The sequence below is a fragment of the Paraclostridium dentum genome (assembly GCF_012922555.1).
GTDB classification, from domain to species: Bacteria; Bacillota; Clostridia; order Peptostreptococcales; family Peptostreptococcaceae; genus Paraclostridium; species Paraclostridium dentum.
The window spans coordinates 115,343-173,013 of the sequence record NZ_WIPK01000003.1 but is presented as its reverse complement, the minus strand read 5'-3'; the positions used below and the strand labels follow the sequence as shown (position 1 = coordinate 173,013).

Genomic DNA, 57,671 nt, shown 5'->3' with positions numbered 1-57,671 from the left:
TTTATTGGATTAAGTTTATTTTTTCTTACCTTATTAAATTGATAAATTGCTAAAGCTGCATTCACAGCTAAAGATATTAAACTTACCACAAAGAACGCTGTCTTGTTGTGTGTTGTAGGAACTGGTGCTATCCTATCAGCAAATTGAGGAACTGTCATAACAAACATAATCCAAAGGGCTAATGTTTGAGCACGATGTTGTAACCAAGCTCCTTTTTTTATAAAGAAAGTTGGTATTGTACATGAAAGTAATAAAGCTACACCACAATAAATTGAGTGGTCTGATATACAGTTATAAGTATAAGCGAAATTCCATACATCATAAGCTATAACCCATGTCCATATCATATCTGGCCATATCATATCCTTTGTTTTATCTTTAGATATAAATATTCCATAACAACCACAAATTGTAACTATATTTAATAACCCAGCTATACCATTCATAATATTCCAAGGTCCAGATATAGTCCAAAGATTATCTACAACTCCACCATCAGTTAATCCATAAGTGAAAATTTGAAAGTCTCTAATAGAAGCTTCAAATATATTTAATGCTAAAATAATCGCCGGAAGAGCCAATGCCCATTTTTTCTTCTGTAACGATGGAATATATCTAAGAGCCATAAACCAAACACACCCAGCAAGTGCCGAATAAGTTTTAACCCAGTTAAACCAAGTTCCTGTTCCATATTCATTGCCTGGCGCTGCTGTAATTGGCCAAACAAAAATTGTTAAAAATGTAGGTACTATTATAAACAATAATACTCCCGTCCATTTTGTTGATCTTCCAAGTTCATTAAATGCCATCAATGCAAGTAATACAAATAGGAAAATTCCCCATCCTTCAAAGGTCATTTTTTCATATAAAATCCCCATAATGCACCCCTAATCTATTTTATTTTAATTTTATTTTGCAAATACGTCCTTAACTTTCTTTCCTATTATTCTACCTTTTCTTCTTATAACGTTTTTAACTACTGCTGGTTTTAAATCTTCATAAGCTACACCTTCTGCATCATATTTTCTTACTAATGATATAGCGTCAAACTTACATTTTGTAGTACATTGACCACAACCTACACACATATATTCATCTACAACAGTAGCTCCACAACCTAAACATCTTTCTGTTTCTTTTTTCATTTGTTCTTCTGTAAAAGTAAGACGCATATCTTTGAAAGATTCTTTTGCATCTGCTCCAGATTTATGATTTGGTCTTTGTCTTGGCATATTGTCATATCCTTCTAATTGTAAGCTTTTCTTATCAAATTCATGATAATCTCTTCTATCACGTCCATTTACTAAACTTTGTCCTGGCTGAACAAAACGGTGAATTGATATAGCTCCTTGCTTACCTGCTGCTATTGCATCTATTGCAAATCTAGGGCCAGTGTATGAATCTCCTCCAGCAAATATATCAGGTTCATTTGTTTGATAAGTAAATCCATCAGCTTTTATTGTATTATTAGGATTTAACTCTGCTTTACTTCCTTTAAGTAAATCACCCCAGTCAATACTTTGACCTACTGAAATTAGAACATAATCAGCATCTACTACTTTTAAATTATCTTCATCAAATACTGGAGAGAATCTTCCATTTTCATCAAATACAGAAATACATTTCTTAAATTCAACCCCTACTACTTTTCCATCTTCTACAATTATTCTATTAGGCCCCCAAGAGTTATTTATTACTATATCCTCTTCTAAAGCTTCTTCTATTTCTTCTTCCAAAGCAGGCATTTGTTCACGATTTTCTAAGCAGAACATATATACACTATCTGCACCTACTCTTGTTGCATTTCTTGCAACGTCTATCGCAACATTTCCCCCACCAATAACAACTACTTTTCCATTTAGTTTTACATCTTCACCTAAGTTAACATCACGTACAAATTCTACCCCTGGTATAACACCTTCTGCATCTTCCCCTTCTATATTTAATCTTCTACCAGCTTGTGCTCCGATTGCTAAATAGAAAGCTTTATATCCATCTTTTCTTAATTCATCTAATGTAATATCCTTACCTACTTCTATGCCTGTTTTAAACTCTACACCCATTTGTCTTAGTATTTCTATTTCAGCATTAACTACTTCTTTTTCCAATCTGAAAGAAGGAATTCCTAAAGTTAACATACCACCAAGAGCTTTTTGTTTTTCAAATACCGTTACCTTGTATCCATCTATTGATAAATAATATGCACATGAAAGTCCAGCAGGTCCTCCACCTATTATTGCAATCTTTTTACCGTAATTATGTCTTTTTTTAGGAACGAATCTATGCTCTTCTTTTAAGTCTTGTTCAGCTACAAACTTTTTAATTTCATCTATAGCTATTGGTGAATCTATATCTCCTCTTGTACATGCTGATTCACACTTTCTTGGACAGATACGACCACATATAGCTGGGAATGGATTTTCTTGTTTTATAAGTTCCAAAGCTTCTTTGTATCTTCCTTGTGAAGCAAGTTTAATGTATCCTTGAACAGCTATATGAGCAGGGCATGCAGTCTTACATGGACTTGTTCCACTTTCTACTACATCTTCTCGATTAATTCTATAATCTTCATTCCATCTCTCTGGTCCCCAATTAGTATTTCTTGGCGTTTCTTTTCTTTCTATTTTGTCTACGATAGGTTTACTAGAGCATAATTTTTGACCAAGTTTTAAAGCATTAGTTGGACAGTTAACTACACACTCTCCACAAGCAACACACTTATCTTTATCTACTTTAGATACATAGTTAGAACGTACCATATCAGTATTTGCAAACATGTTTCCACCCTTAAGTGCTAAACAAGAACATCCACAGCAATTGCATATTGCATGAGTTTTTCCTGATCCATCTAGGTTTGGTATTTGGTGCATTAACCCATTTTCTTCAGCTCTTTTTATTATTTCAAAAGCCTCTTCTCTAGTTATTTTTTTACCTCTACCTGTTCTTATGTAGTATTCAGCTGCATGGCCTAATTGAATACACATATCTTCTTTTAGATGTCCGCATCCTTCTCCCATACTTTCTCTTGCTGTACGACATGAACAATCTGATACAGAGAATTTATCACTCTCATTTAAATATTTTGATATTTCCTCATATGAAGCTCTTCTTGTTTCCCCATCTATTGCAGTTTCTATTGGAATAACACGCATAAGTCCTACACCTGGAGGAAAACTTCCTGTAGATCTTGGTCCATTTTCCACACCATAATCATGAAATGCTTTAGGAATTTGCGGATATTTTTTAGCCTGTGCCTTATTATTAACCATCATTTCCATAATTCCTGGTACCCAAGTTTCATACCAGAAAGTATCTACACCATTTATTTCATTAACGAAAACTACCCCTATTTCTGATAATTCTAATAGTAACGCTGTACACTTTTCAACACTCTTACCACATAAAGGTGCTACTTTTTCAGCTGTTGTTTTCTTTCTAATCTCCATACAAAGTAAAACTTCTGCCATTTCATCTGTTACAACTGGCTCTAAAATTCTATATCGTGCATCATTCTCACCAAAGTACCCTCTAGACCCTGGTTTCTTTCCACTAACTTGATTTGCAAATTGAAGAACCTTTTCTTTAACTGCCATCTTAATCCCCCTAAAAATTATAATTTTTATATTTTTTAATTATTCCAAGCCTTTACTTCTTCTCTTATCCAATTAGCCCATTCATCGATACCTTCCCCAGTTTTAGCTGATATCTCTATAACTTTTGCATTTGGATTTCTTTTTTTAATATGTTCTTTAACTAAATCTAAATCAAAGTCAAAATACTCTATAGCATCAATTTTGTTTATTAAAACCACATCCACTACTGAAAATATTAGTGGATATTTTAAAGGTTTATCATGTCCCTCTGGTACGCTAAGTATCATAGCATTTTTCGAAGAACCAGTATCAAATTCTGCTGGACATACTAAATTACCCACATTTTCTAATATTACAAAATCCACATCATCTGTTCCAAGTTCTACTAAACCTTGCTTAGTCATATCTGCATCTAAATGACACATTCCACCTGTATGTAACTGTATTACCTTTGCCCCTGTTTTTGAAACAGTATCAGCATCAACATCTGAATCTATATCAGCTTCCATAACCCCTATTTTCATCTCATCTTTTAAAGCTTCAATAGTTCTTAAAACTGTTGTAGTCTTCCCTGAACCAGGAGAAGACATTAAATTTAATAAAAAAGTGTTATCTTTCTTTAAGTCAGACCTAAGTAAATCTGCTTGTTCATCATTGTTCTTAAAAACACTTTCCTTTATCTCGATAACTTTATACTTTTCCATAAACTTACCCCCTAATATTTATTGATATTGTTAAAATTATTTAGTATGTTTACAATCAACCATTTTACTTTGATTAATTTTATATTATCATTTGTTAACTTTGTAACACTCCATACAGAATTAATTTCACCGAATCATATTCTGTAATTAAAATATATCACCTTTACCATATTTTGTAAATGTATACATGTCGTTTTCATTTGCTTTCTTTCACAACTTTTCATTATATATTTACTTTTTTTATGCTATACTAAATAATTATATAATTTACTGTATTCACATTGCAGTGCTATAGAAAGGTATTTGTCATGAAAAAATTAACTAATAGACAAAAACAAGCTATTGCAACCAAACTTAGAATTACACAAGTAGCAACTGAACTTTTTAAATTAAATGGATTTGATAGTGTAAAAATTCAAGATATCTGCCAAGCTGCAGAAATTTCAATAGGAGCTTTTTATCATCATTTTAAATCAAAAGCAGAAATAATCAATACGGCTTATGAGCAAGTTGATATTTTAGTATTAGATAGACTTGAAACAAAAGATTTAGATTCAAATCTTGATAAATTATTATTTTTATTAGGTGAAGGTGCTGTTGTTATGGAAGAACTTGGTTGGGTATTTGTAAGTGAAATATATAAAAATTTACTTTCAATAGAATCAAAGTATTCTACTAAGCCTGACCGTTATATAGCATTAGAAGTTAGATCAATTATAGAAGATTCACTAAAAAGTGGTGAGTTAAATAGCTCTATTTCTTCATTTGATTTGACTATGATAATTATGAGAATATCTAGAGGTACCATATTTGACTGGTGTCTTCATGAAGGAAATTATGATCTTAAATCTAGAATGGAATTTGAATTAAACTTACTTCTTTCTAATTTTAAAATTAAAAACCCAGATGAAAAATAACTAAAAAGGACTGTGAGTTTTACCTCACAGCCCTAAAAATTTATAATCATTTTCTTTTTTAATTATTCGTCGGTGAAAATACACTATCTTTTTTTTCAGATATAAATTCATCATTAAAGAAATTACTATTATTTCCTAACTCCGATTCTACTGTTTTCAATCCTTTACTTTCTATTAATGTCTTTTTGTCAGAAAATAAATTTGTACCTAATCCCAGCTTATCACCACTAATTTTGATATCCATACTAGCTAAAATAGTTGGGAACATATCAAATGGAGCAAACTCTCTATTTTTTGTGTTTTTTGTTTGTACAGGAGAGTTTAATATTAAATTAAATACGCTTCTTTTATATGATGGATCAAAATCTTTAAAGAAGTTTTTATCCATACTTAGATGATCTCCTGTTAATACAATAGTCGTATTTTCATAAAATGGTTGTTGTTGAATCCATCTTACAAATTCAACTGTCTCTTTTGTTGAATAAGAAATGACATTTGCATATTGAGAGTCATGTTTCTTTTCTGCGTTAGGTGATAAATATCCATCAGGAAAATGAGTATCAGCTGTTTCCATAGTAAAGTTAAATGGTTTACCTTCTTTAGATAATCGAGTTAATTCGTCCTTAGCGAAATCATATAATTTATCATCTTCAAATCCCCACCAAACAGCGTAATCTTGTGGAATAAGTTTTTTATTTTTAGCAGCTTTGTAATCAAATATATTAAAGTTACCATGAGTTTTAAAATAAGTTGTTAGTCCTCCAAAATCAGCATCAGCTCCGAACATTATTGTCTGATTATAACCTTGTGATTCTAGCATATCACCGATAGATATAGCTCCAGGTAAAAAACTACCAGAAGTCCCATATGAATTTCCATCCATAGGTATTTTTAAAGGAATTCCCATCCCCATATTTATCATAGATGCTACAGACCAAGATGAACCATAAGTTTGATAAGGTCCTCCTAATTTATCATTATTTGAGAAAGATACTCCTTCTTTTGACAATTCATATAATTCAGGCATTAAATTAACATCCATATTACCACCTAAATCTTTAGATAAGTAAGAATTTTCCACAGACTCTAAATAAATATGAATTAAATTTCTTTTTTTATTAGGAAATGATATTTTAGTTTTGTTAGGATCAACATAATTATCTGCTATGAATGTTGAATTAGATAAATATGCACTAAAAACTTCTTTTAAGTGCAGTTTTCCAAATCCATAACTTATACCTCCTATTAAAACTACAAATGATAATACAATAGATACCAATTTTAAATATCTTTGAGACAGCACCTTAATTTTCACATGATTTTTAACTACAAATATATCATAGTTGAAGTTTAAAACTATTAAAAATATAGTAGTTAATGTTACAGTTTTAAATATTGGATTACTTAAAATCTCTTGAGACATACCAGAAGCTGTTCCCTTAAGTGGAGATTTTAAATTGAAAAGAAATTGCTCTGGAGTAATTTCACCAAAGAAATCTACAAACCATCTTGAAAAAAATACAAATGTTACTCCAATTACAAAAAATACAACAGATATTATACTAACAACTAATACTTTTTTACTCATTTTATTAGTAATTTTCGAAAAGCTAACATTTGAATTCAATACTCCTTTTGCAAAAATAAAACAAAATCCTAAAAATAGCGTGAATGCCATGTATTTATATGGAAATGCAGTTGTAGTATACAAAACCCCTTCTAATATCTGAGGTTGATTAAATACGTATTTTACTAAATTTAATGATATTATATTAAATAATATAATAAAAAATAATAATCTTTTTATAATAGCTAAAGGTTTTTTATTATTTTCAAATAAAAAATAATCAACTAAAGATAGCAAAATACCTGGAATTAAATAACTTATTATTTGCATAAGTTCCCTCCTAATAAATATTTCATTCTGTTAACTTACTTATTTGGTTAAATAAATATTAAGATATCTAATTAACAGAACGTTAAAATTAATTTGAATCATTTACCCGCTTCTTTATATTACCATATTTTACCTTTATATTTTGTAGAATATTGTTATTTTTGTTTATTTTTTAGGTTCTTTTAGCTAATTTTACGATGTTTTTTCTTATTTAATGGTTTTTAATTTAAATATTTTCAAAAGGTAAGTTTGTACTCTAAATCTATTATTTTCCTCCAAAAAACAGAAAAAAAGAGCTTTTCATGTTTTTACACCAAAGTGCACAACCATCCAAGCTCTTTCCATAATTATATTTTTTTAATATTTATTTATCCTTCAACAGCTTCCAAAGCATTATTCTGTTTCTCGCTTATACGCAATACGATATTGTCTGGGTCAACTTGTAATTCAATTTTGTCACTCTGTAGTTCAGGAATTTCTCCAACAGTTATAACATTACCTGCCTTCATTCCATCAACGTCAATAGTTATAGTATCAATCATATATTTAGGTAAAGATGTATATGGAATTTCAAGCTGCATTTTCTCCACTACCCCTTGGATTTTCGCATCATTGACAACAATAATATGAATTACACTGTTTACTTTTTCATTTGCACTTAATGCTTGAAAACTGATATTTAAAATTTCATCGTTCACTCTATTCAGTGATTTTTCCTTGATTTGTACCAGCATTGTTTGTCCTTCAATATTCATCACCACTTTACTACCTTCACGATTTAGGCGAATCAATCTGCGTGCAACAGATTCTTCCATTTGAATAGATATTGGATCTTGCAAAGATTTCCCGAATACATTTCCAGGAACCAACCCGAGTCGTCTCATTTTTTTTGCCTTTAAATTAAAATTACGTTTCTGAACATTAATAGTTTCCATTTTGTTTCCTCCTAATTATTTTATAATATATGCCTAATTGCAACGCAGTACGTTGCAATGAAACAATCGATAGAAGTTATATTATTTAAACTAGACTGTCAAAAGTACTTCAAAGTAAAAGTCTTAATTTTTTTTGAACCCTAATAAAAAAGAAAGACTCTTCATACAACGCAATAAGCGCGATACTAAAAGCCCTTCTCTAAAGACGGTTCTTTTTTATTTGTAATTTTAATTATAGTATATAGCAGTTACAATCGAAAATCAAGGCAACCATTTTCCTAATCATGTATACTTTTCTTGAAATTACATATAAATTCCCTTGTAATAAAAAAAGTATTGATTAAAAAATCAATACCTTTTTCATAAATTTCAATGGTGTAGACTAATCATATTTAGATTCAAATTACCTTGCCAACCACATTTTAATTTTTACTTTTATTTTTATTTGTAAATTTAGCTTTTGTTTTATTACCGTTATTTCTGCTAGATCTTTTTCTGCCTCTATTGTTCTTATTCGCTGATACAGTTATATCCTCTGCACTAGATGCAAAGCTGTGATTCTCTACAACTTCAATCTTTTTGTTTATAAGTTTTTCTATAGCCTTATAAAGATCTCTTTCTTCCATTGCACAAAATGCTGTTGCTCTACCACTTCTTCCCGCTCTTCCTGTTCTTCCGATTCTATGAACATAAGTCTCTGCAACTTCTGGTAAATCATAATTTATTACATATGGTAGGTCATCAATATCAATCCCTCTTGCAGCTATATCAGTTGCTACCAGTACTCTAATCTTACCTTCTTTAAAATCATTTAATGCTAGCTGTCTTGCATTTTGTGACTTATTTCCATGTATTGCAGCAGCACTTATTGATGATGATATTAACTGTTGTGTTATTTTATTTGCTCCATGTTTTGTTCTTGAAAATACAAGTACAGATTCTTTTGGGTTACTTTTTAATAACTCTATAAGTAAGTTTGTCTTTTGCTTTTTACTTACAAAGTAAATATTTTGGTCAACCATCTCAGTTGTTGATGAAACTGGTGCAACCTCTACTCTAACTGGATTTTTAAATATTGAATCTGCTAATTTTGATATTTCTTTTGGCATAGTAGCTGAGAAGAATATATTTTGTCTAACCTTTGGAAGATAGCTCATTATTCTTTTTACATCATGTATCATACCCATATCTAACATGCTGTCAGCTTCATCTAAAACAAAGTGTTTAACATCATTTAATTTCAAGAATTTTTGATTATATAAATCAAGCATCCTACCTGGAGTTGCTATTAATATATCTACACCTTGCTTTAATGCTTTAGTTTGAGGATTTTGAGATACGCCTCCAAATATAACTAAACTTTTTATATTTGTATGTCTTGCATAAGCTGCAAAGTTTTCTTCTATTTGTATTGCTAATTCTCTTGTAGGTGCTAGTATTACCGCTTTTATCGTTCTTTTACCTTTTAGTGATTTTTTATCATTATATATTTGTTGTATTATAGGAATTGCAAAAGATGCTGTTTTACCAGTACCTGTCTGTGCACATCCTAATAAATCTCTACCTTCTAATAATGGTGTTATTGACTTTGATTGTATTGGTGTTGGGTTTAAATATCCTTCTTCCTTTAGTGCTTTTTGTATTGGTTTAATTATGTCTAAATCTGTAAATAGCATTTATATCTCCTTTTTGTTTCCTTTTATATTAATCTACATTGTTTACAAAATAAAATAAACACTTCCTATGCCATTTAATATCTAAACATAAAAAGTGCTTATCTTTTCTATTATACATCATATCTTTTAAAATAACGATATATATATTTACCATTTGCTACTTAATTTTTAATTATTTTAGTTTATTTTCTAAATTTTTTCTTCTGTTATCTAATGGATTTAAGTTTATATGATGAACTCTTTCTTCTTCACTAGGTTTCATTATTACATCTTCCATATATACCTTACCACTTGGAATATGTGCTATTACGCTAGGTTGTTTATGACCTTTTGAATATATCCATGTATACTTCTTATTTACCACTCTATCTAAATCTTTAACTGATACTAATGCCTTTGCTTGTGGCTTTCCATATCTATCTTTTAGTATTATAGCTACTGTTTCATCGTCTATATTCTCATATTCATTTTTTTCTCTTCGATTAACAATCTCTAAATTAGATTTTCTATTATCTAGTGTATCTCCATTTATATGTCTAATTGGAGCTGATGATTGAGTATCTAATATTACTGATTGGATATTTCTTTTAGTGCTCTTAACTTTTTTATTTTCTTTAGTTGTAGTTATATTTTGAACTAAATAACTATTAAAGTCTTTATGCCATTCAGCAAACCAAACTCCCATAGCTTGTACCTTTTCTAAATCTTCTGTATCTATTTTAGCTATAAGTTCAGAACCATTCTTTTTAAGTATTGTTATGTTAGTAACTGAACCTTGACTCTCATAATTATTTTTTGTTGTTTTGTAATTATTTATGATAATCACCTCTATCTTTAAATTAGTGTTATTTAAGTTTAACAGAATTTATTGATAAAAGCTAATAAGTTTTTTTATATCAATTAATACATACTTAGTATCTTATATATTTATTTTACTTTTATATATTGTAAATTGTTTTATTTACTTATAATTGTATATGTATTCATAGAATTTAATGGTACTGTATTTAAATATGTCTCTCCTGTCTTATTAAAGAAAACTGCATATGTTATACCATTATTACTTCCATCTCTTACACCTTGAACTTGTATAACTCCTTTATCTGGGACACTTATTTTAACTGGCTTATGTCTAATTGAAAAAGGAGCTCCTTGTGCTACTCCATCAATAAACACTTGAACATAGTCATTATCTTCTACTTGTGAAAAGTTCCATATCGATATTTCTAAGTTTCCAACCCCTCCTGCAATTTCTAATGTTGCATTCTTAGGTTCAAGTTTTAAATCTTTTTTACTTAGTAAATCACCTTCAACTACATTTTCAATAGCCCCTGAAGTTAAGTTATCTCTAAATGCCTCCTTTGGAGTATGGGAAAACATAACATAAAATATAAAAATTACTAAAAACAGTCCTCCTACAACTTTTCTAAACTTTTTCATAGAAGGGTTTATATAATCATCTTTCTCTTCCTCATCTTCAAACCTTTTATACGAACTTTCATCAATATCCTCTTGTGCACCTTCAGAGTTTTTATTTTCTTTATATAAATTTATGTCAGATTGATTTTCTAACTCAATTTTATTATTCTCTTTAAATCTTTTCATAATATCCTCCGTTAACTAAGTTCTTCATTATAGTTTTGCATTTTTTCCTCGCTCTCTAGCATAGTTTCTGAAAGAGGCTTTTTCTTATAATACATCGATATAAATACTCTCCAAAGTATTAATGAAATTACAAAAGATACTATTCCAAAAATTTTTCTACCTGGAGTTAATTCCATGTAACTCCAGTTTAATATTTCAGCTCCTATACCAATAAACATATTCGATATTGTAAGATACTTAAGGGCTTCAAATAATGATGGGAAAATACTATAAATCCTCCTTAAAGCTCTAAATCTTAATGATATATACATAAGCATTGTAATTGCTATAAGTAAAGTTATATATTCTCCATAAACTGTAAACCCAGTACTTATTATTTTATAAGCATCTATAATAGTCATAATCGGAAATAATATAGATATAAGTACAAGTAAAGGCATACATAATATACCATATGCCAGTGTTATAATATTGCTTATTATATTTGATATAAATTTCATACTATCACCTCTTTATCTATAAATTAACCTTTGATACATCACACGCTTCAATAGTGATAAGATGCTCTTTAGTTAGGTTATCAATCTTTTCAAGTCTAACAGCTTGGTTTCTTACTGCTTTTTCAAACATATTTCTAACATATCTACCATTTCCAAAATCAGATACCTTACATGCTTCTTCAAATATATCTTTAATTTTCAATTTAGATTCTTCAGTAAGTACATACCCTTTTCCTTTAAATAATTTGTCTGCAATAATTGACAAATCACTAACTGAATAATCTTTAAATTCTATAATATTTGCAAATCTAGACTTTAATCCTGGATTAGTATCTAAGAACTTATCCATGTCATCACTATATCCTGCTAATATCACTAATAAGTTATCTCTATTATCGTCCATTCCTTTTACTAACGTGTCTATAGCTTCTTTACCAAATCCACTACCACTTCCGGCATCTTGAGCTAGTGCATAAGCTTCATCTATAAATAATATTCCTCCAAGGGCTGACTCTAATTTTTCTTTAGTTTTTATAGCTGTTTGGCCAACATATCCTGCAACCAATCCACTTCTATCTGTTTCTATAAATGTCTGACTACTTAACACACCAATATTATGTAAAACTTCACCAACAATTCTAGCCATAGTAGTTTTACCTGTTCCTGGATTTCCTTTAAATATCATATGAAGTGTTTGTGATTCATCTACAGGTAAACCTAAAGTTTTTCTTTGCTCTCTTATTTTTAATTGTGCTTGTAAACTTTTTATAAATTCTTTAACTTCTTCAAGTCCTACAACCTCATTCAATTTTGAGTCTAAATCAAATGTTTCTTTCGATTTATCATAAACATCAAAATCTTCTTCAGCTAATAATACTACAGAATTTTCATCGATCACATCAATGTCTGCTATCCTTGTTGATTGATTTCTTATTGTCCTTTCAATAATATTTCTTACCATTCTTCCATTACCAGAGTTCTGTCCACTCTTTTGTTTTTCTTTTCTTATAGCTAATTCAAGTTCATCTTCTGAATTTCCAGCTAATATAAATCCTTTATTATGTATCATTTTTTTACCTATTTCAATTAATTCATCTATTTCATAATCCTTAAAGTTAACGCTCATCGGGAATCTAGATCTAAGACCTGAGTTAGTATTTAAGAAATCTTTCATCTCTTTATCGTAACCAGCAAGTATTACAACTATATCTTCTCTAAAATCTTCTATCAGCTTTACTAAAGTATCAACAGCTTCTTTACCTAAAGGATCATTTTCAGATGACATTAATGCATATGCCTCATCTATAAATAAAACACCTCCTAATGCTGACTTAAATACTTCTGTTGTTTTTTTACTAGTCTCTCCTGCATATTGACCTACTAAAGAGTTTCTATCTACTTCTATAACTTGCCCAGACTTTAATATTCCCATTTTACTCATAAGGTTTCCTATAAGTCTTGCAACTGTAGTTTTACCCGTTCCTGGATTTCCCGTAAATATCATATTAAGAGATTGAGATGATTCTACACTTACTCCAAGCTGCTTTCTTTTTTCTTTTGCAATCAGTTGCTTTTCTAAATCTCTAACAAATTGTTTTACATCTTCTAATCCAACAATATTATTTAACTCTTCTTCAATGTTAAATTCTTCTTTTTTATCTAATCCAAAATCACTTTCTGTTAGATTATTTATTTCTTCATTACTTATATCATTTTCGTCTAATTTAGCTAATCTATTAGATTGATTAGTTATAGCCTGTTCTATTATGTTTCTAGCTAATCTTCCGTTACCACTATCATTTTTACCTTTTATTTGCTTACCTTCAAACAGTTCTAATAAACTCTCATCTAAATTTTCATCTATTATGTATCCATTTGAATTTGCAATAACTCTTGATATATCTAATAATTCCCTTGGTGAATAATCTTCAAATTCAATATTATAGTTAAATCTAGATTTAAGACCACTATTTGTTTTTAAGAAATCTTCCATTTCTTCACTATATCCAGCTAATATAACAACTAAATTATCTCTATTATCCTCAACAGCTTTTACAATTGTATCTACTGCCTCTATTCCAAAAATATCATTTTCATCTCTAGCAATAGCATAAGCTTCATCTATAAATAAAACTCCTCCCATAGCTGAGTTTACCTTACTCATTGTTTTTTGAGCTGTTTCTCCAACATATTGACCTACTAAATCATTTCTAGAAACTTCAACTAAATGACCACTTGATAAATATCCAAATGCTTTTAGGTATTTAGCCATTATCCTAGCCATTGTAGTTTTACCCGTTCCTGGATTTCCAGTAAATATCATGTGCAAAGATAATTTAGCTTCTTTCGACCCTTTACTTTTTCTTAAATTTTGAACTTTTATATTATCATCTAATTTCTTTATAAATTCTTTTACAGTTGATAATCCTATTATATTCTCAAGTTCTTTATTTAAATCTTCGATACTATCATTATCATTGGTTTTAATTACAGAATATAAATTTATTGATTCTACTTCATTGGCTATTGTTAAAGAATTATTCTCTTCTTTTATCTTATATATATAATCGGTACTTATTTTTCCTGTTAACTCTAATTCAACTATCGGAGTGTATATGTAGTTTTTAATATATTCTTCTAAGCCATGTGCTCCTATGTTTTTGTCAAAGTTGTTTAGTACGTGATTTAAAACCATTTCATCAAATTCTATATTTATTTGAAGATTGTTATTTATTTTTGTTTGATAATCATTTAATATAAATTTGCATATTAATGATAAACTTTCCTCATTAATATTTATTGTATTTATTATGTCATTTACTTTTTTCATAAAATTATTAGAAAATGCACTTCTTATATCTTCTTCTGTCTTTTCAGTTATAAATACTAAGTATTTTCCATTAACTAATATTTCATCCGTAGTATTTAAGGCAAGATTACCCTTACCTGTAACATCTACCATTTGACCTAATTGTTCTATGTATCTTCTATTTAATTTAAGTTTTTCATCTACAACAAGTTTTGTAAGTAAATCTAAAGCACTTTGATGGCACTTTTCAAAGTTATCAAATACAATAATCTGCTCACTACTATATAAAGCATTATATAAATCCGATAAAAACAGATTATCTGAATCACTTTCAAGTTTGTACTTAGCTAAATCTATAGAATGTATTCCACTTTTTTTAATGAGTTTATTTTCTTTTAAAAATCTACCTATTGCCTTAACTGATAAATGTCTTCCTGAACCAGTGGGACCTGTTATAAATATTGTATTTTTCACACCATCTTCTTTTCCATACGCAAACGGTCTTTTAAAAGCAATTATTAATTTAGAGATATAATCATTTTGGCCAAGAACATACTCTGAAAGTGTGCTCTCAATTGAATTAAAGATTGTATCTAACTCTTGTTTTTTTGTAATAGTATTTAATTTTACATTATTGCTAGTTGCTGTTTGATTAATTAAAGGCTTAGTAGGTTTACTTGGTATACTTTGAGCTGAATCAAAATTAGTAATATTTGATGTGCTAGATTTATCCTTATTACTTATTTTGTTTTTCATATTAATATTTGTTTTTTTTAATGTTCTTTTATTTTTTTTGAAATGATCTTTATCTATTATTCCAACCTCTTTTATATGATCTATAACTTGAATTTCAGGAAATAAAATTCTTAATAGTTTAGATTTAGGCATGTTTGAATTTCCCCCTCAATTTTATTGTTTTAAAGTTTCCTAATATATTTTACCATAAGTTTCCATATTAAATGTTATTTTATCATTTATATTAATTTTATAATATTTAAATAAGCAATTGCTACCAATTTAATCAATTTTAGATTTAGGCATATTTATATATTAATTTGACCTGTACCCTAATATAAAAAAATAAAAAACCACATTGATAGTTACATCAATGTGGTTTTTTGGGTTTCAATGGTGTAGATGATTCTCAAAAACCATAGCCACGAGTAAGTTTTTATAATTTTCTTTATTAAAATATTTATTTTATCACTGTTTAATATCTTAATAATGGCTGTGTACTACATCTAAATGATCCGCCTAAACTTCTTGAAATTTCAAAATCAATATATTCAACAGTTACACCCTTACTAACTAACTGCTTTCCTATATATTCAAATTCTGGATCTAAAATATATACTGAATCATTAATTGGTAATCCATTCACAGCTAATCTTGATACATCATTATAAGGCACTGATATCTTATCCCAATTCTTTAACTCCTCTGGAATACCATTTACTAAAGCTTCCTCACATACAATTATTAATCCATCTCTTACTAAGCTTAATGCACAATCTAAGTGTAGCACATTATTTTTTAATGGTACTTGGACTACATTATAACCAAAATGTCCTAAAAATGACTTTAACCATATATATCCATTGTCATTCGATGCTTGTCCTGAATTCCCTACAAAAACTGTTTTATCAAGGACTAAAACATCCCCACCTTCTAAAAATGGTCCTACTTCTGAATTTAAGCCTTCTGAAGTATCTACCATAGGTAATGATACATACATAGCATTACTAGAATATGCAATACTTTCTAAAATTCTACGTATAGGTAAAATTTCTTTCCTTCTATGATGATATCGTAGCGATCCCTCTATTATATTGTTTCCTATTGTAAAGAATGGATCTCTAACAAAAAAGTTGCTACATCCATACTCTTTACCCGTTTCTTTTTCATAATCTGTTAACAAACGAGGTCTAACAATTTCAACCCCGTATTTCTCTAATACTTGTTTTAGATTTTCTCTTTCTTGTTTCCATTTAATTTGTCTTTCTGGAAATGCCTCCTCATAACTTTTTCCATCTACATCTTTATACATTTGCAAAGCTTCTTCCTCTAATACTTCTCCTACATCATTGCCTATAGTATTTATAGGAAATATAAATTCAGATTGTGTTAAAACAACTTTCTTTAAAGGTGCAAACTCACTTTTTACCATAACTGTTTCTTTCTTCATGTAAATCTCCTTTAAGTTCTATATATTTTGTAGCTATGTTACTATTTGCTTTATCCATTTGAATAAAATTTTTTCACTCTGATATTTCATTTTTAACTACCTTACTTACAAAATAATAAACCTTCCAGTTAGGTTAGAGTCAATGCTATTTATTTTTTAATATATCTAATTTTATTAAACTTCTCTCTTTTAAGTTTTCATCCATTTTACCAATAATCCATGTTTCATTAAAATCACCAACTACCTCAATATTATTTTCAGTTATATAATCTAACAACATTCTATAATATATAATTGAGTCACTTGGCCCACCCTCATATATTATGGTTACATAATCACCTTCTTCTAAATACCTTATATCTTTATCTTGATTGATAAAAACTTTAAATCCTTTATATATAATTTTATCTTCTTCTTTAAACTCTTTATATGATACGGTTGCTCCTAATAGCTCAGAAGTTCTTTCTATATTTTTGTCTAAATCAAACATCACATTTCTTAAATTTAAATCTAGTTCTTGAGGGTTATATGATATCACATCATATTTTAGATAACCTCGTTTTTCATTATGTTTGATAAATACTTTATTAAGTCCATATTCAATATTTTGAGATATTTCTTTATCTAAATAGTCTAGATAGTTTTTTATTAACAATAGCTCTTTTATTTTTGCTTCTACTACTTTTGATTGATTTCTTATATTCTCTACCATAAACTCTAAATCAGTCTGTGAGCTCAAAATTTGTTTTATTAATTCTAGTGACATTCCTGTAGATTTAAACAATTTTATTAAATCTATTGTTGTTAATTGTTCTATAGAATAATATCTATATTTATTTTCTTTATTTACATATTTAGGCTTCAGTATCCCAATTTCATCATAGTATCTAAGTGTTTTTAATGAAACATTAGATAATTTGGATATTTCCCCTATTGTAAAATAACTTGCCATAATAATCTCCTTTTATAGTCTTTGTATTTTTACGGAATTCTATTAATGTATTCAATGCGATTAAAAAATTTTAAAAAAGCTGTTCTATCAACTTATTCTAATATAAATTTGTAATAACTACATCTTCAAAATTATTTTCATTTGATTCTTTATTTATTTTAATAACTATTCTTAAACAAACTTTCATAATTGTGCTATTCTATATAGCATGAACATACAAAAAAACACATTGATAAAATTATCAATGTGTTTTCGTAGATTTCAATGGTGGAGACGATTCGTAACTATTAGTATCCTCGACTCTTTAATTTTATATTTAAATAGTCATATCCCTATTCCTATAAACCTTCTAATAATTCTTTAAACCATCGAATATTTACTAAATGATGAGAACGTGAATTTTCCATCATCTTTCTAAAATAAGTACGAATAGTATTATTATCTTCAAGAGATTTTTCTAATAAGAAAATTTTCTTATTAGTTTGTTCTATTTGTATTTCTATCAGCTTTTTCAGCTCATCGCTTTCATACTCATCAGCAAATAACATCGCTGAATAAAAAGATAAATTCACATACTCTGTTTTAGAGCCATACTTATACATCAATTTTTCAAATTCTTTATTTCCTAGTTCAGTGATAATATAATTATGTGTCTCTCTAGTATTATCTGATTGGTCAACCCTTTTAATACATTTCTTTTCTTCTAATTTTTGAAGATTATAATAAAATGATCCTTTAGTAAAATTAACTATATATTTATAGTGCCTTTCTTCCATTAATGCTAATAATTCATATCCATAAGAGCCTGGATTTTGTTTTAATAAACCTAAAATTAATAGTGGTATCAAAAAGACATCTCCTTTGTATTTTTCAAATTTATATTAATAGTTGTTTCATAATTATAAAATTTAATCATTGTTAATTCTAGCAACTTCAACTGTAAATTCATCATATGACATTTTTCCTAATGCAAAATCCATACTTTTCATATACATCTTTTCTGACTTAGTATGTATTCTTGAATAATTTAAATTTAATAATTCATCTTCATTAACTAATGGCTTTAATATATGCTGTCTCTTAGAGAAAGCTTCAAAATATCGTAACCCAAATTTTCTTTGAGATATTGCATCCATATGAATCCCATCAGGATTAGAAGTTAAACCTGATGCAGTGACAAAATAACAATTATCTTGTTCAAACGCAAATTTCTCTAGCTCCTGATTAATAAGGCTATGTTCAGTACAGCCTTTACCAAATCCTTCTTTACCTAAAAAATCTCCTAATCCTCCAATAATAACTGGAATATCGGGAGCATTTAATTCTCTTCTAATTGCTTCAACAATTAAAAATAACTTTCTATAATACGTCTTATAGTTACCATTGTAACTATCACTTTCCCCTTGATGCCATAGTATCCCAGAAAGTTCACTATCTTGCATAGCAAATTTGGCTTGGCTTATTGCATGTCTAAAAAGCACACTATCTACAGACCACTCATCTAGTGAACTTCCCCCTTCAGCACAAGATATCAAGCCAATACTGTTTTCTTGATTTTGACGACTCCACTCATCTGCAAATGATCCAGCTAAACTTATTCCTGCAACAGGACGGTCATAATTTATTGGCTCAGTCATCATTTGCCATCTGCCATTACGCAACATTTTTATTCTTTCATTATAAATCGGAGGTACTTCATTAATAAATCCCCTTCCCGCCATATTTGATTGCCCTAACATTAAAAATGATTTAACCATTTTTTCATCCTCTCTTTCATTTATCATTTATATATAAATGATAAAACTCACTATTAGTCTAATTAGACTAATGTCAAGTATATTTTTTCTAACTATAGAAAAAATATAGATTTCATAGTAATCATGTTTTTTAATACAATTCTAAAATTTTTAATAAAAAAATAAATAGTATTTCTACTACTAAAATTAACTCTTTGCACATATATATTTTTCCATCAGTTGTGTTGTATTTTATTTTATATTTATATGTAAAAAAAGATATTGACTATTTAGCCAATATCTTTTCGTGGATACAATTCACAGGAATCATACCCACCATTTAATTTTACACATTTCTACACAATTTTTACCCTAGGTGTGTTTGAGTACAAATAGTATTCTCTTTCTATTTACTCTTCTATTATATATGCACCAATAATCTCTCCATAATAAGCCGTATGGAAATCATTATTTGCTCCATGATAAGAACTGTCTACATCTTGAGGATAAAAAGCTTTCTTATTTTCTTCTGTAATAGCATTTTTATCCTGTTCTTGTTTATAAATAACTCTACACTCAAGAGTAAGAGGAAGTTCTTTTATCCCTGGAACAGAAATATTATTAGACTCTTCTAAAGTTAAATTAAGTTCACTAATCTTATCAACATTACGACCAGATTTTGTACCACACACACCTAATATCTTTTTATCAAATTCTCCTACTGGTATGTTTATCGTAAATTGTGGATTTTTATCAAGTTGTTCTTTTGTGAAACGATTCTCTCTTACAAAAACCGTAAATATAGGCTTATTCCACTCAATACCCAAAGTTCCCCATGATATAGTCATAGTATTAACTTTGTCTTCTGCTTTAGTAGTCAAAAGAACTCCAGCTTTAACACCCTTCATAATTTCACCTGCATAGTCAAATACTTCTATTTCTCTTTTCATAATTTCCTCCTCGTAAAAATATTATATTTTAATACTAGAGTAGTATACGCTCATTAACAAGTACGCACTTTTTAGTAAGTTACTACAAAGTTCATTGAATCTATACATAACTTATCCTATCCTAAAAACTATCTTTTATATTTACGGTTTCAAAAACTTGCTTTTTTATAACATATGCTGTTCCATTAATAGAAAATGCGAAATAAAAAGGTAATTATTTATAAAAAAACTCATATTCAAATGAATATGAGTTTTCATAAATTTCAATGGTGGAGACGAGGGGAGTCTAATGTACTATTTTTAATAGTTTTTTCATTTTTATATATTTCAGTATTTTCAATATGTATACTATAAATTCTATTATCTTAGATCTAACATTTTTTCATATTATTTAAATGTAATTGTGTTACAATTGTGTTATTTTATGTTATACCTATTTAAATCCAGTTTTAATATTACAGGTATAAATACTTTATTAATTCTTTTAAAACCTCTGTAAGCCTAAAATATAAGGTCACAACTATCTATAATCCTTTAGATTCTATATAAATAAAAAAGAAGCTCAAATAGTTCATCTATCCAAACTTCTTAAAAATCTAGAATTTTACCCTTTTCTAAATATAATATATTGATGTTCAATTGTCTAGTAATCATAAATAATTGTAACTAAACTTCTAACGGATCTTATTTAATTAATAGATGTTTAATCTTATATATGAATAAATTTATGTAGTACTCCATATAAAACAACATAACTACTCTAAATAATAATAGTGATTTCAACACTATAGCTCAATTAAAGCTAGATTCGTCGTTTTGTAAATTAATTGAGTTCTCCGTAAAAAGACTTAAACAACACTTTTGTATACAACCATCTAATAGCAATATTTTAATTATTAATAGTATATACCAAAATAATACTTCATTCCATACTTAGAATAAACTCACTAAAATTTTAAAAACTAACCAACTTAAAATTGAATCCATTAAATAACTTCTAAGGGCTTTCCATTTTAGAAGCTCCTATCTAATACGTATATTGTACGTTTCCCGATTAATTTATAAGTAGTCGCGTTTCACGACACCTTCACGGAATGATATTACGTTCAGCTCTTAAGGTGTTAATTTGTATATATTCTTCCTTTAGAATGTCCGGATTGTGTATTATTTCTAAAAAAGGATTTTTCCCGTTTTTAAATTTATAAGAAAATTTGTTATATCAAAGTACTCCATAAAGAAGTTGCACCCTTATATGTAAAGATTGCACCCTTTTTTAATAGAACGTTCCATATAATAAAGAACGCTTCAAGTATAGGTCTTAGGTATTCCAATACTTTCAAGCTAATCATTGCAACCTTTATCGTTTTGGAGATATTTGTTTGTTTTGTAAATTACTTAAAATAATTTTATGTTATAATTTGTATAAAACTATATTTAGATAGCAATGAAAGGATTATATTATGTTAAACCAACTCTCAACCTCAGATAAAGTACAGCTTTGTGCAATTTTAGCAAGTTCTATAACTGCAATAATATCTATAATTATATCAGTTGCAACATTAAGACATTCTAAAAAAATTTCACTGGAATCAAATCGAGCTAATATTGTATTTTTTTTCCATAAAAATAAAAGTGAAATTCCTCATCGATTAGTACTAAAAAACTTTGGGAAATCTAGTGGTAAACTTTTAAGTATACATATTTCACCTAACTTATCATATGAAAATTCAAATATGAATACTAAGAGACCTCTTATTACAGACTGTTCAAATATATTTTTAGCTCCAAATCAATCTGTTTATAGTTGCTTTGACTTTAGAGACTATCCAGATAAAGTATTTAAAGTGTCAATAAAATATGAAACAATGAAGAAAATATATAATGAAGAATATACACTAGATTTAAATTTCAGAGAATCAATATTAGTAACAAAGCCTAATATATCAGATGAATTAGATGGACTTATACATATTAATGATAGCATTCAAACCCTTTATGACAATATGTAGAAAATATAAATTCATATAATTTTTTCTAATTTATTTCTATTTATTTATCCTTTTGGAGTGCTCTAAGCGTATTTTCAAAGCACTCCATTAGATTCTTCTTACATATTTAGGTCGTCCCAAGACAAATTATTTTATTACTCACTATGTTTCTTCATATAATCTATAAGCTTATTAGCCTTATTTAGGAGAATAAAAAAAGAACTCTATAAAAGAGCTCTTTTCATCTCCAATTATTTTTATTTATACATTCTAAAACTCTACTGTGATAAGCTTTATCTTCTTCCTCAGCATCAAAAACTGCAATCCTATCTACTCCAAATTCATTTAACCATGTATAGTCATAATTATCAGTCCAAGATACTATAAATAATTTATTTACATTATTTCTCAATAAGTTATTAATTATTTCTTCTCGTTTTCTATCATTCATTCTGCATAATGGATCTATAGGATATATTATAGATACATCATACTTATCATTTCTCCATGTTCTATTATTTATAGTATCTATATACATTTGTATGTTTCCAATTTTAATTCTTGTATTCAATTTAGCTGATTTAATTTTATTATTAAATATAGTTTCTATATTATCTTTACCATTCAACCTGAATAAAACCTTCGTACCATCTTCTTCATACTTACTCAAGGTTTTCAATAATTCTATATGTTTTTCATATTGATGTGTTCCTGTTATAAGCATTATTTTTTCTGCATTATTTTCTAAGAACTTTTTAATTTCTATATTTAAATTTTCTCTATTATTCATAACTCTCCTCCCTACCTGCTTTCAATCAAATTATATATTATTATTCATATATCTACAATCTAAACATTAATACTTTCATTTTAACAGGTTTAGATTTTTAATAACCAGTCGTATTTTTCCTTAATTTGGTATATAATACAATCGACAATAAAAGGGAGGTATTCTATGAGTAATACTATAAAAGTGAAAGATATACTTAATGAATCATATAAAGACTTTACTGAAAATAGTTATATATATAATGAAATTTATAAATTTTATAAAGAAAAGGAATTATCAATTGAGGATATTGAGTTACTAATAATGGATATGGAACTTAAAGCCGCTAAACAAACCAATCTTATTGATAGTTTAAATAAAATTTATATAGCCTTATCAGTACCAACATTTACTTATTTTACAGTTAAGATTTCTAATATAGATACAATTAAACTTATTGCCCTAATCGTAGTTCTTATACTTGTATATTTTTGTTTTATGAAGCCAGCTTCTAAACAAATCCAGATTAATCATCAAGAAAAATTTATTTATCTACTTACTATAAAAGCTTTAAATGATATTAGAATTGAAATTCAATAATTCTAAATAATAAGAGCTATATGACTTCAATTTTCTTATCATATAGCTCATTAATATCATTCATATGATACCCTTCTTTTCCAATCCATATAACTCTTTTATTAACCTCTTTTTTTCATGCCTAGTAATTCTTTTTTCTGATCTCCTATAATCCTTAGGAGAACTAAAATCATCTACAGTTAAAGAATCAAATTTTTTTCTAGCTTCTTTTAGCAAATCCCTATCAACATAAAAATAATATTCATATGCATACCACTTTTTTAAAGTATCTCTTAATTTATTGTAATTTTCATCATCTACATTTAAACAATATCCATATAATCTAAGCCATTTTAAATGTTCTTTACTTAGCTCTTTAGGTAAATTTCTAGGTCTTTCCATGCATAACCCCTCTTTCGTATAACCTAAAATAAGAGTATTGTTAGCCCTTTTAAAACTTAAAATACATTATCATTATTAGCCATTGTCATTTTGAATGCTAAACTACTAAATAAGGAATTCTCATTCATATCCATACTATTACATAAAGTATCTCTTAAACTTTCTATCTCTTTAGTATTAGGCATAAATGTTTTAAATGGCATTTTCACATTCATAATGTCATTCTTCTTAACTTGGGATTCTATGGCTCTATATATAACAGGATTATCCGAATACTTATCTACTAAATATTGTATTTCATCAGTATGCATAGATGTTATGCCTATCTCTATCATTTTTAATATATTATTTGTTTCTATATCACTAAAATTAAATACTTCTTTATTTTTGATTCCATCTATCTTTGTATTAAACGTATCTACCATTTTATTTTTAGCTTCAATTTTTAAATCTTTTATTTGCTTAAACTTAGAATGCTTTTGTTGATCCTTATATTCATTAGTATAATGATCTTTTGAATCTATTACAGATATCTCATTTAATATATTTTGTATCTTAGAATTATAAGTATCTACTACTGTTTTTATATTTTCTTTTATCATATTATTTAACCCCCAACTCATCTAGTATTTTTTCCATTTCTAATAATTCCTCATAATTTAATTCTTCTATCATTTCAAATATCTTATTTCTGATAACTTCTTTTTTTACTACTATACTGGCTTCATACATTCTATATATCTCCCTCTCTTTTTCTTTTTGACGCTTTGCGTTCCCAATATCTCTTATTATATTTTTTAATTTTATCTTTATTCTTTTTACGCCATTCCCGTAAATAGGCATTTCGTTCTTCTCTAGCTTTATCATTCACCCATTAATCCCTCCATATATAAATATCTATACTTATAGACAATAAAAAACCACGGGTAACAAAACCAATAGTAAATACTGGTTAATTGTTTCCCGTGGCTATATTCATGCCTTTCGCTTTGATAGCGTGGTACTTATTATTCTTTTTTATTTATTATATCATTTACCTTATTTTAAATCAAATATCCAATCCTATGAACATGTAAATATATATACTTTTTTATGTTTTTGATTATCGTACTCTTTGCTGATCTTTTTTATTTTAAGCATCTTAGATATAGCCTCTAGAATCTCTTGTTTCTCTTTATCTGTATCATAGCTTATTGTTATCTTAGCCATATAAATATTGATTCCTTTCTTATTTTAATATTTTATCTTTTAAGTTGTTTATTTTAGCCATTGTATCAGGGTCTCATACAATATCTAGATTCTTTAATTTAACTTCTTGTATTAAACAATACATATCTCACCTCTTTCAATTAAAGTGTATTTATTTCGAAACACACTATAGTGACTACAAATAATTAATATATTTTCATTAGGCATACAAATAATTTAATGTTAAATCGCTAAAATATGTATCTCTTATCCTATAAGCTTCATCTAATGTTATATCAATTTCATTATTTAATATTTTTAAAATAGATTCCTCAACTACATTAATACAAGAAGCTAATTCCTCTATACTAATATTTCTTTCTAATAACTCTTTCTCTAAATTTACATATTTAATACAATCCCTAGGGTTTATAGATATATAAATATTTTGATTTACAATTTTTAGCCTATTACTTTGTTCATATATAAACGTACTTCCGTCAATAGTTATAATCGTTTCTGAACCACTTTCAAATTTAATAAGTATTTCTTTTTCTTTAATTAATAACTCTTTTAAAATATCTAATTTAAAAATCTTTTTTCCTTTTATTTTTATTCCTTTTGTAACTATTAACTTTTTATTTTCCCCTATGTATTTATCCACTTGTTTCTTTATATCTTCAACTTGTAAATATCTTATATCCATACTCTGAATTCTCCCTTTGATATGTATTTTTAGTCTTTTATATTTATATATTTCATGGTGATCATTCTATCCAACTAGAACACTATATCTTAGTTTTAAAAGTTCAAATAATTTCTTCTTCTCTTTGTAATTCAGCTCTTTCCATAATTTCATTCTCATATGTTAAACACCTCCGACTTGACTTATCAAATCAAAAGACATACAATAACTATTGCTGGTAGGTACTGTAGTCTTTTGACTCGGTATCTTTTTTTATGCTATTTTTTAATTTCAACTTACTCATTTTTAACACCCTTTTAAATTCCAAATATGACCATAATTTTATCTTCAATCATATATTTACTCTAATCTATATTCTAGATAGCTCTCCTTGTCCCCCATTGGCTTTTATTAGCATGTCCCATCTAAACAATATCTGTATATTTCTTGTTAGAAAAGTTATTGATGTTGTATAATCTAAAATTTCTTTAAGATCATCCATGGGTATGTATATTTTTAATCCACATTCTCCTAATACTTCAATAATTGAATCATCACTTATCGTAATGCTTTTTAGTTTTGCTTTATCACCTAAATAATTTTTATTAAATCTTGCACTTACAACAATTTCAACTTCATCAATCTTACTTAATTTTGATATTGCTAATTTTACATTCATGATACTCCTCCTAATATTGAAAATTTATTTTATACATTCCAAGTTTTATAACTTAGTGTAGTTCCTTCATACCACATTTTTTCAATAGCAGTTCCTCCATCCCTACACTTGCTTATAATTACCTCTATAGCCTTAGTTGGTCCATCACCTATATTTAACTCTAGCAATGTTTTAACCAAGTTCTCTTCCTCTGTAAATTCCTCCATATCTTTTTTATTAGTAGGCTTATGGATATATATAACATTATTAGAATCTTGATATATTGCCTTAGACTCCCTTACTGGTGATTCCCCAAATGGTCTTCCTGTGAAGCTATCATTTAATTGTGTTAATTGGATTATGGGTATTTTAAACCACTGTGCCATATCCTTTATAGATCTACTTAGTGAAGCTACTTCTCTCTCCCTATTGTTAGTGTTATCTTCACTTGTAAGCAATTGTAGATAATCAATTATCACTAAATCTGGGTTTAACTCTTTTATCCTTCTTCTAATTTCCCCTGGCTTAGATATTTTATCGTTGATATGCAAGTTATAATTATTAAATTCACTCAATATCCTAACTATAGTCTTCCACTCAGTTTCGCTTAAGTCTTTATTTTTCATTATCTTAGAAGATATAGACGTTCTTTGAGTTATAAGTCTTTGTAAAATATGTTCATCGGTCATTTCTCTAGTCACAATTAATACTTTCTTATTTTGCTTTATTACACCATTGGCTATATATAAAGCCATTGCGGTTTTACCTACTCCACTTTTAGCTCCTATAGTCGTTAACTCTGTTGGATATAATCCTCCTATAACCCTATCTAGTACAGGAATATTAAACTTTACACCTTCTGCTTTTGGACTATTTAATCTATCAAACAGCCTTTCTGTTATTGCTTGTATACTATCATCATAATTATTATTATGACTTATAACCTTTGTTTCTTCTTCAAACTCGTACATTAGCTTATCTATATTGTTTCCTTCTAAAATCCCAGTTGCCAATCTATTGGCTTTCTCATACATATACCTTTTTAAATATAGTTCTCTTATGATATCAATACTTCCATAGAAACTATATAAATTACTATATAAAGCTAAGTTTGTTAAGCTTGATACAGATATATTAATTCCTCTAGATCTTAATACTGAATCTATATTTGGAATATCCACCGGTCTATCATTATTGATTAAATATACTATAACTTTAAATATTGATTTACTTATTTTCTCAGAGAACATACTCGGTTGTATATTCTCTATTTTTTTATGAGTTGATAATTCAGTTATTAAAGTTCCTACAACTATTCTCTCTGCTTCTAAGTTAACCAAACTAGATATTCTGTTATCTTCCATCAATCTCCCCTCTTATAAGCTTTATTGCATCTTCCACACTATCAGCCTTAATATTTCTATTTATATTTGTGTTAGATTTATCTCGAATTTGTTTATCTTTGTTCTGATTTAAATATCCCTCAAATTTAGTTCCAAAAAGTGTTTCTGGCCTTAAATAGATTTCCATTTTAGTTCCTAGCCATTCTTTAGATTTAGTTTCAATCACCTTGTAAAAATCATCTTCCGTAAAATTTTCATTTAATCTAGCATTTATGTAAGCTATAGTTTTCTTAGTTGTTGATTTATATTTTTTATTAGTTAATTCATTGAGTCGTGTTATAATTCGACTATGTATACTATTCTTTATTCCTTTTTCTTTGATAAGTGGGTTGAATAAAGTTTGATTAAGGTTTGCATTAGGTTCACAATTACCTTTGATATTGCTATTTTCAATACCTTCCAAGGTTTGATTAGGGGCTATATTAGGTTTGTATAAGGTTTTTTCAATATCCTTAATTTTTATCAACTTACCTATAGCTGGAGCTGAATTATTGCCTCTTTTTCCCTTTGAAATTTCAATAAATAATCCATCTCTAACAAACTTTTTTAATATTGTTCTTATTCTAGTTCTTCCTACTTTAGCTTTGTATAAACTTTCTTCAATTTGTCTATCAGTATATTCAGTTATGCCTGTACTAAAATCAGATCTTAAATATAGCTGATGATAAACTAATAACTCGTCCCATTCTAAATCCAATAGGGAAACCATATGTCTCAATCATCTCACCTACTTATAAACAACGTCCTATATTATCTCTGATCCAATCATCTAACTTATCTTTTATTATGTAATGTCTACATCCTATTTGAATACTTGGAAATCCTAACGAAGTACTTCTGCATAGTTCCCTAAACTTAGCTTCACCAATAGGATATTCCTTAGCTGCTTCTTTAGCAGTCATTAATTCAGCCTTATTTCTCTTATATTTCATTACTTCCCTATACCCTTGCTCCTTAGCCCTTTCTTCCTCTTGTTGATTCACTAATACTGTTAGAGTACTTTGTAATGTTTTTAATACTTCTAAATTATTTGTATTGCTCATCTCTACTCCCCCTCGCTGAAAAATAATTCTTGTATTGAAGTATCTAATATTTCAGATACCTTCATCATAAAACTCCTCCTTACATCAATATCTCCTTTTTCGATTTTTCTTAAATATTGAGGTGTAATTTCTAACATTTCAGCCATATCTTTTTGTTTTATACCTTTTTCAATTCTTTTTAATTTTATGTTCACTTATAATCCCTCCTTTTTAGTCACCTTTCGGTGTCTATATTTAAATTATAGTCACCTTTTAGAAACAAGTCAATGCTTTTACTGTTTTTTTAGTTCCCTTTCAGAAACAACTACGATATAATTATTATAGGAAGGTGATATAATTGAACATTGGTGAAAATATAAAAAAAGCTAGAGAATATAAGAAAATTTCTCAAGATAAACTTGCTAAATTGTCAAATATACCAAGAACTAGCTTAGGAAGATACGAAAGAGGCGAAAGAACTCCTAATATAGATGTACTAAATAAAATCGCTGCTGCTTTAGGTGTAGAAATAACTGACCTTTTAGCAGAAAGTATAGATAATGGAAAAAATAATATAACAATAGATTTATCCGATGAAGACAATTTGGACAAGGCCTTTTATAAGGTAAGGGCATTATCCCGTGATGACGAGTTTATGAATGATATATTAAATAAAAAAATTGAGGATGTAGGATATTTCGAGAAATTAATTTTAAGTATATATAATAGTGATAGAATCAAAGCCTTTAATATAGATGTTGCTACAGAAATATGTAATTTATTAAATAGTGATGTAATGCAAAAAGAACTTAACTATTCATTTACTGATATTCTAAATGATGAGGCTTATTTCGCCCTAATGATATCATCGATTATCGGTACTATAGAAAATAATCTAACGTTTATAAAAAACTCAGATAAATCAAAAAATGAAGATAAAAGTTAACAAATAAATAATAAATTTGCAGATCGTTATTTTGTAGAGTACAAATTTGTACTTAAGTTAATTTTTGAATATCAAAGTTTAATTTACAAATTTTAAAAGATATCTAGTTAACTACCGTAAAATTTCGGTCGTTATTAATTAATGTTGGTAGCACAATGCTAGATAATTAAGGTATACGGTAAAACACGGACTACCTAAGAAATCGTAAAACACGAGAGGCATCATAGCCGAAAATTAAGACCTATTATGTATTAATATAAGTATCATCTAAAATAAATCAAAATGAGGTGATTAAATGGCTAATAAAAGAGCTAATGGGGAAGGTTCCATTAATAAATACATAGTAAATGGAATTAATAAAGGTTGGAGGGCTTCCATATCTTCTGGTAGAGATGAAAATGGTAAGCTAATTAGAAAACAATTCTACGGTAAGACTCAAAAGGAAGTTAAGGAAAAGTTAGAAGAATATAAAAAGCAACTTAGCCTTGGAGCTTTACCTAGTGATGATAAATTAACATTAGAACAATGGTATTATACTTGGCTATTTGATTATAGAATAAAAGATTTGAAACCTAAATCATTTGAGAAATATGAAGGTATATATAGAAATTATATAAAAGATACTCAATTAGGAAGGCTTAAATTAAGAGACTTAAGAGCTACTCATTTACAAAAGTACTATAATGACTTAATGGATAGTAATAAAAAGCCTACATCTACTATTAAAAGCTTAAATACTAGACTTAAACCTTGCTTGTCCGAAGCTGAAAAACAAGGATATATACAAAAGAATTATTGTAAATTAGTTACATTACCTAAAGACAATACTACTAGAGAAATCAAAGTATTAACTCCAGAACAACAAAAAAGTTTCATAGCTGCTTTAGTTGGCCATGAATTAGAAATGCTATTTTTAACTGCTCTTAGTACAGGTTTAAGACTTGGTGAAATATTAGGTTTAAAATGGAGTGATATAGATTTTAATACTTGTACCCTAACTGTTAATAGAACCTTGCAGAGAGTTACTGAAATAGATAGAAACAGTAATAGAGAATCTAAAGTTATTGAACAACTACCAAAGACTAAAAACTCTATAAGAACTATTCCTATACCTAAAAATATACTAGTTAAACTTAAAGATTATAAAGTTCAACAATCGAAAAATAAATTACAAATTAGTGAGTTATACGTTAATAATGATTATGTATTCTGCGACAAATTAGGTTATCCTTTGGATGATAAAAGACCTAACCGTAACTTAAAAAGTATATTAACTAAATTAGGTATTGAACCTTTAAAATTCCATGGTCTAAGACATACTTATGCTACCAGATTATTTGAAGCTAATGTACCCCCTAAGACTGTTCAAGTACTTATGGGCCATTATGATATTAGTATTACTATGGATATATACACACATGTTATGGAAGATACAAAATTAGAAGCAATTGAAAAAATAAATGAACTATTTGCTTTATAGTTAGTGAGGTGGTTATATGGGATCAGATAATATATGCACAAAATCAACAGATGAATCAACAGTTAAAATATCAGATGAACTAGATAAAGAAAACTATCGTCAATTACATAATGTAGTTCTAAATTTTAGTAATAACAGTATAGAAATAAAAAAGTTATGTATTACCGCTGTAATAGCTGTTCCTACTATATTTTTTAATTTCTTTAGTAATCCAAAAAATATCACAATAAATTTATTAAATAATATATGCTTTATTTTAATAGTTATAGTAGTTTTATTTTATCTAGTAGATGTATATACTTATTACTATCAAAAAAAACTTAGAGATTCTATGTTAAATATAGAAAATAATATACGTAAAAGACATAAGCTTAAAGAAAAGCAAATTTCTAAGAACTTTTTTCAAAAACTAGAATACCGTCTTATTAAGTCTATCAATGACAGTAATTTCTTTAATTACATAAAGAATATTAACCTTATTAATAAGATCATACATAATAATAAAATTATAGAAGCTAAAAATATATTCATTAGGCTTTTAGCATCTTTATTTAACTTTTCTCACCTTATTTATTATCTTTTAATAATTATTTTACTATTATCAATGAGGTTAAATTATTATGGATTGTTTTAATTATAAGATATTTATTAGTTATACAGTTAGAGGTGGATTGATAACAATCGAAAATCTCAATCGTTTTAGAAATAACTTAAATCAGTTAGGTATTTTAAATGTTTATATAGATATTCTTGATAATAATAACGTAAAAAACCCTCAAGAGAAAGTCATTAATGAGCTAAAATCATCTACATTAGTATGCTTAATAGATACCCCATGTATCAATAAATCACCTTGGGTTAATAGAGAGTTATTGCTATCTAATTGTCTATCAAAACCTATAATAAAAATACCTTTTAATAACTTCTTAACTATATCATCAGAAACTAACTTACTTAATTTATATAAGGATAAGCATATAATTTCAATATTAAATCATATAGTTAAAAAATAAAAAAAGACTGTTAAATAACAGTCTTTTTAGTTCATATATTTATCAAACGGTAATTTATTCTTTTTTATTAAAAACTTAATTGGATTAGACAATCTACTATTTTCAACTATACATATATTTTCTGAATAGAAACTTGATGTTATATTCTTAATTTCATTAGATAGTTTATTAGCTATTCTAAAACTTTTTTTATCAAATTCATTTCCATCAAAAAATACTTCCATAAATCTATTACTAGTATTTCCATTAACTAACAAAAGATCAAATATTATTTTTCCTGAATAATTAATTAATTTTAAGTTTTCTTCAATATTAGTAAGATGTTCAAATGGACTTATATAGTCAGTGGAAAATACTATTAATTTATACTCAAAATCATTAATTTCTTTAATTTTATAACTTTCCATAATCCACCTCCTATAGACTTTTAGTTCAATCTCTATTACCTTAACCTTGTGATATATTATGATAAGTTCTCTTTATTAGTTCTAATGAACTACTTATTATTTCTTCTGCCTCAGATCTATCTTCTACAATCATAGTACTATCCACTATAAAATTTGCATGAAACATTGGATGCCTATTTATAAAAAGAAAATTATAAACTTCTTCTACTGCACGAACTGTTCTATCACAATTTATAGTACATCTGTGATAATTATTACATTTAATTTCATCTATGACAAATTTACCTGTAATTTCATCTTTCTTAAAAATATTAAACTTCGTTTCAATATTAATTCCATTGTTAAACAGTATCTTTTTTAGATATCCTTCCAGTGTCTTTAATGCCGGAAATACAAAAGATGAATAATCCTCTAATTGTACATCTAACTTTCTAAATACAAATACAGGGCTCAGCACCTTAGATAGTGTTTCCCCTATAAAAGAATAACTATCTTCTAAATTATTCCTCATATCATCCCTAACTTCTTTTATATTAATATCTACATTATATACCTTTGAGTGACTTTTTATAACATCTTCAAATCCCATAAATGCTGATATGAAAGCAATCGCTTCTGAGTATATATATAATGGCTTTCCTTGTAAAAGTAATTTACCTTTAGATTTATAATATGTTAATGTTAATTCATCATTACACTCAACACTCTTGAATTTATATTTATGGCCATGCTGTATTTCTAAGTCTTCAATTTTGTTTACACTAAGTCCTTCTATGTACTCTAGTAATAATTTAAAACTTTCTTCATTTATATTATCTAAAGATAATTGTATAGATTTCCTATCATCCTTAACTCCATTAGTTTTTATATACTTAGCTATTTCATTGGATATATCTTGATTTGTACCAACTTTATATACTATAGATACTGTGCCATCCCCGTTTTTATAAAAACTTAATTTAGCTATTTTTGAATCTACTGTTACGTTTATCGAATATTGAATAGGATTTTTTTTATGTGGTTCTAATTCTCCTATCTCATATTTATCTCCATAATTTTCAATACAATACTTTTTTATTAATTCCTCTAAATCTGTAAATTTAATATTTAATGATTTAAACTCTTTTGACATATTTACCCCCATTTAACATCCCTTGATTTATTTATTTTATGTAGTTGTGTTATTATTGTGTTATTTTATAATAAAAAAAGGAATTACTTCATCCTAAGATTTAGCAATTCCAATCATTTCACTGATGAATTGTATATAATTGGTGGAGACGAGGGGAGTCGAACCCCTGTCCGCAAGTCCTTTCCTCGTTGCATCTACGTGCGTAGCCATCTGATTTTTAAATCTCGTCGCACACATCGCACAGTGGCAAGCTATGTGATTGACCAGTCCCAATTAGTCCACTCTCGGTCGAGACACCCCAAAAGTAGTTCCCTGCATAAATGACGTCCAGGCCTGGCCGGCAGGAGGGCTTAGGCGGGACGAGCAGTCATTATGCTGCTAAAGCGTAATTATCGTTTGCGTTTATTTTAAGTTCCCCAGTTTTTACGTGACCCAGAGTAACACGACACGCAGCCTCAAGTGCCAAACCCACGTCGAAACCATTACGCCCCCGTGGTTGTTTTATAGTCCTGAGACTTTCTATCGCAAACTTTTTTCACCATTAATTAATATTAAGTTGTTATATATATAATAAAACTTTTTAAACTTAAAAGCAATATTATCTCATTGGAATTGTATCTAGTATCTACCAGATAACTCTCTTTCAATACGTCTATTAGCATCTTTCTTAGCTAAGTCTTGACGTTTATCATATAATTTTTTACCTTTTGCTAAAGCAAGTTCAACTTTAACTTTACCATTTTTAAGATAAACACTTAAAGGAATTAAAGCATAACCTTTTATAGTTGTAGCCCCTATAAGCTTTCTTATTTCATGTTTATGAAGTAATAATTTTCTTACTCTAAGAGGATCAACATTAAATATGTTTCCTTGTTCGTATGGACTTATATGAACTTGTTTTAAAAACACCTCTGAATTATCAACAGAAGCATATCCTTCAGCTAAGTTAAGTTTACCTTGTCTAATAGACTTAACTTCAGTACCCTTTAATTCGATACCACATTCATAAGTTTCTTCTATAAAATACTCATGTCTTGCTTTTCTATTAGTAGCTAAAACCTTAACACCTGCCATACAAATCACCTCTTATCCTTATCCTTCATTAATTACCTTAAAATATACCATATATAACCATACTAGTCAATACTCACAAATATTGAGTTAACTTAAAACTTGATGCACTAGTATTATATGTAATAACTATGCTATATATTACACATAGTATATAAAATCAATAACATTTCACTCCCAAAATTTCCAATGTTAGTCCATCCTTATATACAACTTATACCCAATTATGCTACTCTTTTACCAAAATGTTAAAAAGAGGTTAAAAAATTATGGTTTCAAAACTATGTGCTTTACTGCTTATTCTTTATTGTACAAAGAATCTATATGATTTAGCTACAATGAATACATTCCAAATAGAAAAAGACATAATAGAAAAATTGAAATATGAGGATTTAGCTAAAAAAGCAGCTAAATGCTACAAATCCTTATTTGTATTAGAAGATATATCATATCTAGGAATAACAATACTATCATTAAGAGATAGTAAGTTTTTTATATTAATATTTTTCATTACTTTTTTTGTATTTGCAGGACTTAAAATAATAGCAGCTAAGGTATTTGAAACAATCTCAAAGAAAGTAGGTGAATCAAATTAGCGTATTACCACGGATACTATTTTTAATAATCATACTTAAAAACTTAAATGATACATTTAAATCAATTAAAAATAACTTTTCGAAAGAAATTAGAAATACATCAAATTTCCCAGAAATTCTATATAGAAAAGTACTAAACGTAACAGACTTCGTAGACTTATTATTCTACATATTATTAAGTATCATCTTAGTAATAAACAAACACTTGGATATATACTATTACCTAATACCGGCGTATATAATCCTAAGAGTATCACTAACGTACATAACACTATGTGCAAAAAAATCATCACAATCATAAAAAATGGAGAGTTCGGAATTGTTATTTCTGAAATACTTAAAGACCTCGATTTTTAGGTCTTTGTATGAAAGAAATAATAATCCGAACTCTCTAATCTTTTCCATCCTAAAACAAAAGGGAGAGTTTAGATTTGTTGTTTACGTAACACTTAAAGACCGCGATCTTCAGGTCTTTGTGTGAAGTAAACAATAATCCAAACTCTCCCAGCTTTAATTAATTTTGTTCTATTTTTTCTAGAAGTTTAAAGTCTATCTCTTTAAAATCTACATTAACTTTTTCAACTTTAATCTTAACAACATCACCGATTCTATACATTTTCTTAGTTCTCTCACCTAAAATAGTGAAAGTATTCTCATCAAATATATAATAATCATCATTCATATCTGCAAGTCTAACTAAACCTTCAACAGTATTATCTAACTCGATAAACATACCAAAAGAAGTTACACTTGAAACAATACCTACAAACTCTTCTCCAACTCTATCTTCCATATATCTAGCTTTATAAATATCTTTAACATCTCTTTCAGCAAGTTCTGCTTCTCTTTCTCTTTCTGATGATTGAGTAGAAGCATAATCAACTATTTGAGCTAATTGATCTTGTCTCTTTTGACTTATCTTACCGTTTAAGAACTCTTTTATAATTCTATGAATTTGTAAATCTGGATATCTTCTTATAGGTGAAGTAAAGTGAGAATAATATTGAGCAGCTAATCCAAAGTGACCCACACACTCAGGTGAATATCTAGCTTGTTTTAAAGAACGTAACATGATAGTACTTATAGCTTTTTCTTCTGTCTTACCATGTATTTGCTCTATTATACCTTGTAATGCTTTGGGATGAACACTTTCTAAATCTCCTTTTATAACATATCCAAAAGTAGATATAAACTTATTTAAAGTTTCTATCTTCTCATGTGCAGGAGTCTCATGAACTCTATAAACAAAAGGCATATTTAACCAGAAGAAATGTTCTGCTACAGTTTCATTTGTTATTAACATAAACTCTTCTATTATTCTGTTAGATATTCTTCTTTCATATTGTTTTATATCAACAACATCGCCATCATTATTTAATATTATCTTAGCTTCAGGGAAATCAAAATCTATAGCCCCACGCTTTTCTCTTCTCTTCATTAATATTCTAGCTAGTTTTTCAGCAGTGAAGAAATCATCAGCTACCTTAGCAAATGTCTTTTTAAGTTTCTCATCATCTTTTTCAAGAATATCAGATACTTCTGTATAAGTCATTCTAGCTTTTGAATTTATTATAGTTTCTTTTATATCATGCTTAACTACTTCACCTTTATGGTCTATTTCCATAAATACTGATAATGTAAGCTTATCTTCAAACGGATTTAAACTACATACTCCATTAGATAAAGTTTTAGGTAACATAGGTATTACCTTATCAACTAAATAAACAGAAGTTGCTCTTTTTAAAGCTTCCTTATCTAACTTACTCTTTTCTTTTACATAATGAGTAACGTCAGCTATATGAACTCCTAATTTATAATTTCCATTATCTAATACTTCTATAGATACAGCGTCATCTAAGTCTTTAGCATCTTCACCATCTATAGTGAATATATTCATATCTCTTAAATCTAATCTTCTATCTATTTCTTCTTGTGGTATTTCGATAGCTACTTTTTCAGCTTCATCTAATACCTTTTTAGGGAACTCTTCAGGAAGACCATGTTCTCTTATTACAGATGCAATCTCAACATATCTGTCCCCTTTTTGCCCTAATATTTCTATTATTTTACCTTCTGGTTTTCTATCTTCTGTTGGCCATTGAGTTATTCTACAAACTACTTTGTCATTTCCTCTAGCTCCATTGAAAAACTTCTTAGGTATAAATATATCTTTATTAAACTTCTTATTGTCTGGTAAGACAAATCCAAAGTTTTTGCTTTCTTGGAAAGTTCCTACAACATCAGTTATAGCTCTTTCTACAACTTTTATAATTCTACCTTCTGCTCTTTTTTCATCAGTTGCTGGAGTTGTGATCTCAGCTATAACTCTATCATTATGCATTGCTCCATTAAGACTATCAGCAGGTATAAATAGATCTTGTGTATACTCTTCATCAGATTCTACAAATCCAAATCCTTTTTTATGAGATACTAGCTTACCTACAAAAAGTCCCATCTGGTTTGGAGATGTGTATTTCCCTTTTTTAGTAAGTATTAGATACCCAGATTCTACTAATTCATCTAAAAAGTTGTAGAACATAGGCATTTCTGTATGATGTATATCAAATATCATTGCTAATTCTTCTTTTTTTAGAGGATTGTATGCTGCTTCTGATATAAGTCCCAACAATTTTTGTTTTAATTCTTCACCCATTGTTTTCCTCCTATTAATTTAATTATTACTTTATACTATGCTTTCACTAAATATTTTTCCCATTTTATTTATATAAATTACAACAAGATTAATTATCCATAAATTATATCATTAAATGGTTATAATGGTAAATTCTGTTTTATATGGTAATAAAAAACAATTACGTTAAATCGTAATTGTCATCTTATGTGTAAAATAAATTCAATTTTATTATTTAACTAAAAGTATTGCCATAGCATTTAAGAAAAATAATACTGCACTTATTTTAGTTACTCTTGCTAAAAATGCTTCTTTTCCTTTTGGTTTAAAGTAACTTTGAGTTCCCTCTCCACCAAATTCAGTAGGTACAGCACTCTTAGTATCTTGTGGTAATATACTTACTACTAAAATTATAGATATTACTACCTGTACTCCCATTAATACATTAAACATAGTTATCCTCCTACATTTATAATCACTAATATAACATAATTTTAGTGTAGCATAATAATATACTACATTCAAGTTATAAAGTCAATCTTGTTGTATTATTACCCAATCTCAACCATAATAATCCACCCTCCAAACTTTCCTTTTTCCTATCATAACGTCCAAAGGGTTAATATGTCAGTTCCAGCACCCTTTAAACCTTCTTTTTTCTCATAAACGTCCGAAGGGTTAGTGTATAAGTTTTAACGACCTTTAAAGCTGCTTTTCAGCTTTGGGAGTAAAACTTATACACTAACCCGAGGACTCACCTATCTATCTATTGAGTGAACTTTTATCATATTCGTAGTACCTGATATACCAGTTGGAACACCTGCACTTATAACAACTAAATCACCTTGATTTAAATAATTTAACTCTGTAACAGCCTTTATCGAATTATCTATCATATCATCTGTATTTGCTACATTAGCAGTCTTTATAGGATACACTCCCCAAGTTAAAGCTAATCTTCTCATAACACCTTCATCTTCTGTAGTTGCAATTATTGGACACTGTGGTCTAAACTTAGAAACCATTCTTGCTGTATGCCCACTTGATGTAAATGTTATTATTGATGCTGCATTTAAATCTATTGCCGTTGTGCATGTAGCATGACTTATAGCATTTGTTACATTAACGTCTTTTAACTTTTTCTTTTTAAGTAACTCATTATAATTTAAAGTTTCTTCTGTTCTCTTAGCTATAGTAGCCATAGTTCTTACAGCTTCAACTGGATACTTACCTGCTGCAGTTTCTCCTGATAACATTATTGCATCTGTCCCATCATATATTGCATTTGCAACATCTGTTACTTCAGCTCTAGTTGGTCTAGGGTTTCTGATCATAGAATCTAACATTTGAGTTGCTGTTATTACAGGCTTACCTAGCTCATTACATTTTCTTATCATCATCTTTTGAGCTATTGGTATTTCTTCTGTAGGAATTTCAACTCCTAAATCTCCTCTTGCTACCATTATCCCATCAGAAACTTTTATTATATCGTCTATATTATCTATACCTTCTTGATTTTCTATCTTAGATATTATTTGTATATGCGTTGCATTATTATTTTCTAAAACTTCTCTTATAGCTAAAACATCAGATGCTTTTCTAACAAAAGATGCTGCTATATAATCAATACCTTGTCCTATACCAAACTCTATATCACTTATATCTTTTTGAGTAAGTGCTGGTAAATTTATTTTTACCCCTGGCACGTTAACACCTTTGTGATTTTTAACTATTCCTGAGTTTTCTACCGTACAAACTATATCGTCACCTTTAACTTCTTCAACTCTTAATCCTACTAATCCATCATCTATTAATATAGTATCTCCAGCTACTACATCTTCTGCTAATCCTTTATAACTTACTGTACATGCATTTTTATCACCCATAACATCTTTCATTGTTATAGTGAACTTTTGACCTTCTTCTAATAATACTTCAGGTGCATCAAAGTTTCCTGTTCTTATCTCTGGACCTTTTGTATCTAATAATATAGCTATTGGTTCATTTAAATCTTCTCTAACTTTTTTAACTATATCCATTCTTTGTTTATGTTCTTCATGTGATCCATGAGAGAAGTTAAATCTACATACATTTAATCCATTTTCTACAAGCTCTTTTAATATTTCTTCTTTATCTGATGCTGGTCCTAGCGTACATACTATCTTAGTTCTTTTTCTATTGTTTATCATAGTTGCCTCCTAAAGTATTATTCCCCACATTATAGTTGAAATTATTGTCATTGAAAGTCCTATTAAAGACTCATATGGTATTAACATTAAACGCTCGCCTATACTCATGTTAGTAGCTCCTGCTGTTGCATGGAAGAATGATCCATGTGGTAAATGATCAAGTACTGTTGCTCCTGTGTGTACCATTGCTCCACCTGCTAATGGTGATACCCCAGATGCTATTATAGCTGGTGCAAATGTTGCTGATGCTATTGTTGCTCCTGCTGTTGTAGATGCAGTAGCTGCTGACATTAATACTCCTGATATTGGTGCTAACAAAAATGCTGGCATATGAACTGCGCTTAATATTGCTATTGTTGTTTGTTGTAATGTTGATGCTTTTATTATTCCTGCTACTGTTCCAGTTCCTATTAATAATATTGCAACTGGCATCATTTTTGATAACCCAAATGTTACGTATTCATTAATATTTTTTATTTTTCCCATAGCCAATGCTCCAACTATACCGCCTACTGGAAGTGCTATAAGTGGATCTACTGCTATTCCTGCTATAGGTCTTAATGCTAATAACATTATAGCTACCACAGGTCCTACTATTGCTGATATAAATGATGGTAATTCTACCTTTTCACTTTCATTTTCTATCTCATCTTCTATCTCTTGTAATTTTTTAGATTTTATTTTTTTACCTAGCATATTTGCTAATATAACTGTTACTATAAGTCCTACTATTGCTGGTATTATATTTGCTGCCATTAACGATGATAAGTCTACCCCAAAGTTTTCTGCCGCTGATATAGTGTTTGGATTTGGAGATATTACATTTCCTGCTTTTCCTCCACCTATCATAGCTAAAAGTATAACCATTGGTGCATATCCTATTTTCTTAGCTATTGCTAATGCTATTGGAGCTACTGTTATAACTGCTACGTCTACGAATACCCCAACTGATGTTAATATCATAGTTGATAATGCTAATGCGAATAATGCTCTTTTTTCACCTAGTGTTTTTATAATTTGATCTGCAATTTTAGCTGCTGCACCTGTTTTTATTAATACTCCAGCTAAAACCCCAGATGTTACTATACGAAGTATTGCCGGCATTATGTCTTTTGCTCCAGTCATCATTACATCTACTGTGCCTGTAAGACCTGCACCACCTACTAATCCACCTACTACCGCTCCTAGTATTAAACTGTAAGCCGGATGAAATTTCTTTATTATAAGTATTATCGATAATAAAAGTCCTAGTATTGCTCCTAGTGTTGTTATTTGTACTTCCATCTTCGTCCACCTCCTTATTTTTAAGTTTTGATTAGTTCTTTACTGCTTTTATAAGGTTAAATATCTGTATCGTTGTTTCAATCATGTTTTGAGTTGCATTTTCTTTTTTCATTGCTTCATCTATTGCCATAGCCTTGTTTACTATAGAGAAATAAGCATCTATACCTTCTTCATTGCATTTAACTGCATCTGGTGTTGTACATCCTGCTATTGCTATTACTTTTGCTCCATGTTTTTTAGCTAGCTTAGCTACTCCTATTGGTGCCTTTCCCATAGCAGTTTGATTGTCTAACCTTCCTTCTCCTGTTATAACAATATCTGCATCCTTTACTACTTCTTCTAACTTTATTTCATCTAAAATTATCTTTATTCCTGACTCTAATTTAGAATTTAAAAATCCTAAGAATCCAAATCCTAATCCTCCAGCTGCTCCTGCGCCTTCTATGTGAGCTATATCTTTTCTTAAATCTTTTTTCACAACTTCTGCAAAGTTTTTAAGTCCTTTATCTAATTCCTTTACTATTTCTTCAGTTGCTCCTTTTTGAGGCCCATATATATAAGCTGCTCCATTTTCACCATATAAAGGATTGTTTACATCACATGCTATCTTGAAATTACACTCATCTAGTTCTTTTAATTTGTTATCTGTATTTATTTTTTTTATTTGATTTAAAACTTTTCCACCTAGTCCCACTAAGTTATCGTTTTCATCATAAAACTCAAATCCTAATGCTTGAAGCATTCCTACACCACAATCATTTGTAGCACTTCCACCTATTCCAACTATAAAGTTTCTACATCCTTTTTCTATTGCTTCTTTTATTATTTCTCCAACTCCATAAGTTGTTGTATTTAAAGGATTTCTAAGTTCTGCTGGAACTAATGGTAATCCTGACGCTTGAGCCATTTCTATTATTGCTGTATTTGTTTCTTTTAATATTCCATAAGTTGCATTTACTTTTTCATTTATAGGTCCTGTTACACTTATTACTTTTTCTTCTCCGTTCATACCTTGTACTAAGGCTTCTACAGTTCCCTCGCCTCCATCTGCAAGGGGCATTATAACTACATCTGATTTATTATCAACACTTAATATTCCTTTTTTAATTGCATTTGCTGCTTCTATCGAAGTTAAACTTCCTTTTAACGAATCTATCGAAATTACTATTTTCATTTTTGTCGCCTCCCTTTGATATTTTCATTATAACAAATTCGCTTTTCTAACCGAATGTTACATATACCAAATAATATAACTTTATTTAATTTTATTTTGTTACCTATACCATTGAAAAGCTATTCCATTAATGCTTCAAAAAAAGTACCATATCAAAAACTATTTTATTTTGATATGGTACTTTTGTTTTAATTAAATTTTGATAATCGTATAGCTATTGCTATATATAAAACTACAGATTCTTTAAAACATCTAGGATTTAATCCACTTCTTTGATAAATTCTCTCTAATCTATACTGTAAAGTATTTTTATGAATATATAACTCTTCAGATGTTGCTTTTAATGACATATCGTTTTTATAATAAATTTCTAATAATTTTATATCTTCATCATCTAAGTTCTTTAAAATTTTTTCTAGATATTGATTTTTAATTTCTACATCTAGATTTTCTAATATTAACTCTAAATCTAAATCATCTATATAAGTTAATATCTTATTATTTTTTTTAGAATACTGAAGTGCTATTCTAGCTTCTTGATATGATTTATGAGTATCATATAAATCTTTTAATCTTCCTACTCCACCGTTTAGCTTATCTTTATATTTATTTAATATATCCATATAAACAAGTTTAAGTTTTTCATACTTTTGCTCATTTACTAAAGCTATACATTCATTAGGATAAACATATATCTTAAAGATATTACCTATAGAATCAAATACCTTACTTATATCTTCTTCTATAATTTCTACTTCTCTATCATTATGATTCTTTTTGATTTTCATAAGTACAACAGCAAATTTTTGATTTACTCCTATCCCAAATTGCTCTAAAATACTTTCAATCTCATTTTTGTCTTCTATACTATCATATATAAGAGACTTAACTACATAATTTATTCGTTGCTTATCCGCTTCATATTTATAATTTAGCTCTTGCTCTTTTATAAATATTTCCGTTATCTTCGTTACTAAAAAACCATATTTACTTACTTCACTTGGTTCTCCAGTTATTCCAATAGCCCCTATTGCATCTTTATTAATTTTTATAGGGTAATTTATTCCTTTTTTACTACCTTCATACTCAGAATTATCTTCAACAGTTATATTACTAAGAGTCTTCACAGCCTTATATCCAGCCTGATGAAATGTATTTAACCTATTCTTATCAGTACTCCCAATTATAACTCCATTTTTATCAATGAAATTTATATCCTTATCTACAACTTCCTTAACTGCATTCACTATCTCTTGAGCTAAATTCTTACTAATTTTATTTATAGCCATAACATAACCTTCTTCATAAATACTTTAATATAAATCATACTTATATATAATCTTTCCCAAACCTCAAACAAACTTTCATTTTAATGGTGAATCTGTTAATTCCATCACCCTTTAAAGCTTTTTCTAGCTTTGGAAACGAAACTTCTTTTCATCTCACCAAGCGTCCGAAGGGTGAATATGTTAGTTTCAGCGCCCTTTAAAGCATCTTTTCAGCTTTGGAAGCGAAACTAACAGATTCACCCGAGGACCCTCTAAAAGTTTATAAAACTGAAAAGAGCCTTAGTAAACTAAGACTCTTTTTTAGCATTTATCTATATAATTTGAGGTTATTTCTTTAAGTTATAGAATGAGTTTAATCCGCAGTATCTAGCAGACTCCCCTACCATCTCTTCTATTCTTAATAATTGGTTGTACTTAGCAACTCTATCAGTTCTTGATGGAGCACCAGTTTTTATTTGACCAGCATTTACAGCTACTGCTAAGTCAGCTATAGTAGTATCTTCAGTTTCTCCAGATCTATGAGATATAACTGCAGTGTATCCAGCTCTCTTAGCCATTTCTATAGCATCTAAAGTCTCAGTTAAAGTACCTATTTGGTTAACTTTTACTAATATAGAGTTTGCTACACCAGCTTCTATTCCTCTTTCTAATCTTTCAGTATTAGTAACAAATAAGTCGTCTCCAACTAATTGTAATTTGTTTCCTAATCTGTCAGTTAATACTTTCCATCCATCCCAATCTTCTTCGTCTAATCCATCTTCTATAGTTATTATAGGGAAGTTGTTAGCCCAATCTTCATATAAATCAACCATTTCAGCAGAAGTTAATTCTTTTCCTTCTCCAGCTAAAACGTATTTTTTAGTTTCTTTGTTATACATTTCTGTAGCTGCAACGTCAAGACCTAACATAACGTCTTTTCCTGGCTCGTATCCAGCTTTTGATATAGCTTCAACTATTAATTCTAAAGCAGCTCTGTTTGAATCTAAGTTTGGAGCGAATCCACCCTCGTCACCAACACCACAAGCTAATCCATTTTCACCTAAAACTTTCTTTAATGAATGGAATACTTCTGCTCCCATTCTTAATCCTTCTCTGAAAGATTTAGCACCTACTGGTAATATCATGAACTCTTGAACGTCTACGTTATTATCAGCATGCTCTCCACCGTTTAGTATGTTCATCATTGGAACTGGTAATTGCTTAGCATTTACTCCACCTATGTATTGGAATAATGGTAAACCAACTTCTTCAGCAGCAGCTCTAGCTACAGCCATAGAAACACCTAATATAGCATTTGCTCCTAATTTACCTTTGTTTGGAGTTCCATCTAATTCTATTAATAATCCATCTATTCCAGGTTGGTCTGTTGCATCCATACCTTCTAATTCAGGTGCTATTATTTCGTTAACGTTGTCAACAGCTTTCTCAACACCTTTTCCTAAGTATCTTCCTTTATCTCCATCTCTTAACTCAACTGCTTCGAAAGCTCCTGTTGATGCTCCTGATGGAACTATAGCTCTACCAGTTACTCCACTTTCTAATACTACTTCAACCTCTACAGTTGGGTTTCCTCTTGAATCTAATACTTCTCTAGCGTATACTAAATCGATTAATGACATAATTATGTCTCCTTTCAAGTTTATATATTAAAGTTTTAAATATATATCTATATTATATTATAAATATTGGTAATTAATAGTATTTAATGTAATCTTTTGTAAAATTACATTACTTTTGTATTAATGAATCTCCAGTCATTTCTTCTGGTTTTTGTAAATTCATTATGCCAAGTACAGTTGGTGCTATATCAGATAATCTTCCACCTTCTCTAAGTTTAGAAGACTTGTATTCATCACCAACAACCATAAATGGTACTGGGTTAGTTGAGTGCGCAGTTATAGTTGTTTTAGTTTCTGGATCTTGCATTAATTCTGCATTACCATGGTCAGCTGTTATTAAAGCTACTCCACCTTTTTCTAAAACTTTATTTGTAACTTGTCCAACACATTTATCAACTTCCTCTACAGCCTTAACTGCTGCTTCTATAACTCCAGTATGTCCAACCATATCTGGGTTAGCATAGTTTAGTACTATAAAGTCATATTTATCTTCATCTATAGCTTTTAACATTTTTTCTGTTAATTCATCAGCACTCATTTCAGGTTGTAAATCATATGTTGCGACCTTTGGAGATGGTACTAATAATCTATCTTCACCTTTGTTTGGTTCTTCAACTCCACCATTAAAGAAGAAAGTAACATGAGCATATTTTTCTGTTTCAGCAGCTCTTAATTGAGTCTTACCGTTTTTAGCTAAATATTCTCCTAATGTATTTTCTAAGCTTTGTGGTTTGAATGCTACGTGTACATTTTTTATAGTTATGTCATATGTAGTTAAACAAACAAAGTAAGTTTTCATACATGGTCTTTCAAATCCAACAAATTCATCGCAAACTAATGCTCTTGTTATTTGTCTTGCTCTATCTGGTCTAAAGTTACCAAATATTATAGAGTCATTTTCTTTTATAAGACCTACTGGTTTTCCGTCTTCAACTATTACAGTTGGTAGTACGAATTCATCAGTCTTATCTTCTTTATAAGCTTTCTCTACTGCTTCTTTTGCAGAAGTAGCAGTTTCGCCTTTTCCATCAACCATAGCGTCATAAGCTAGTTGTATTCTTTCCCATCTTTTATCTCTATCCATAGCATAGTATCTACCAGATACTGATGCAAATTTCCCCACTCCTACTTCTTGCATGTATTTTTCAACATCTTCGATGAATGTTAAAGCACTCTTTGGATCAGTGTCTCTACCATCTGTGAATGCATGAACATATACATTTTCAACACCATTTTCTTTAGCCATTTTTATTAAAGCTTTTAAATGGTCTATATGTGAATGAACTCCTCCATTAGATAGTAATCCCATTAAATGAAGTGAATGTTCTTTCCCATTTTTCATTGCTTCTAATAAGACATCATTTTTGAAAAGTTCTCCATCTTCTATTGCCTTACTAACTCTAGTTAAATCTTGATATACTATTCTTCCTGCTCCGATGTTAGTGTGCCCTACTTCTGAGTTACCCATTTGTCCATCTGGAAGACCAACATCAAGGCCACTAGCTTGTATTAAAGTATGAGGGTAGTTTTCATGTAATTTGTCTAAGTTAGGAGTTTTTGCACTTGCTACTGCATTTCCTATCTTTACTTCACTACATCCAAAACCGTCCATTATTATTAATGCTACTGGTTTTTTCATGTCTTTTTTCACTCCTTAGAAATTAACAAGTTCTGTGAAGTCAGCTGGTTGTAGACTAGCTCCACCAACTAAAGCTCCATCTATATCAGTTTGGTTCATTATTTCTGATACATTAGAAGGTTTTACACTTCCTCCGTATTGTATTCTTACTTCTTCTGATATTTCTTCTCCATATAATCCTTTAACTACTTCTCTAACATATGCTATAACATCGTTAGCTTGCTCAGCAGTTGCAGTTTTTCCAGTTCCTATAGCCCATATTGGCTCGTAAGCTATAACAACTTTTTTCATATCTTCTGCAGTTACATTTTCTAAAGCTTTTTCAGTTTGAACTTTACAAACATCTTTAGTTTTATCTGCTTCTCTTTCTTCTAAAGTTTCACCTATACATAATATTGGATCTATTCCAGCTTCTAAAGCTTTTAATACTTTCTTGTTTACTGTTTCGTTAGTTTCATTGAAGTATTGTCTTCTTTCAGAATGTCCTAATACTACATAATCTATATCTAATTCTTTTAACATAGGTGCAGATATTTCTCCTGTAAATGCTCCGTTATCTGCATAGTGCATATTTTGAGCACCTATTTTTATAGGAGTTCCTTTTGTAGCTTCCTTTAAATCTTTTAATAAAGTGAAAGGAGCACATATAACTGCCTCTACATCTGTATTATTTACTTTTCCTTTTATCTCATTAACAAACTCTACAGCTTCTGCTATAGTTTTGTGCATTTTCCAGTTTCCTGCTATTATAGGTTTTCTCATTTTTACTTCCTCCATTACTATAAATTGAATATAGTACTTTTTTTGTTTACAGTAGATAAAATCAATTTTATCTACTGTAAACTATATATATAATTATTGATAAAATTTAAGGCCTATTTATTGTCTAATGCTGATATACCTGGTAAGTCTTTACCTTCTAAGAATTCTAGAGAAGCTCCTCCACCTGTAGAAACGTGAGTCATCTTATCTCCAAATCCTAATTGGTTAACAGCTGCAGCAGAGTCTCCTCCACCTATTACTGTTGTAGCATTTTCTAAAGCTGCCATAGTTTTAGCAACAGCTAATGTTCCTTTTGCAAAGTTTTCAAATTCGAAAACTCCCATAGGTCCATTCCATACTATTGTTTTAGAAGCATTTACTGTATTTACGTATTCTTCTATAGTTTTTGGTCCTATATCTAGTCCCATGAATCCTTCTGGTATGTTTGCATCTTCAGTTATAACTGGAGCAACATCTGCAAATTTATTAGCAACAGCATTATCTATTGGTAATAATAATTTAACACCTTTAGCTTTTGCTTTTTCCATCATTTCTTTAGCGTATTCTACCTTATCTTCTTCAACTAATGAAGTTCCTATTTGGTATCCTTGAGCTTTTAAGAATGTGTAAGCCATTCCTCCACCTATTATTAGGTTGTCTACTTTTTCTAATAATTCATTTATAACAGCTATCTTATCAGAAACTTTTGCTCCTCCTAGTATAGCAGTGAAAGGTCTTACTGGATTAGCTACAGCTTCTCCTAAGAACTTTAATTCTTTTTGTATTAAGTATCCGCAAACTTTTTCATTTAAGAACTCTCCAGCCCCAACTGTTGAACAGTGAGCTCTATGAGCAGTTCCGAATGCATCATTTACAAATATTTCAGCTAATGAAGCTAACTCTTTAGAGAAGTTTTCTTCATTTTTAGTTTCTTCTTTTCTATATCTAGTATTTTCTAATAATACTATATCTCCGTTTTCCATTTTTTCTACAGCAGTTTTTGCATTTTCCCCTACAACGTTTTCGTCAGCTGCAAATACTACTTCTTTACCTAACATTTCAGATAATCTTTTAGCTACTGGTGCTAAAGATAATTCTGGCTTAGCTTCACCTTTTGGTTTTCCTAAGTGAGAGCATAATATAACTTTTGCTCCGTTGTCTACTAAGTATTTTATAGTAGGCATAGCTCCGTTTAATCTATTTTCATCAGTTATAACCCCATCCTTTAAAGGTACGTTGAAGTCACATCTAACTAAAACTCTTTTACCACACACATTTATATCTTCTATCGTTTTCTTATTAAGCATTGACATGGTACTATCTCCTCTCAAAAAATGTTTTCCACAAATCAGTATATCATATTTATGCTTTTTGACCAATAAAGTATGTCACATTTATAAAAAAATCTGCTTTTCTTGATATACTTATTTTTGCTGATTTATAATCAAATTTTTGTCTAGTACGATCTATAATCGTAAAAAAGTCCAGAGCCCGTAGTGTTAAACTACAAACCCGGACTTTTTTAAAGCCTGTATATTTTTATTTATACGAATTACTTAGCTAAGTTAGCGAAGTATCCTAAAGTTCTTATTAATTGAGAAGTGTAAGACATTTCATTGTCATACCAAGAAACAACTTTAACTAATTGCTCTCCGTTTACTTCCATAACTTTTGTTTGAGTTGCATCGAATAATGATCCGAACTCTATTCCTACTATGTCTGAAGATACTAATGGCTCTTCAGTGTATCCGAAAGATTCATTAGCAGCAGCTTGCATTGCAGCATTTATTTCTTCTACAGTTACATTTTTGTCTAATGTACAAACTAATTCAGTTAAAGAACCAGTTATAACTGGAACTCTTTGAGCTCCTCCGTCTAATTTACCTTTTAATTCTGGTATAACTAAACCTATAGCTTTTGCAGCTCCTGTAGTGTTAGGAACTATGTTAGAAGCAGCAGCTCTAGCTCTTCTTAAATCTCCTTTAGCATGAGGACCATCTAAAGTATTTTGGTCATTAGTGTATGCATGTATTGTAGTCATGAATCCTTTTTGTAATCCGAATTTATCATTTAAAGTTTTAGCCATTGGTGCTAAACAGTTAGTTGTACAAGAAGCCCCTGATATAACTGTTTCGCTTCCATCTAATATATCATGGTTAACGTTAAATACTACTGTTTTTAAGTCTCCTGTTGCAGGTGCTGATATAACAACTTTTTTAGCTCCAGCTTCTAAATGAAGACCAGCTTTTTCTTGAGAAGTGAAGAATCCAGTACACTCTAATACTATATCAACGTTTAATTCTTTCCAAGGTAAGTCTGCAGGGTTTCTCTCAGCAGTAACTTTTATTTCTTGTCCGTTAACTACGAAAGCTCCTTCTTTAACTTCTATTTCACCGTTGAATCTTCCTTGAGCTGAATCATATTTGAATAAGTGAGCTAATGTCTTAGCGTCTGTTAAGTCATTTATTGCTACTACTTCAAATTTATCTGTTTGCTCCATTAATCTTCTTAGAGCTAATCTACCTATTCTTCCAAATCCATTAATTGCTACTTTAACCATTATGTTTGCCTCCCTAATATAAATGTGTGTATATTTAGCTAGCTTTGCTAGTTATTAACTAATTTACTTCTAATATTTTATAAGCACTTTGTTCATCTGTAATTATGACCATATTGTCATTTAACTTAGATATTGCAGTAACTGCTTCTGCTTTGCTTGATCCTGCAAATATTGCTATGTTATTTTTTACAGATTTAAATGTTTCTAATTTTATTCCTACAGTATTTAATTCATATACTATTTCACCATTTTTGTTGAAATAATATCCAAATGCTTCACCTACAGCTCCTTTAGATAAAATTTCTTCAACTTGCTCTTTTGGTAATTTTCTTCTTGTAGCCATTTCATCTGCTCTTCCAATTCCAAATACAAGTATATCTGTGTTTAAAACAAAATTTAATGTTTTGTGTATTTCTGGTTCTAGACTAAGCGTTTTCATTGCTTCTACACCTAGTTCATCTGGTACATGAAGTAATTTGTAATGTGCTCCTAATTTTTTTCCTAATATAGCTACTATGTTATTCGATTGAGTTTCTACATCTTTTCCGACTCCTCCTCTAGCAGGAACTATAGTCGTTTGATTGTATTTTTTGTCGCTTTTTAAACTGTTGGCAAACTCTAGCATAGTACTTCCACCTGTTACTGCTACGACACTGTTGTCTTTTAGTATACTTAAGAAGTATTCAGCACCTTGTTTTGCTACATCTTTTAATAAGCTCTCATTCTTCTCAAAGTCACCAGGAACAATTATAACTTTTTTAATTCCTAATTTCTCTTTAACTCTATGTTGTAGCTGTGAAAGACCCATAACATCATTCATAATATCTTTTAGTTGATCTAAAAGTTCTAATCCTTCTTCTGTCACCGTCATTCCTGAAACGGCTACATTTATTAGATTTTGTTCTTTTAAGACTTCTGTCTCTGATCTAACTATTCTTTCGCTAATCTCTAGCATATTTGATAATGTACGTCTTCCTATTGGTTCACTTAAAGATATCTGTCTTAATATAGAATATCTTCTTTCCATGATTTCTATTACCTGTGGAATTAGTTTCTTTTGTATATTAATTAAGTCATTCATTAAAAGTTACTCCTTCAATATAATTCTTATCTCAGGGACATTTTATGTCCCTTGTTCATATTTTAGTCCCACAAGTTAATTTTATTTTATAGGAAATCCTTATTAATTTCAATAGTTTTTAAAATTTTTTTATATTTAATTATTTTAATACTCTTTTCTTTTACTAGATGAAGGTATCTTTAACTCTTCTCTGTACTTGGCTACAGTACGTCTAGCTACTGAAATTCCGCTTTCCTTTAAAATTTTAGATAGTTGCTCATCACTTAACGGTTTCTTCTTATTTTCAGACTTTATTGTTTCCTTTATTATTTTTTTTATGCTGGTGCTAGATGCCATTTCGTCATTTTGTGTTTCGATGGCACTACTAAAGAAGTATTTAAATTCGTATACTCCAAATGGAGTTAACATATATTTTCCATTTACTCCTCTACTTACTGTAGATTCATGACAGTCAATTATGTGAGCTATATCTTTTAATTTTAGTGGTTTTATAAATTGTGGTCCTTTATTAAAAAATTCTTCTTGGCAAGAAACTATTGTTTCTGCAATTTTAAGTATTGTATGGTTTCTGCTTTGTATATTTTTTACTAAGCTAGTAGCAGAATTTAATTTTGATTTTATAAATTCTTTAGCATCATTATCTGATGATGTATTTCTAAGCACTTCTTTATAAAAATTATTAATCTTTAACATATAAGAATCTTTTTCATTTTTATAAACTATAAACTCATTATCAATTTTTTCAACTATAACATCAGGTTGCACGTATACCGTTTTCTCACTGCAGCATAATCTACCCGGTCTCGGATCCAATGACTTGATTTTATGAACTAAATTAACACATCTTTGCATCGGAATCTTATGTTTTTTGCTTATTTCCTTAACTTTATTAGAAGCTATTAAGTCCAAATCTTCTTTGATTATATTTATTAAATCTTCATCATATTCTCCTGAATTTTCAATTTGTAAGATTAGACATTCAACTAAATCTCTAGCCCCAACTCCTATAGGATCTAGCTGCTGAACTTTTTCTAAACACTCTAAAAATGTATCTTCATCTACATTTAACTCTTTTAACTCATTTAACATTATTTCTTCTGAAAACCTTAGATATCCATCTTCATCTAAGCTGTCAATTATGTAATTACAGACTTCTTTTTCTAAGTCGCTAATTTTATATAATCCTATTTGAAGACTTAAGTGTTCGTATAAATTAACATCTTCTTTTATCATATTTTCTAAATTTAAATCATTATCTGGATTATAATTTACTTCTCTTTTATATCCGGTGTCCATATTTTTCACATAAGCTTCCCAGTCTATTTCTTCTTTTCGTTCTATATCTAATAAGGGATTTTCCTCTGATTCTTTTCTTATTTCTTCTTCTAATTCAACTTTACTCATATTGAGTATTGCTAATGACTGTTTTAGCTGTGTAGTCATCACCAGCTTTTGAGATTGAGTTAATTCTAGCCTGTTGTTAAAGTTCAAATTTTTTCACCCCGCTTTTATTTTTTCAATCAAAAAAACCCTTTCGCATAAATATATTCTACCACTTGGTATGACTCTTATGCAAAAGGGTTTTATTTATTATTTCATTACTTGTTCATTTTATCTAATATAGCTTTTAATTCATCTTCATCAAACATGTATTTTGAGTTACAGAATTGACATCCTATTTCAGCTTTTTTATCTTCTTCTATTATTTCAGCTAATTGATGTTGTCCTATAGATATTAAAACTCCTTCGACTCTTTCTTTAGAGCATTCACACTCAAATCCAACATCACACTTATCTAGAATTTGAGGGTTTAATCCATCAAGTACTATATTAAGTATATCTTCAGGAGTTTTTCCTTCTTTTAACATATTTGTTATAGAATCTAAGTTAGCAACGTTAGACTCTAATTTTGATATAGTTTCTTCAGTTGCATCTGGCATTAATTGAACTATAAATCCACCTGCATATTCAACTTCTTCTTCTTTTGTCAATACTCCTAGTGCTACTACTGATGGAGTTTGTTCTGATACTGCGAAATAATATGTTAAATCTTGGGCTATTTCTCCGCTAACCATAGGATATGAACCATTATAAGGTTCTCTTAATCCTAAGTCTTTTGTTACTCTTACTGTTCCTTCACTTCCAACAGCAGCTGCAACATTTAACTTACTATTTTCATAATCTTCTACTACAACATTTGGGTTATCAACGTACCCTTTTACTATCCCCTTAGAGTTAGCTGTAGCTAATATACTTCCTATAGGTCCGCCACCTTTTATTATAACTGTTATTTTATCTCCATCGTTTTTCATCATAAGACCCATCATAGATGTTGCTGTTAGTGTTCTTCCTAAAGCAGCTGTAGCAACTTTACTTGTCTTATGAAGATCTCTAGCTCTTTCTACCATATTTCTAGTAGTTGCAACAAAAGCTCTTACCTGTCCATCTCCAGCTGTTGCTCTTAAAACATAATCCTTCATAATATTTTCCTCCAATCACGTTAAAACTTTCTGTCTATTTTTTACAAATAAAAAATACTCTTTCCGAATCATCGCTTGGTTTATTGAGTGTAAAGTCTCCATAAACTTTTACATCTTTAAAACCTGATTCTTGAAGCATTTCTACTATTTCATCTTCTGTATATGCTCTTTGCTGATGTACCTCTTCAAACTTATCATATCTTCCATCTTCACCTTTTATGAAAAATGCTAATTCCATTTCTAATAAGTTTTCTTCTTCATCAAAATAATTTTGCCATAAATAAGATACATCTTCTCTATTTTCACCATATATATTACCACCTAATATATTGGCTAATTTATAATATGAACTTATGTCAAATATGAATATTCCATTTTCTTTTAATAACTCATGAGTTGTATCAAAAACATTTTGTAAATCATCATCATAAGTTATATAGTTGAATCCATCACAAGCACATAAAACACAATCTAAACCTGTTATATCAAAATCAAGTTCAGCTATATCTTGTTGTAATAATACAAGCTCTATTCCTTGTTTTTCAGCTTTTTCTCTAGCTACACCTAACATTTCTGCAGATATATCAATTCCAGCTATATCGTATTCTTTTTTAGCTAGAGGAATAGTTATATTTCCTGTTCCACATGCTAGTTCTAGTATATTTTTAACTTTTACATTTTCGTTGTCTATTATATCTTCTATATATTTAACCCATTTGTCATAATCAACATCATTCATAAGTTCATCATATACAAATGCAAAATCTCTATACTGATCCATCGTCTTTATTTTCTTCCTTTTCCATTTTTTTCTTTTTCTTTTTACGAGATGTTAACATACCGCCTATACGCCCTGCTTCTTTGGCTGTTAAACCTCCCCAACCAAGCTCAGAAACTTTATCCATTAGACCAAGTTCTGATGCTATCTCATATTTCATTATATCATCATCTGTCAATATTTTCTTTTTCTTAGTTGCACTTTTCTCTCTTGGCTTATTTATATCAATATCTTTATAATTCATAAAAATCACTCCTTTATTTTATATTTTTGTCATATGAACAAAATTTATACAAAATTGAGGAGTGATTTAGTATTATAATATTGATTTTTTATATTTTAATAACTTGATATATACATCTAATGCATTTCCTAATATGCTTTCATCAAAATTAAAGTTTAAACTATGAAGTCCATTTACAAATCCTTTTTCTTCATTTCTTGCACCTAGCATGAAGAATAAACCTGGAAGAACTTGTTGATAGTAAGAAAAATCTTCTGATATCATTATAGGTTCTAGCTTGATAAGTTTATCTGCTCCTATAGCCTGTTCAAATTCTTCAAATAAAACTTCATTATTATTAACAGCTGGATAGTCATCTCTTATTTCTACTTCTATCTTACAGTTATAAGCCACTTCATATCCTTTTGCTAGTTCTCTAATTCTTTCTTTAATAGTTTCATATACCTCTGGTTTAAAAGCTCTTATAGTACCTTCTATTCTAATATTTTCAGCTATTATATTTCTTCTAGTCCCTCCATACATCTTACCTATAGTAAGTACAGCATTATCTAGTGGACTTATATTTCTTGATACTATTGTCTGTAAGCTACTAATAAAGCTAGAAGCTAAAACTATTCCATCTATTCCATTTTGAGGCATAGCTCCATGACCACTTTTAGCAATAATATCTATGTCTAATTCTCCAACTTGAGCTAAGAAGTAATTTGGTCTAGTCCCTACATAACCTTCAGGTATTTCTGGATATATATGAAGACCATATATTTCATCTATTTTATACTTTTCTACGATACCTGCGTTGATTAATGGTTTAGCTCCTCCTGGACCTTCTTCTGCTGGTTGGAATATAAATACTATATTATCCATCAGGTTTTCTCTATTTTCATTTAAGTATGTTACTAATCCAAGTAATATACTCATATGTCCATCATGCCCACATAAGTGCATAGCTTTTTCCCCTAATGTAAGAGCATCCATATCCGATCTAAAAGCTATAGTTTTTTTAGGATTTTTCCCTTTTATAATTCCAACTACAGCAGTGTCTAACATTTCTTCATATTCTACACCTATATTATTTAAATAATCTTTTATATATTTATTAGTTTTAAACTCTTGATTTCCTATTTCAGCTAGTACATGTAATTCTTTTCTATTATTTTTCATGCACTCTTTTATATTACATATATTGTTCATACAAATCTCCTTTATTATCAATTTATATGTTTTTATTATACCCAATATATATGCGCTTTGTATTGCTATTAGTGCCTAACTTTTTTAAAACTATTGTTATTAATGCCTTGTTTAATATAATTTATTTAAGCGTAAAAAAAGATTGGGAAAATCCCAATCTTTTTATTATCTATCTTCGTCAGTAACGTTAAATACGTAAGGTATGTTTCTGTAGTAGTCTCCGAAGTTTAATCCGTATCCTACAACAAATTTATCTTCTATTTCAAATCCACAGTAGTTAGGAACTAATTCCACTTTTCTTCTACTTGGTTTATCTAAAAGAACACAACATTTTATACTAGCAGGGTTCTTAGTTTTTAGGTGCCCCATAACAAAGTTCATTGTAAGAGCTGTATCTGTTATATCATCTACAACTAAAACATCATATCCTTCTATATCATCACTTATATCTGCTACCATGTTAACTTGACCAGTACTGCTTTCTCCATGCCCGTAGCTTGAAGTAGTCATAAATCCGATTTTAACAGGTACTGTTATGTTTCTTACTAAATCTGCGCAGAATATGAAGCTTCCTTTTAATAGTGATATTACCATTAATTTCTTTCCTTCATAATCCTTAGATATTTGTGCTCCTAATTCTTTTAATCTTTCTTGTATTTGTTCTTCTGAGCATAATACTTCCCATTTTTTAGTTTCTATATCCATGTTACAACCTCCGAAATGTTATAGTATATCTATTTTATAGGAGATTTACCAATTTTGCAACGGGGTAAATACAATATTAGTTAGCTTTGTTCATGTCGTCCATTACTCTTATTATAACCTTATCAGTTGTAGTCATTCCCTTATCACTTACTCTTCCTAAGTTTTGTATACTTTGCTCTGCTCCAGTTCCTACTATTCCGTTCATTGGAGGTACTATACAGTCTTGTTTAGCTATTATAGCACTTT

The 57,671-nt window shown here is 29.0% G+C and carries 55 protein-coding genes, 1 other RNA gene and 1 pseudogene (2 of these 57 running past the window's edge); 8 read left to right on the top strand and 49 right to left on the bottom strand.

Translation table 11 applies throughout. The annotated features are described in order from the left end of the window. The 3 genes in view from GFJ41_RS08400 to hypB are tightly spaced (at most 35 nt apart) and all read right to left on the bottom strand, a layout consistent with a single transcriptional unit that may run on beyond the window. On the bottom strand, positions 1-878 hold the 5' portion of the coding sequence (locus GFJ41_RS08400) for a DUF5692 family protein (RefSeq protein ID WP_035117062.1). 58 nt of this gene lie to the left of the window's left edge; only the first 878 of its 936 coding nucleotides appear in the window; its start codon is at positions 876-878; its stop codon lies off the left edge, out of view. A gap of 30 nt (positions 879-908) precedes the next feature. Continuing rightward, on the bottom strand, positions 909-3,593 hold the full coding sequence (locus tag GFJ41_RS08395) for an FAD-dependent oxidoreductase (RefSeq protein WP_035117063.1): 2,685 nt from the start codon (positions 3,591-3,593) through the stop codon (positions 909-911). 35 nt (positions 3,594-3,628) lie between these two features. Continuing rightward, on the bottom strand, positions 3,629-4,297 hold the full coding sequence (gene hypB / locus GFJ41_RS08390) for a hydrogenase nickel incorporation protein HypB (protein ID WP_035117064.1): 669 nt from the start codon (positions 4,295-4,297) through the stop codon (positions 3,629-3,631). A gap of 308 nt (positions 4,298-4,605) precedes the next feature. Between hypB and GFJ41_RS08385 the strand changes: the two genes are divergently transcribed. Next, positions 4,606-5,214, top strand: a complete 609-nt coding sequence (locus GFJ41_RS08385) for a TetR/AcrR family transcriptional regulator (RefSeq protein ID WP_035117065.1) — start codon at positions 4,606-4,608, stop codon at positions 5,212-5,214. A 58-nt stretch (positions 5,215-5,272) separates the two neighbouring features. Here GFJ41_RS08385 and GFJ41_RS08380 read toward each other — a convergent pair whose 3' ends face one another. From GFJ41_RS08380 to GFJ41_RS08325, 12 genes are all read right to left on the bottom strand, one after another. Next, entirely contained in the window at positions 5,273-7,111 is a 1,839-nt protein-coding gene (locus tag GFJ41_RS08380) for an LTA synthase family protein (RefSeq protein WP_035117066.1), read from the bottom strand. Between the two features lie 368 nt (positions 7,112-7,479). Beyond that, positions 7,480-8,046 (bottom strand): 50S ribosomal protein L25/general stress protein Ctc, encoded by a 567-nt coding sequence (locus GFJ41_RS08375; RefSeq protein ID WP_170075090.1) that lies wholly within the window; start codon positions 8,044-8,046, stop codon positions 7,480-7,482. Positions 8,047-8,468: 422 nt separating this feature from the next. Beyond that, a complete protein-coding gene (locus GFJ41_RS08370; RefSeq protein WP_035117067.1) occupies positions 8,469-9,722 on the bottom strand; it encodes a DEAD/DEAH box helicase in 1,254 nt (417 codons plus the stop codon). Positions 9,723-9,894: 172 nt separating this feature from the next. Then, a complete protein-coding gene (locus GFJ41_RS08365) occupies positions 9,895-10,548 on the bottom strand; it encodes an HNH endonuclease family protein (RefSeq protein WP_021434070.1) in 654 nt (217 codons plus the stop codon). A 131-nt stretch (positions 10,549-10,679) separates the two neighbouring features. After that, positions 10,680-11,327: a hypothetical protein gene (locus GFJ41_RS08360; RefSeq protein ID WP_170075089.1), complete on the bottom strand. Its 648-nt coding sequence runs from the start codon at positions 11,325-11,327 to the stop codon at positions 10,680-10,682. An 11-nt stretch (positions 11,328-11,338) separates the two neighbouring features. Then, positions 11,339-11,827, bottom strand: coding sequence for a hypothetical protein (locus GFJ41_RS08355; RefSeq protein ID WP_021430251.1), 489 nt, complete (start codon positions 11,825-11,827; stop codon positions 11,339-11,341). 16 nt (positions 11,828-11,843) lie between these two features. After that, the gene (locus tag GFJ41_RS08350; RefSeq protein WP_170075088.1) at positions 11,844-15,524 is read right to left on the bottom strand and encodes an AAA family ATPase; all 3,681 of its coding nucleotides are present in this window, start codon (positions 15,522-15,524) and stop codon (positions 11,844-11,846) included. Positions 15,525-15,846: 322 nt separating this feature from the next. Beyond that, positions 15,847-16,821 (bottom strand): dimethylarginine dimethylaminohydrolase family protein, encoded by a 975-nt coding sequence (locus GFJ41_RS08345; RefSeq protein WP_170075087.1) that lies wholly within the window; start codon positions 16,819-16,821, stop codon positions 15,847-15,849. Positions 16,822-16,966: 145 nt separating this feature from the next. Beyond that, positions 16,967-17,773 (bottom strand): MerR family transcriptional regulator, encoded by an 807-nt coding sequence (locus tag GFJ41_RS08340; RefSeq protein WP_170075086.1) that lies wholly within the window; start codon positions 17,771-17,773, stop codon positions 16,967-16,969. A gap of 338 nt (positions 17,774-18,111) precedes the next feature. After that, positions 18,112-18,621 carry a PadR family transcriptional regulator gene (locus GFJ41_RS08335; protein ID WP_170075085.1) on the bottom strand — a complete coding sequence of 170 codons (510 nt, stop codon included), beginning with the start codon at positions 18,619-18,621 and terminating at the stop codon, positions 18,112-18,114. 60 nt (positions 18,622-18,681) lie between these two features. Next, positions 18,682-19,557 carry a sialate O-acetylesterase gene (locus tag GFJ41_RS08330; protein WP_332841125.1) on the bottom strand — a complete coding sequence of 292 codons (876 nt, stop codon included), beginning with the start codon at positions 19,555-19,557 and terminating at the stop codon, positions 18,682-18,684. Between the two features lie 362 nt (positions 19,558-19,919). Next, the gene (locus GFJ41_RS08325; RefSeq protein ID WP_170075084.1) at positions 19,920-20,459 is read right to left on the bottom strand and encodes a flavin reductase family protein; all 540 of its coding nucleotides are present in this window, start codon (positions 20,457-20,459) and stop codon (positions 19,920-19,922) included. 1,460 nt (positions 20,460-21,919) lie between these two features. Between GFJ41_RS08325 and GFJ41_RS08320 the strand changes: the two genes are divergently transcribed. Then, entirely contained in the window at positions 21,920-22,468 is a 549-nt protein-coding gene (locus GFJ41_RS08320) for a DUF8453 domain-containing protein (protein WP_170075083.1), read from the top strand. A gap of 220 nt (positions 22,469-22,688) precedes the next feature. Here GFJ41_RS08320 and GFJ41_RS08315 read toward each other — a convergent pair whose 3' ends face one another. After that, positions 22,689-23,237: a hypothetical protein gene (locus GFJ41_RS08315; RefSeq protein WP_170075082.1), complete on the bottom strand. Its 549-nt coding sequence runs from the start codon at positions 23,235-23,237 to the stop codon at positions 22,689-22,691. A 165-nt stretch (positions 23,238-23,402) separates the two neighbouring features. Here GFJ41_RS08315 and GFJ41_RS08310 point away from each other — a divergent pair, with 165 nt between their 5' ends. Beyond that, positions 23,403-23,816, top strand: coding sequence for a hypothetical protein (locus GFJ41_RS08310; RefSeq protein WP_170075081.1), 414 nt, complete (start codon positions 23,403-23,405; stop codon positions 23,814-23,816). 60 nt (positions 23,817-23,876) lie between these two features. Here GFJ41_RS08310 and GFJ41_RS08305 read toward each other — a convergent pair whose 3' ends face one another. The 10 genes from GFJ41_RS08305 to GFJ41_RS08260 all read right to left on the bottom strand — a co-directional run bounded on the left by GFJ41_RS08305 (position 23,877) and on the right by GFJ41_RS08260 (position 29,368). Beyond that, positions 23,877-24,197: a hypothetical protein gene (locus GFJ41_RS08305; RefSeq protein WP_170075080.1), complete on the bottom strand. Its 321-nt coding sequence runs from the start codon at positions 24,195-24,197 to the stop codon at positions 23,877-23,879. A 56-nt stretch (positions 24,198-24,253) separates the two neighbouring features. Continuing rightward, on the bottom strand, positions 24,254-24,799 hold the full coding sequence (locus tag GFJ41_RS08300; protein WP_170075079.1) for a hypothetical protein: 546 nt from the start codon (positions 24,797-24,799) through the stop codon (positions 24,254-24,256). A gap of 1 nt (position 24,800) precedes the next feature. Then, positions 24,801-25,064 (bottom strand): hypothetical protein, encoded by a 264-nt coding sequence (locus GFJ41_RS08295; protein ID WP_170075023.1) that lies wholly within the window; start codon positions 25,062-25,064, stop codon positions 24,801-24,803. 195 nt (positions 25,065-25,259) lie between these two features. Continuing rightward, positions 25,260-25,406 (bottom strand): hypothetical protein, encoded by a 147-nt coding sequence (locus GFJ41_RS08290; RefSeq protein ID WP_170075078.1) that lies wholly within the window; start codon positions 25,404-25,406, stop codon positions 25,260-25,262. Between the two features lie 199 nt (positions 25,407-25,605). After that, complete coding sequence (locus GFJ41_RS08285) at positions 25,606-26,091, bottom strand: hypothetical protein (protein ID WP_170075077.1); 486 nt, start codon at positions 26,089-26,091, stop codon at positions 25,606-25,608. A gap of 349 nt (positions 26,092-26,440) precedes the next feature. Further along, the gene (locus tag GFJ41_RS08280; RefSeq protein ID WP_170075076.1) at positions 26,441-26,749 is read right to left on the bottom strand and encodes a hypothetical protein; all 309 of its coding nucleotides are present in this window, start codon (positions 26,747-26,749) and stop codon (positions 26,441-26,443) included. Positions 26,750-26,778: 29 nt separating this feature from the next. Beyond that, positions 26,779-28,092: a replicative DNA helicase gene (locus GFJ41_RS08275; RefSeq protein ID WP_170075075.1), complete on the bottom strand. Its 1,314-nt coding sequence runs from the start codon at positions 28,090-28,092 to the stop codon at positions 26,779-26,781. Further along, a complete protein-coding gene (locus GFJ41_RS08270) occupies positions 28,082-28,840 on the bottom strand; it encodes a conserved phage C-terminal domain-containing protein (RefSeq protein WP_170075074.1) in 759 nt (252 codons plus the stop codon). The genes GFJ41_RS08275 and GFJ41_RS08270 overlap by 11 nt, the downstream gene beginning before the upstream one ends. 22 nt (positions 28,841-28,862) lie before the next feature. Then, a complete protein-coding gene (locus tag GFJ41_RS08265) occupies positions 28,863-29,174 on the bottom strand; it encodes a helix-turn-helix domain-containing protein (protein ID WP_170075073.1) in 312 nt (103 codons plus the stop codon). A gap of 2 nt (positions 29,175-29,176) precedes the next feature. Beyond that, positions 29,177-29,368: a helix-turn-helix transcriptional regulator gene (locus GFJ41_RS08260; RefSeq protein ID WP_170075072.1), complete on the bottom strand. Its 192-nt coding sequence runs from the start codon at positions 29,366-29,368 to the stop codon at positions 29,177-29,179. A gap of 143 nt (positions 29,369-29,511) precedes the next feature. Between GFJ41_RS08260 and GFJ41_RS08255 the strand changes: the two genes are divergently transcribed. From GFJ41_RS08255 to GFJ41_RS08240, 4 genes are all read left to right on the top strand, one after another. Beyond that, complete coding sequence (locus GFJ41_RS08255; RefSeq protein ID WP_170075071.1) at positions 29,512-30,099, top strand: helix-turn-helix domain-containing protein; 588 nt, start codon at positions 29,512-29,514, stop codon at positions 30,097-30,099. 295 nt (positions 30,100-30,394) lie between these two features. Further along, entirely contained in the window at positions 30,395-31,579 is a 1,185-nt protein-coding gene (locus GFJ41_RS08250) for a tyrosine-type recombinase/integrase (protein ID WP_170075070.1), read from the top strand. 16 nt (positions 31,580-31,595) lie between these two features. After that, entirely contained in the window at positions 31,596-32,213 is a 618-nt protein-coding gene (locus GFJ41_RS08245; protein WP_170075069.1) for a hypothetical protein, read from the top strand. Then, a complete protein-coding gene (locus tag GFJ41_RS08240; protein WP_170075068.1) occupies positions 32,200-32,592 on the top strand; it encodes a hypothetical protein in 393 nt (130 codons plus the stop codon). The genes GFJ41_RS08245 and GFJ41_RS08240 overlap by 14 nt, the downstream gene beginning before the upstream one ends. 26 nt (positions 32,593-32,618) lie before the next feature. On the opposite strand, the gene GFJ41_RS08235 is transcribed toward GFJ41_RS08240, so the two are convergent. The 4 genes from GFJ41_RS08235 to smpB form a co-directional block, all read right to left on the bottom strand. Beyond that, positions 32,619-32,999 carry a type II toxin-antitoxin system RnlB family antitoxin gene (locus GFJ41_RS08235; protein WP_170075067.1) on the bottom strand — a complete coding sequence of 127 codons (381 nt, stop codon included), beginning with the start codon at positions 32,997-32,999 and terminating at the stop codon, positions 32,619-32,621. Positions 33,000-33,039: 40 nt separating this feature from the next. Then, the gene (locus GFJ41_RS08230) at positions 33,040-34,131 is read right to left on the bottom strand and encodes a type II toxin-antitoxin system RnlA family toxin (RefSeq protein ID WP_170075066.1); all 1,092 of its coding nucleotides are present in this window, start codon (positions 34,129-34,131) and stop codon (positions 33,040-33,042) included. 140 nt (positions 34,132-34,271) lie between these two features. Further along, positions 34,272-34,623: a transfer-messenger RNA gene (gene ssrA / locus GFJ41_RS08225) on the bottom strand. Positions 34,624-34,749: 126 nt separating this feature from the next. Then, a complete protein-coding gene (gene smpB, locus GFJ41_RS08220; RefSeq protein WP_021430171.1) occupies positions 34,750-35,205 on the bottom strand; it encodes an SsrA-binding protein SmpB in 456 nt (151 codons plus the stop codon). A 266-nt stretch (positions 35,206-35,471) separates the two neighbouring features. On the opposite strand from smpB, the gene GFJ41_RS08215 reads away from it, so the two are divergent. Then, positions 35,472-35,798 (top strand): hypothetical protein, encoded by a 327-nt coding sequence (locus GFJ41_RS08215; RefSeq protein WP_021430155.1) that lies wholly within the window; start codon positions 35,472-35,474, stop codon positions 35,796-35,798. 514 nt (positions 35,799-36,312) lie between these two features. On the opposite strand, the gene rnr is transcribed toward GFJ41_RS08215, so the two are convergent. From rnr to GFJ41_RS08115, 19 genes and pseudogenes are all read right to left on the bottom strand, one after another. Further along, a complete protein-coding gene (rnr, locus tag GFJ41_RS08205) occupies positions 36,313-38,451 on the bottom strand; it encodes a ribonuclease R (protein ID WP_170075064.1) in 2,139 nt (712 codons plus the stop codon). A 210-nt stretch (positions 38,452-38,661) separates the two neighbouring features. After that, positions 38,662-38,883, bottom strand: a complete 222-nt coding sequence (gene secG / locus GFJ41_RS08200) for a preprotein translocase subunit SecG (RefSeq protein WP_052169208.1) — start codon at positions 38,881-38,883, stop codon at positions 38,662-38,664. Positions 38,884-39,197: 314 nt separating this feature from the next. Continuing rightward, positions 39,198-40,619 (bottom strand): annotated as a pseudogene (gene pyk / locus GFJ41_RS08195) (pyruvate kinase); the annotation flags it as partial. 9 nt (positions 40,620-40,628) lie between these two features. Next, on the bottom strand, positions 40,629-41,903 hold the full coding sequence (locus GFJ41_RS08190) for a GntP family permease (protein ID WP_170075062.1): 1,275 nt from the start codon (positions 41,901-41,903) through the stop codon (positions 40,629-40,631). 31 nt (positions 41,904-41,934) lie between these two features. Continuing rightward, positions 41,935-43,077, bottom strand: coding sequence for a glycerate kinase family protein (locus GFJ41_RS08185; protein ID WP_170075061.1), 1,143 nt, complete (start codon positions 43,075-43,077; stop codon positions 41,935-41,937). Between the two features lie 188 nt (positions 43,078-43,265). Beyond that, complete coding sequence (locus tag GFJ41_RS08180; RefSeq protein ID WP_035117089.1) at positions 43,266-44,366, bottom strand: CdaR family transcriptional regulator; 1,101 nt, start codon at positions 44,364-44,366, stop codon at positions 43,266-43,268. 326 nt (positions 44,367-44,692) lie between these two features. Beyond that, the gene (gene eno, locus GFJ41_RS08175; protein ID WP_021434089.1) at positions 44,693-45,985 is read right to left on the bottom strand and encodes a phosphopyruvate hydratase; all 1,293 of its coding nucleotides are present in this window, start codon (positions 45,983-45,985) and stop codon (positions 44,693-44,695) included. Between the two features lie 109 nt (positions 45,986-46,094). Continuing rightward, positions 46,095-47,624, bottom strand: coding sequence for a 2,3-bisphosphoglycerate-independent phosphoglycerate mutase (gpmI, locus tag GFJ41_RS08170; RefSeq protein WP_170075060.1), 1,530 nt, complete (start codon positions 47,622-47,624; stop codon positions 46,095-46,097). 15 nt (positions 47,625-47,639) lie between these two features. Beyond that, complete coding sequence (gene tpiA / locus GFJ41_RS08165; protein ID WP_021430225.1) at positions 47,640-48,386, bottom strand: triose-phosphate isomerase; 747 nt, start codon at positions 48,384-48,386, stop codon at positions 47,640-47,642. 113 nt (positions 48,387-48,499) lie between these two features. Then, positions 48,500-49,699, bottom strand: a complete 1,200-nt coding sequence (locus GFJ41_RS08160) for a phosphoglycerate kinase (RefSeq protein WP_170075059.1) — start codon at positions 49,697-49,699, stop codon at positions 48,500-48,502. 239 nt (positions 49,700-49,938) lie between these two features. Beyond that, positions 49,939-50,946 (bottom strand): type I glyceraldehyde-3-phosphate dehydrogenase, encoded by a 1,008-nt coding sequence (gene gap / locus GFJ41_RS08155; protein ID WP_021430348.1) that lies wholly within the window; start codon positions 50,944-50,946, stop codon positions 49,939-49,941. 58 nt (positions 50,947-51,004) lie between these two features. Then, positions 51,005-52,027 (bottom strand): sugar-binding transcriptional regulator, encoded by a 1,023-nt coding sequence (locus tag GFJ41_RS08150; RefSeq protein WP_035117096.1) that lies wholly within the window; start codon positions 52,025-52,027, stop codon positions 51,005-51,007. 144 nt (positions 52,028-52,171) lie between these two features. Beyond that, positions 52,172-53,518, bottom strand: a complete 1,347-nt coding sequence (gene rpoN, locus GFJ41_RS08145) for an RNA polymerase factor sigma-54 (protein WP_035117097.1) — start codon at positions 53,516-53,518, stop codon at positions 52,172-52,174. A 107-nt stretch (positions 53,519-53,625) separates the two neighbouring features. Then, the gene (gene hslO, locus GFJ41_RS08140) at positions 53,626-54,507 is read right to left on the bottom strand and encodes an Hsp33 family molecular chaperone HslO (protein ID WP_170075058.1); all 882 of its coding nucleotides are present in this window, start codon (positions 54,505-54,507) and stop codon (positions 53,626-53,628) included. Between the two features lie 34 nt (positions 54,508-54,541). Then, positions 54,542-55,288, bottom strand: coding sequence for a class I SAM-dependent DNA methyltransferase (locus GFJ41_RS08135; RefSeq protein ID WP_170075057.1), 747 nt, complete (start codon positions 55,286-55,288; stop codon positions 54,542-54,544). After that, positions 55,275-55,529, bottom strand: coding sequence for an alpha/beta-type small acid-soluble spore protein (locus GFJ41_RS08130; RefSeq protein ID WP_052169209.1), 255 nt, complete (start codon positions 55,527-55,529; stop codon positions 55,275-55,277). The genes GFJ41_RS08135 and GFJ41_RS08130 overlap by 14 nt, the downstream gene beginning before the upstream one ends. Before the next feature lie 72 nt (positions 55,530-55,601). Further along, the gene (locus GFJ41_RS08125) at positions 55,602-56,720 is read right to left on the bottom strand and encodes an N-acetyldiaminopimelate deacetylase (RefSeq protein WP_170075056.1); all 1,119 of its coding nucleotides are present in this window, start codon (positions 56,718-56,720) and stop codon (positions 55,602-55,604) included. Positions 56,721-56,885: 165 nt separating this feature from the next. Then, positions 56,886-57,425 carry a hypoxanthine phosphoribosyltransferase gene (hpt, locus tag GFJ41_RS08120; RefSeq protein ID WP_021430311.1) on the bottom strand — a complete coding sequence of 180 codons (540 nt, stop codon included), beginning with the start codon at positions 57,423-57,425 and terminating at the stop codon, positions 56,886-56,888. 76 nt (positions 57,426-57,501) lie between these two features. Continuing rightward, a protein-coding gene (locus GFJ41_RS08115; protein WP_170075055.1) for an L-cysteine desulfidase family protein crosses the window boundary here: on the bottom strand, positions 57,502-57,671 show its final stretch. The gene runs 1,132 nt beyond the window's last position; the window shows 170 of its 1,302 coding nt (coding positions 1,133-1,302); the start codon falls outside the window, past its right edge; it ends in the stop codon at positions 57,502-57,504.

Coding starts and splice junctions, on each gene's coding strand:
- GFJ41_RS08185 (WP_170075061.1), bottom strand. CDS start 43,077: ATGAAAATAGTAATTTCGATAGATTCGTTAAAAGGAAGTTTAACTTCG.
- hslO (WP_170075058.1), bottom strand. CDS start 54,507: ATGAAGGATTATGTTTTAAGAGCAACAGCTGGAGATGGACAGGTAAGA.
- gpmI (WP_170075060.1), bottom strand. CDS start 47,624: ATGAAAAAACCAGTAGCATTAATAATAATGGACGGTTTTGGATGTAGT.
- GFJ41_RS08380 (WP_035117066.1), bottom strand. CDS start 7,111: ATGCAAATAATAAGTTATTTAATTCCAGGTATTTTGCTATCTTTAGTT.
- GFJ41_RS08150 (WP_035117096.1), bottom strand. CDS start 52,027: ATGAATGACTTAATTAATATACAAAAGAAACTAATTCCACAGGTAATA.
- GFJ41_RS08300 (WP_170075079.1), bottom strand. CDS start 24,799: ATGATAAAAGAAAATATAAAAACAGTAGTAGATACTTATAATTCTAAG.
- GFJ41_RS08280 (WP_170075076.1), bottom strand. CDS start 26,749: ATGAATGTAAAATTAGCAATATCAAAATTAAGTAAGATTGATGAAGTT.
- GFJ41_RS08285 (WP_170075077.1), bottom strand. CDS start 26,091: ATGGATATAAGATATTTACAAGTTGAAGATATAAAGAAACAAGTGGAT.
- GFJ41_RS08240 (WP_170075068.1), top strand. CDS start 32,200: ATGGATTGTTTTAATTATAAGATATTTATTAGTTATACAGTTAGAGGT.
- GFJ41_RS08315 (WP_170075082.1), bottom strand. CDS start 23,237: ATGAATAATAGAGAAAATTTAAATATAGAAATTAAAAAGTTCTTAGAA.
- GFJ41_RS08325 (WP_170075084.1), bottom strand. CDS start 20,459: ATGAAAAGAGAAATAGAAGTATTTGACTATGCAGGTGAAATTATGAAG.
- eno (WP_021434089.1), bottom strand. CDS start 45,985: ATGTCATTAATCGATTTAGTATACGCTAGAGAAGTATTAGATTCAAGA.
- GFJ41_RS08340 (WP_170075086.1), bottom strand. CDS start 17,773: ATGGCAAGTTATTTTACAATAGGGGAAATATCCAAATTATCTAATGTT.
- GFJ41_RS08290 (WP_170075078.1), bottom strand. CDS start 25,406: ATGGCTAAGATAACAATAAGCTATGATACAGATAAAGAGAAACAAGAG.
- rnr (WP_170075064.1), bottom strand. CDS start 38,451: ATGGGTGAAGAATTAAAACAAAAATTGTTGGGACTTATATCAGAAGCA.
- GFJ41_RS08375 (WP_170075090.1), bottom strand. CDS start 8,046: ATGGAAACTATTAATGTTCAGAAACGTAATTTTAATTTAAAGGCAAAA.
- GFJ41_RS08360 (WP_170075089.1), bottom strand. CDS start 11,327: ATGAAAAGATTTAAAGAGAATAATAAAATTGAGTTAGAAAATCAATCT.
- GFJ41_RS08160 (WP_170075059.1), bottom strand. CDS start 49,699: ATGTCAATGCTTAATAAGAAAACGATAGAAGATATAAATGTGTGTGGT.
- GFJ41_RS08275 (WP_170075075.1), bottom strand. CDS start 28,092: ATGGAAGATAACAGAATATCTAGTTTGGTTAACTTAGAAGCAGAGAGA.
- GFJ41_RS08295 (WP_170075023.1), bottom strand. CDS start 25,064: ATGATAAAGCTAGAGAAGAACGAAATGCCTATTTACGGGAATGGCGTA.
- GFJ41_RS08250 (WP_170075070.1), top strand. CDS start 30,395: ATGGCTAATAAAAGAGCTAATGGGGAAGGTTCCATTAATAAATACATA.
- GFJ41_RS08245 (WP_170075069.1), top strand. CDS start 31,596: ATGGGATCAGATAATATATGCACAAAATCAACAGATGAATCAACAGTT.
- hpt (WP_021430311.1), bottom strand. CDS start 57,425: ATGGATATAGAAACTAAAAAATGGGAAGTATTATGCTCAGAAGAACAA.
- GFJ41_RS08330 (WP_332841125.1), bottom strand. CDS start 19,557: ATGATAAATGAAAGAGAGGATGAAAAAATGGTTAAATCATTTTTAATG.
- GFJ41_RS08125 (WP_170075056.1), bottom strand. CDS start 56,720: ATGAACAATATATGTAATATAAAAGAGTGCATGAAAAATAATAGAAAA.
- GFJ41_RS08310 (WP_170075081.1), top strand. CDS start 23,403: ATGAGTAATACTATAAAAGTGAAAGATATACTTAATGAATCATATAAA.
- GFJ41_RS08235 (WP_170075067.1), bottom strand. CDS start 32,999: ATGGAAAGTTATAAAATTAAAGAAATTAATGATTTTGAGTATAAATTA.
- GFJ41_RS08350 (WP_170075088.1), bottom strand. CDS start 15,524: ATGCCTAAATCTAAACTATTAAGAATTTTATTTCCTGAAATTCAAGTT.
- GFJ41_RS08130 (WP_052169209.1), bottom strand. CDS start 55,529: ATGAATTATAAAGATATTGATATAAATAAGCCAAGAGAGAAAAGTGCA.
- GFJ41_RS08265 (WP_170075073.1), bottom strand. CDS start 29,174: ATGAGCAATACAAATAATTTAGAAGTATTAAAAACATTACAAAGTACT.
- GFJ41_RS08385 (WP_035117065.1), top strand. CDS start 4,606: ATGAAAAAATTAACTAATAGACAAAAACAAGCTATTGCAACCAAACTT.
- GFJ41_RS08355 (WP_021430251.1), bottom strand. CDS start 11,827: ATGAAATTTATATCAAATATAATAAGCAATATTATAACACTGGCATAT.
- GFJ41_RS08190 (WP_170075062.1), bottom strand. CDS start 41,903: ATGGAAGTACAAATAACAACACTAGGAGCAATACTAGGACTTTTATTA.
- GFJ41_RS08270 (WP_170075074.1), bottom strand. CDS start 28,840: ATGGTTTCCCTATTGGATTTAGAATGGGACGAGTTATTAGTTTATCAT.
- GFJ41_RS08320 (WP_170075083.1), top strand. CDS start 21,920: ATGTTAAACCAACTCTCAACCTCAGATAAAGTACAGCTTTGTGCAATT.
- GFJ41_RS08230 (WP_170075066.1), bottom strand. CDS start 34,131: ATGTCAAAAGAGTTTAAATCATTAAATATTAAATTTACAGATTTAGAG.
- secG (WP_052169208.1), bottom strand. CDS start 38,883: ATGTTTAATGTATTAATGGGAGTACAGGTAGTAATATCTATAATTTTA.
- tpiA (WP_021430225.1), bottom strand. CDS start 48,386: ATGAGAAAACCTATAATAGCAGGAAACTGGAAAATGCACAAAACTATA.
- GFJ41_RS08395 (WP_035117063.1), bottom strand. CDS start 3,593: ATGGCAGTTAAAGAAAAGGTTCTTCAATTTGCAAATCAAGTTAGTGGA.
- GFJ41_RS08215 (WP_021430155.1), top strand. CDS start 35,472: ATGGTTTCAAAACTATGTGCTTTACTGCTTATTCTTTATTGTACAAAG.
- GFJ41_RS08345 (WP_170075087.1), bottom strand. CDS start 16,821: ATGAAGAAAGAAACAGTTATGGTAAAAAGTGAGTTTGCACCTTTAAAG.
- GFJ41_RS08305 (WP_170075080.1), bottom strand. CDS start 24,197: ATGGAAAGACCTAGAAATTTACCTAAAGAGCTAAGTAAAGAACATTTA.
- hypB (WP_035117064.1), bottom strand. CDS start 4,297: ATGGAAAAGTATAAAGTTATCGAGATAAAGGAAAGTGTTTTTAAGAAC.
- GFJ41_RS08180 (WP_035117089.1), bottom strand. CDS start 44,366: ATGGCTATAAATAAAATTAGTAAGAATTTAGCTCAAGAGATAGTGAAT.
- GFJ41_RS08135 (WP_170075057.1), bottom strand. CDS start 55,288: ATGGATCAGTATAGAGATTTTGCATTTGTATATGATGAACTTATGAAT.
- gap (WP_021430348.1), bottom strand. CDS start 50,946: ATGGTTAAAGTAGCAATTAATGGATTTGGAAGAATAGGTAGATTAGCT.
- smpB (WP_021430171.1), bottom strand. CDS start 35,205: ATGGCAGGTGTTAAGGTTTTAGCTACTAATAGAAAAGCAAGACATGAG.
- GFJ41_RS08370 (WP_035117067.1), bottom strand. CDS start 9,722: ATGCTATTTACAGATTTAGACATAATTAAACCAATACAAAAAGCACTA.